Here is a 57671-nt window from a genome sequence, read left to right as displayed (position 1 = left end):
CTTGAAACAGCCAGATGAAAAACCTTGTATAAAATCTCCCAATTTCTCAATTTGGGATTGAGTAATATAAATCTTACCAGATGACCTCTTAAAAGTCCTAAAGCATTCTTTTCGTTAAATCTACGCAAATCAAATTGCAGCTGAAATGTTTTGTATGGATGCTTTAATCTATATATTATGTATTCTATATTGCTATCAATATTGCCTTTATACTTTCTAAAAACAGACTGATAAAAGCTTGTTTGGGTTTCAGATTCTAGGTTGTTTATTTCATCTTGTAAATTCATCTCATATTTAATATTTGATGACTTAGTGTTTAAGTCTATTCTAACATTATAAATCCAATTTAAACCTTTATATGTTTCTTCATCTATTATCCCCTCAAATTCATAATTACTAGAGTATTGATTTGATTTGTTGACTTCTTGCAAAAACTCTTCTCTAATTTCTTCATTGTGTACCATATATTTTAGTTTTTAATCAAAGGGAGGTAAAATACACTCCCTAAATCTTTAGAATTCAAAATAATGAACTCTAGTGTACTCAGAAACTTGAATATTATTGAAACTTTTAGAATGGTGCTTTGAAGTGCTTTTAAAGAAGCCGATATAGCAGAAAATCTATAGTCTCTTGATGATATCCAAGTTATACTATCCTGACTTTCTTTTTGCTTTGCTGTAATCTCTTTATTCTCTCTTAATTCTTCTTTATTTATTTTACTTTGGAAGGATAGTTGAACTACACTGTTATGGCAATATACGACATAAAAGGAGGTTTGTCAAGTGTTTTTTTGAATTATTTTTCAAAACAGACTGTATTTTTATGTAAAACATACTCAAGATTAAACCAATTAACTTCTTTATATCGGCTTTTCTGAATTAAAATATAAGCAAGCTAATTGCATTAAAATATTTTACAATCTATTAATTTCATGATTTCAAAGAACTGTTTTTAAAGGTCTTTCATGCTGTTTTAAAACGTGTTTATTTGGTGTAAAAAAGAGCCTCTAGGGTGCTTAAAAAGCCTGCTATGGGCTATATAAGTTTCTTCATGTTTGCTTCCATTTGTTTATCTGTAAAGTTGCCTAAATAGTGTTGCGTAGTTGCTATGTTCGCATGGCCAAGACTAGAACTAATGAAAGCAATGCTAATGCCTTTATTCATTAATGTTGTTGCATAGGTATGTCGTGCATGGTATGTCATTACTCTTTGTATTCCAATGTCATTACAAGCTTTTTTAAGCCTTCTATTTACATTTAATACAGTATTGTTTACAGTTTTAAATAAATAATCAGAATCTTCATTGGAGAGTACAGGAAATAGATAAGCTGAACTTTCTGAATTATACTTCCTTATGATATTTCGAGCTTCGTCTAAGATAAAAACTCTAATAAGTTTTGGCGATTTGTGTTTAGTCTTTTCTCTAATAAATTCAATATAATCACCATTGATATTAGATTCTTTTAGTAACAGAATATCTTTAATATTAATACCTGCACAGTAAAAACTAAACCTGAATAAGTCAATATATAATTGATGCTTTTGATTCTGAAAATTATACTCAAGGAGTTTTTTTAAGTCTTGCATGGGTATTGCTCGCTTATTATCCCTTGATTTGGGTAATTGGAATCCAATAAATGGGTTTGTGTCTATTAATTCATTATTTGCATTGATAACAGCTTTGAAAGTAATTAGATAAATTCTTGCAGTCGTAGAACTTAGTCCAGTACCTAATAGATAGTTTTTAAAACCTCCAAGGAGTTTTTTATCAATTTTATTTATTTCAATATCAACAATAAAATCTTTAATGTGCTTTAGTGTAGATTTGTAATTATTAGCACTAACTTTTCTATGTTCTGCTTCTAATCTAGCAATATAACTATTGAATAGATGTACTAAGCTCTTATTGACCTTCTGGATTGGTATGCCTTGAAAAAGGCTTTTAAACTCTTTAAAGGAATACTCTGGTAATTCTTCAATTATCTTCTGAGCTTTGTTTTCAGCATTAATAACTTTTGCTCTTAGTTTCTTTATGTCCTCTGGTAACTTTTTGCCCTTGATTAACTTATTAAAATCCTTATCGCTTAAATGAATACCTAAAGCAATATAATTTGATTTTCTAAGGTTTGTAACTCTTAGCTTTACAGGATGGGTTTGGTCTTTCGTATTCTTTTTTCTAAGTACAATTTTTAAACTTACACTCATAATTAGGTATTATAAGCGGATAGCTTTCGATTGAAAAATAAATGCACAAAAAAAGAGCAAACATTTTCGCAAACATTCACTCTCTGATTAATCTTTTTATATCGGCTATCTATATATGAATCACTTCACCATAAGCATCCGCAACCGCTTCCATAATAGCTTCTGACATAGTAGGATGGGGGTGAACTGCTTCAATGATTTCACGTCCTGTAGTTTCTAGTTTACGAGCTACTACAGCTTCCGCAATCATCTCAGTAACGTGATCACCAATCATGTGGCAACCTAACCACTCACCATATTTGGCATCGAAGATTACTTTTACAAAACCGTCTTTATGTCCAGCAGCACTGGCTTTTCCACTAGCAGAGAATGGGAATTTACCCACTTTGATTTCGTGTCCGGCTTCTTTGGCTTGTGCTTCTGTTAAACCAACACTGGCGATTTCTGGCTGAGTATAGGTACAACCTGGATTATTTCCATAATCTAATGGTGTGGGATGATGACCTGCGATTTTTTCAACGCAGATGATTCCTTCGTGACTTGCAGTATGAGCCAAAGCAGGACCAGGAACGATATCGCCAATGGCATAATATCCTTCTACATTGGTCTTGTAAAACTCGTCAACCAATACTTTACCGCGATCTACATCAATTCCAACCTCCTCTAATCCGATTCCTTCAATATTGGTTTGAATTCCAACAGCAGAAAGAACGATATCAGCTTCAACAGTTTCTTCACCTTTTTTGGTCTTAATTAAAACCTGGCATTTGTCACCAGTAGTATCTACGCTTAAAACTTCACTTTTCACCATCACTTTAATACCGGCTTTTTTGAAGCTTCTGCCCAATTGCTTACTCACGTCTATATCTTCCACTGGAACGATATTGTCCATAAACTCAACTAAAGTAACCTTGGTACCTATGCTATTATAAAAATGAGCAAATTCAGAACCAATGGCTCCAGAACCCACAACAACCATAGATTCTGGTTTTTTGTCTAAAGTCATGGCTTTTCTATAACCGATAATCTTATTTCCATCTTGAGGAAGGTTTGGTAATTCGCGTGAACGAGCACCAGTGGCAATGATGATGTTTTCGGCACTGTATTCAGTGACTTTTCCATCCGCATCGGTTACTTCTATTTTTTTACCTGGTTTTAGTTTTCCAAAACCAGAAATTAAATCTACTTTATTCTTTTTGAAAAGAAATTGAATTCCCTTACTCATGCCTTCAGCAACGCCACGGCTTCTTTTTACTATGGCATCAAAATCAGCTTCAATCTCACCTGAAACCTTTACGCCATAATCACCAGCATGCTTGGCATAATTATAAACCTCAGCACTTTTTAATAAGGCTTTAGTTGGAATACATCCCCAGTTGAGGCATATTCCACCTAATTCGGCTTTTTCAATAACAGCTACTTTTTTTCCTAATTGAGTAGCTCTGATGGCAGCAACGTATCCGCCAGGACCACTACCTAAAACTATAATATCGTAATTCATAATAATTCTAAATTAGCATTTTTGCAAAAGTACCAATTTTTATTGGAAGGCTTTATTTTTTAAGGAATATTTGGAGTTTTTTAAACAATTGGATGGTGAGTTGATTTAATTCCTGATTTTTAGAGGTAAATAATAAAGCCCTATGGATTATCCCAAGCTAAGTTTGCAAAATATTATATTTACGAAAAACAAAGGATGGACGAATTGAGGATTAGTCTTCTCTAAGAAAATAAGCAGAGCAAGCCCATCAGATAAACCAAGGTTGCATATATAGAAAAACAACAAAATTTGATCTTAAAACTCAAGCATAAAGGTAAATACGGGTAGCTAAAAGTTAATAAAAGTAAGAGCTTGATTTCGTGTTCTTTGAGTTGACTTTTAAGCCCTTAGTGGTAAAACTAGGGCATGTTTGCTTAGAAAAGTTTGAAAATTCCATGAAATTCATTTTTAGGTTCACGTAAGAGGAATAGATACTAATTGCTAAATACAAATTTTTAAAGATCAGTATTTCAGTTGGTTGGAATTAAAAAAAAGCTTGAATGTGTGTGCCCAAAGAAGTTAAGGGTTTCAATGCTCGAAAGCTAATTCTTTATTTATCTTTGAATATGGAAAAGAAAATAACCATTGGAACGGTATGTTTCCTAATTGATCAAGTAAAAGATAGCATATTGCTTTTGGAGCGTTCTAGAGAGCCCATGAAATCTATGTATACTGGAGTTGGTGGGAAGACTCATTTTGAGGAGGATATCAAAGAATCATGCATCAGAGAAATTAAAGAAGAAACAGGATATCGAGCAAATAACTTGCAGCTCAAAGGAGTAGTTAAAACCTTACTTCAAGGCAAAAATTCCTCTTGGATTTTATTCGTTTATACTTGTAGTGATTTTAATGGACAGGAGATTTCTTGTGACGAAGGTGAATTGCATTGGGTAAAGACTTCTGATGTTTATAAAATCAATCTTATAGGCTTTATTAGAGAAATATTGCCAGAGGTGCTATCGGAGGATGGTTTTATTGAAACCACATTAATTCATAATGAAAATGGTGAGATATTAGATAATAATTAATTTTGTCAGTTTTAAGATACTCAATTATTATATTAAAAACCTTTGAATGAAAAGTATATTAATCTCACTATTATTTACATTGTCTATTGCATCACTGTATAGTCAATCAGCTAACCTCACCATTATAGTAAACGGCATTCAAAATGCAAAAGGAACCATGAACTTTGCTGTTTATGATAACGCAGAGAATTATGATAAGAGTAAAGATTATTTTATTGGAGAAAGTATACCTGTGGAATCTATGAAGTTTGAGTTTGTTTTCTACGATCTGCCTTATGGTAAATATGCCATATCATTATTTCATGACGAAGATGAAGACGGAGATTTGGACACCAATTGGATTGGAATGCCCAAAGAATTATTTGGATTTTCTAATAATGCCAAAGCTAAAATGGGTCCTCCAGATTTTGAAGATGCTTGTTTTGAAATTAATGGAGACATGGAGTTAGTAATTAATCTTGTGGACTTGTTTTAATTTGATTTTTTTTAAATAAAAATGGGATGAAAAGAAGCTGAAATATTTGTAATTTAATTTACCTTAGTGGCATTAATTTTTATCCTTAAATCAACATGAAGAGCAAAAAACTATCCACGGTATACGACGCCCAGAAATTTAAAGAATTTGGTCACGAATTAGTAGATCTCTTAAGTGAACATTTAGAGGAGGCTAATAAAGAAGAAACACTAGTACAGCATTGGAAATCTCCAGCCGAAAGATTAGAGTTTTGGCAGCAATATGAGATGGACAAGAATTCACCAAAGGCATTCTTTCAGGATATTTTAGAGGGTTCGGTAAATATTCACCATGCCAATTATATGGGGCATCAGGTATCGCCACCTGCACCTTTAGGAGCCTTGGCTAGTTTTACGAGTTCCTTGCTCAATAATGGAATGGCCATTTATGAAATGGGAGCCGCTGGTACCGCCATAGAAAAAGTAGTGATAGATGATTTAAATCAAAGAATAGGCTATGATGACAATTCCGATGGATATATTACTCATGGCGGAACATTAGCTAATCTTACTGCTTTACTTTCAGCTAGAAAAGCCATGGTTGAAAAAGATGTTTGGGAAGAAGGAAGCTCAGAAAAATTAGGAATTATGGTTTCTTCTGAAGCCCATTATTGTGTGGATAGAGCTGTGAGAATCATGGGTATGGGTGCTGCTGGAATGATAAAGATTCCTGTGGATAAGAATTATGCCATGAAAACAGAATTGTTGGAGGAGCATTACCAGAAAGCCAAGTCAGATGGCATAAGGGTGATGGCAGTAGTGGGAAGCGCTCCTTCTACTTCCACAGGTATGTATGACGATTTGGAAGCTATCGCCGACTTTTGTGAAGCCAAGAAGCTTTGGTTTCATGTGGATGGAGCCCATGGAGGAGCAGCTATATTCTCAAAAAAATATAAGCATTATCTAAAAGGAATCCACCGTGCTGATTCGGTGGTGATAGATGGGCATAAAATGCTGATGACGCCTACTATTATGACTTTTCTTTTATTTAAAAATAAAAACCATTCCTATGCTACTTTTAGTCAGAAGGCAGTGTATTTATTAAGTAAGAAAGAAGAAGAACAATGGTATAATATAGCCATTAAATCCTTTGAATGCACCAAAAGGATGATGAGCATTCAGTTTTATATTTTGTTCAAATTCTATGGTGAAGAAATATTCGATGAATATGTGACCACCTTATACGATTTGGGTAAAGAATTAGCTGGTATAATATCAACACGATTAAATTTTGAATTGGCAATCGAACCAGATACCAATATCGTTTGTTTCCGCTATCATCCTCAAGGGAAATCTAAAGAGGAGCTTAATAGTATAAACGCACAACTTCGTCAGCAATTATTGGAGCAGGGGAAGTTTTATATTGTACAGACTAGTTTGAAAGGTGAGGTTTTTATGAGAACTACCATCATGAATCCTAAAACGACTACGAAGAATTTTGAATTATTATTGGATGAAATTGAAGCCTTGGCCGGTTGAGAAATATTAGCTTTTATTTCAATGAGAACCCGTTTTTTAGATTAAAATTTAACTATATCTTTGAATGATTAATAAAAAGATGCATTTATTTCATGATTAAAGTCAATCATCTAGAGCTCAGTTTTGCTGAGAAACTAATATTTAAGGATTTATCCTTTTCCATTGAACCAGGAGAAAAAGTTTGTATTAGTGGAGCTTCAGGAAAAGGAAAATCCACCATTTTGAAGATGCTGATGGCTTATGTGATTCCCAATCTAGGAACAATAGAAATCAATAAGCTTCAAATAAATCCAGAAAATATTAAGGTTATTCGTAATCAGATGATATGGATTCCTCAAAACATTAATTTGCCGGTAAATAATGGCTTAGAACTAATGGATTTGATGGAATGGTCAGGACAAAAAAATAAGGTAGAGGAATTACTATTAGAATTAGGCCTAGCAGTATCAATACTGAGCTCAGACTTTTCTAAAATCAGTGGTGGACAAAAGCAAAGAATCATCATAGCCATATGTTTAAGTATGGATAAAGACATCATTTTAATGGATGAACCCACAGCATCTCTTGATGAGGATTCTATAGACCAACTCATATCTTGTTTATCCAAATTTGAGAATAAAACTATGGTGTCTGCTTCTCACCACTCAAAGTGGATAAATAGTTGGGATAAAAATATAGCCTTATGAATTCAGCCACAGATATTAGTATTTGGGAATTAGCCAGCGGTTTATTACTATTTATCATCCCCATCACTTTATTCTATATCTATAAAATTTGGATTATCAAAGATGTCCTTATTGGTCTTATTCGAATGCTTATTCAACTTTCTTTGGTGGCTTTATACCTAGAATGGATATTCGAACTCAATAATGCATGGTTAAATAGCCTTTGGGTGATGGTCATGATTATGGTCGGAATCTTCACCACCATCAGGAGAGTCGCCTTAAATTGGAGGATGTTTTTATTACCACTTCTGCTGGCCAGTTTAACCTCAGTATTCATTGTTGACTTATTCTTTTTAGGTTGGGTATTAAAACTCGATTATTTTTTCGAAGCCAGATATTTTATTCCTATTACAGGTATGGTCTTAGGTAATGCATTGAATCATAATATAGTGGGATTAACTACTTATTTTAAAGGTTTAACTGATAAATCTGACTTGTATATGTTTTTACTATCCAATACAGGGAGTAAGAAATTGGCATTAAGACCATTTATAAATGATGCTATTAAACAAGGATTGAATCCAATGATAGCGACCATGTCTGTTATTGGACTCATATCTTTACCAGGTATGATGACTGGGCAGATTCTTGGAGGAAGTTCACCAGTGACAGCTATTAAATACCAGATCATGATTATGATCGCTATTTTTGTGGGTTGTACCATCAATTTGTTTTTGAGCATCCTTTTCTCTAATCGGTTTATTTTTGATGCTTATTCTAATTTGAAAGCCAATATCTTAAAGAAAATGTAAATTATTACTTGTTATAATTTCTCAAATAGTAGTAATTCCTAATGATTTTAATTATATTTGATAAAGAGCTATTCTGTTTTTAATGAAATGATTTATAGTCTCGTTTCTTCTTATTAATGCCCTTTTAGCGCTCTCATTAAAACAATAATATGGATATCGTCAATATATATCAGGTGGCTGTTTTAGCTGTACAAGGGCTATTGGTCTCAACATTGATTCTTTTTTTATTTAGGATGCGTTCCGTTTTAGGTATCGGTTTTCTATATGCTGCTATTGGAATGTTTCAATTTTTGCAGGTATATTTAGCTAGTACAGTACAAATTAATATTACTGATAGTATCATTGTTTCTCCGGGCTCCACTGTATTATTTATGGTGAGCCTTTTTGCCATTCTCTTGATTTATATTAAAGAAGACGCTGCAGAAACCCGTAAAATTATTTATGCGCTTTTGGCTACGAATATTGCTATGGTTATTCTGTTGCAGTCTTTTAAGTGGAGTGTAGATAGTGAAAGTGGTGAACAATTATTCAAAGTGAGTACACAGCTATTCGATACCAATATTTTAGTTTTATTAGTTGGAACCGTGACCCTATTTGTGGATTCTATTTTATTAATCATTTTATATGAATTCATATCTAAAAGAGTAAAATGGATTTTTTTTAAAGTTCTTCTCACGACTTTAATAGTTGCATCTTTTGATACTATTTGTTTTTCTTTATTAGCATTTGGGAGTTCGGAATATTTAAGCAGCATCATTTATTCAAACTTGATATCCAAGAGTGTGGCAACTTTATTCTATAGCATTATATTTTCTGTGTATTTATTCTATATAGAAAGAGGAGTTGATGATAATCCTGATTATAAATTTAATGATATCTTTCATACATTAAGCTATAGGCAGAAGTTTGAAATTGAAAAAACACAAAAAGATAATATCAAAAAGAATGCAGAACAAGCTATAAGGATGAGTAAGGTGAGATATGAGACTTTAGCTAGAATTTCGCCTGTTGGAATATTCTTAAGTGATATCGAAGGTAAAACGGTATACGTTAATCCCAAATGGTGTTCAATATCTGGTATACTTGAAGAAGATGCATTGGGGGATGGTTGGTTGAAAACAGTACATCCTGCAGATATTGGAATGATTAATGACAATTGGAACGCTGCTCAGGATTTAAATGTGAATTCACATATTGAATACCGATTTATTCATGAGGATGGTTCTGTAGTTTGGGTATTAGGACAGGCGGTACCTGAGTTAGATGCAGATAATAATAAGATTGGTTATATAGGAACCATAACGAATATCACAAAACTTAAACAATATGAAAAGGAGCAAATTCTACTCAAAGAAAAAGCCCAAGAAAGTGATCGTTTGAAGTCCGCATTCTTAGCCAATATGAGTCATGAAATAAGAACTCCCATGAATGGAATTTTAGGCTTTTCCGAATTGTTGAAAGAACCAGATCTAGAAGAGCTTGAGCGTAAAGAGTATATCAGTGTTATTGAAAGAAGTGGTATGAGAATGCTCAATATTATTAATTATATTGTGGACATCTCGAAAATAGAATCTGGCCTGATGAAGGTATATCTAGAAGAGGTAAATATTAACGAAATTGTTCAATTTATTTATGATTTCTTCAAACCAGAAACGGAACGAAAGAATGTTGCTTTAGAACTTTATAAACCTTTACATGACAGTGAGGTCATAATTCCTACGGATAAAGAGAAAGTAATCGGTATTCTAACAAACTTAGTTAAAAATGCTATTAAACATACTCAAGAAGGAAGTATAGAATTTGGCTATGTCAGGAAAGAAATAGGGGAGTCGAGCTTTATGGAGTTTTTTGTAAAAGATACCGGTAGTGGAGTTCCAGATGATAAGCGTGAAGCTATTTTCGATCGTTTTATTCAGGCCGAAATGGAGAATAATAGAACTATAGAAGGCACAGGATTAGGCTTACCCATTTCTAAAGCTTATGTTGAAATGTTAGGAGGAAAAATATGGCTCGATGATATACAAACAGATAAAACAGTATTCTATTTCACCTTGCCTTTTCAAATCTAATATTCTTAACTTATTCGGGAGGAAGCATAGCGCGCACTGTTTCTTTTAATTCACGGTAATTGGTTTTTCCACTTCCTAGCATAGGAATTTCTTCCACCTTTTCTATATTTCTAATGCGAGCTATAGAAGCAACACCACGACTTCTCAAATACTTGTTTACCTCAGTTAACTTTAGATCTTTCACTGAAAATAAAGTGACCACAGGGTCTTTTGCTCTGTCGCATCCTTCTACAGCAATAACATGAGCGCCTTCTTCTCCATATTCCTCCTCTAAAATTTTCTCAATAAATGGCATGCTGATCATCTCACCACCAATTTTGATAAATCGTTTCAATCGTCCGGTAATAAATACAAATCCATCCTCATCAATATGTCCTAAATCACCAGTTTTATAGTATTTCTTACCCTCAATTTCCACAAATGGACTTTCAATTTTACTATCCATATATCCGCCAAAAATACTTGGGCCATTGACTACTATCATTCCTTCTTTTCCAACTTCTATTGGTTGTTCTGTCTCTAAATCCATAATATGGGCATCTAACCCCACAATGAATTTCCCAACGCTATTGAGCTTCTGTGCGTCTTTAGGGTTTAAACATACTATAGGGCCACATTCCGTAACTCCATAACCTTCTATAATCAATGATTTACCTTCGGTGAGTCTTTCGAAATTGGCTTTTACATCTTTATGTAAACTTTCGGCACCAGAAATGACCAGTTCTACAGATGCTAAGTCTTCTTTTGAAGAACGTGACATGATCATCTTTAACAGCGTAGGAGTCACCATAATATTATTGGCATGAGTATGTTTTAAAACCTCAATTACTTCTTTAATATTGGTCGGGTTTGGGGTATAGGCTGCTTTTACTCCTGTTATCAATGGAAGTACTGATAATACCGTAAATCCAAAGCTATGAAAAGGAGGGAGGAAGCTCAAGAAAATACCATTTACTCTAATATCGAATAATTGTAGGGCTCCCCATAAATCAGTTATCACATTCTCATGGGAAAGTTGAACTGCTTTAGGCAAAGTCTCACTACCAGAAGTAAATAATACAACCGCAATTTTATCAATTTTCGTATTGATCATCAGCTTTGGAAGTTTGGCCATTAAAGCCCCTTTTAATTTCATTCCCAAACTGATATTACTTACTTCTTTATCCAACAACATTAATTTACTGGTGATGTCTGCTGGAAGTTGATCTTTAATTTTATCATTAAAGGCAGTTGCTGTAACAATAACTTCTAATTCCGTAAGCTGAGCACAATAACTTAATACTTTGTGTCCAACGGTCCAATTCAACATTACTGGGACTTTTCCTGCCATATATGAGGCTATGGTAAGTAATGTAGTAGACTGAAGAGCAGGTAAAAGAATCCCCACGTACTTTCCTTTAATCCTCGCTTTGAGTAATTGGGATACCACAGCAGCTTTTAAAAAGAATTCTTTTCTAGTACTAGTTCCTGAATTAGCATCCCAAGCGAAATATTCATTTGGGTTTTTACTGAATTCAGTAATAAAGTTCTCGAGAATGTTTTTGGAAGTATCAGGCATGACATTATAATCAGCCGTATTAGCAATGTGGAGTAATGATTCCTTCATGTAATTAGTTTTGTGAAGCGCCAAAAGTAGGGAAAAAATTGGAATTAGGGCTTTCTCTGTTTAGAAATTGATAATGACATATTCGAAAATCCAATATTCTGACTAAGAAAATGTTACTTATACTATAATAATCTCTTATTTGCCTTCAATATAATCTATTAACTCAGCTTTTACTTGTCCAACCTTTATTGGGGCTTCAACCTTAACGGGAATATTCCTACCATCATCGCTTACCCAAATTTTAATGGTTTGATTGCTTTTGAAGATGGTTCCCTCAATCACTTTTGTACTGATTCTATAACAATTAAAACTCAATTGCTCATTCAACTCAATAAACTCTTTGCCTTCATATCTAATGGGGATGGTATACAGTTGGCCATCAATAATTATTTTAAACTCATAGCCTTCACCCATCATGGCATTTTCGAAATTGAGTAGACGAGCATAATAGCAAGCCGTTTGCAAATCGAAGACATCCGCTTGCCAGTCCATTGTTTTTTCTCTAGACTCTTGCTCGGTATTACTCAATTCCATTATGATTTTACCCTCCTCAGCTTGGAAATAGGTTTCATTAAATACAGAATAAGAACCTTCACTGGTATTTCTTTTATAATAGATAGGCTGAAAGTTTTCTTTCAGAACGTTACTTTGGAAAGTATCTCTAATTTTATAAATCCAATCGTATTTGGGGAGACTATTACCATAGCTTTTAAAATGGAAAATATCTTCTTTATTATTTTTTGAAGCTAATACTTCAAATTTTACTTCTCCACCTTGTATCTCTAGAAAGCCTAACTCATAAATAGCTATATAAGTTCCTATTTCACCCTCAGCATAAGGATATTCTTCTAACAAAGTTATCTGTGAGAAAATAGGATTTAAAAGAAGACAGAAAATAAAAATCAGGATTTGCTTCATTATAGAATTATTGCGGCAAATATATGTAAAATGGTGATGGTTATTTCGTGTTATGCCTTGCGAATTAGCTAAAATGTTAAACAAAAAATAATGATTGCATAATTCACTAAAACGATTTAGTTTTGTCAAGGTGAAAAAGAAAAAAATAACATTATCTGTGATTGCTGAGGAACTAAAGGTTTCTAAAACTCTGGTATCCTTGGTTTTGAATGGTAAAGGAGATGCCTCTGCTATCAATAAAGCCACCCAAGAGAAGGTAATTAGCAAAGCACGAGAATTGAATTATAAACCCAATCAAGTGGCTCGTGGGCTTCGGATGGGAACAACAAAAACCATAGGACTTCTTGTTGCGGACATTTCAAATCCATTTTATGCACGAATTACTCGCACCATTGAGCATTATGCCGAAGAGGAAGGTTATAGTCTAATTGTTTGTAGTTCCGATGAAGAACAAGAACGCGAGAAGAGGTTAGTAAGGATGTTGTTAGACAGACAGGTCGATGGTATCATCATGACCACTACATTAAGTCAAGAAGATGAATTAGATTCTCTTTTTCCGAATCAATATCCTTTAGTTTTATTGGATAGATATTTAGATGATTCCAATAAGAATTTTGTAGGTGTTGATAATATATCTGCTAGCAAAGAGGCCATCAATCATTTTATTAATAATGGCCATCAAAACATTGGATTCCTCACTCTTACACCTAGTTATATTAGTACGCTTCGCGATAGAAGAGCTGGTTATATTGAGGCATTAAAAGAAAATCATATTGGAATTAATGAAGATTATATCATTGAAATAGATTATAATTTAATCAAAGCCAAAGAATATGCTCAGATTAAAGACTTCGTTAACAGGAATAGAGAAATTACGGCTATTTTTACTACCAATAACCATTTAGCCGTTGCTTGTCTAGAGGCCATTAAAGAATTGGATTTGAAAATTCCAGAGGATATTTCGATAATAACTTTTGATGATGTTGAATTGTTTCAATATACTTCACCAGCTTTATCGACCATAGCACAACCATTGGCTGATATTGGTCATCAAGCTGTTTCCATATTGATGAATGAAATTAAAGACTCCTCTGTAAGCCAAAGGACAGAAATATTACAAACCAAATTAATCATACGAGAATCTTAATAATATGATGTTTAAAAGAGTATTCATTATCACCCTATTTCTTTGGAGCTTTCTGGCAAATGCTCAAGTAGAAGTATCTGGTATCGTCATTTCTGATGAGGATCAAAAACCAGTACCATTTGTGAATATTATTGGTCTGCAATCTCGATTAGGAGGCAGTTCTGATATGGATGGTCAATTCTCTATAAGCGTAAGTGATTCAGAAACCCATCTTATATTTTCTGCCATAGGTTTTCAGCAAGATACCATAATCCTTACTGCTAGTCCAATGAATATTAGTCTTCATTCCATGTCCTTGAATTTAGATGAAGTGGTAGTTACAGCACTAGGTATTAAAAGAGAAAAGAAATCCTTGGGCTATGCCATGACAGAAGTAAAAGGAGAAGATTTGGTAAAATCCAATGATGTGAGTGTGATTAATAAGTTAAGTGGAAAAGTAGCTGGGCTTAAAATTACATCAACAAATGGTGGAGCAGGAACTTCAAGTCGTATTATACTTCGTGGAAATAATTCTATTACTGGTGATAATCAAGCATTAATTGTAGTGGACGGTGTACCTATTAATAATAGTACCAATAGTAATTCAGGAGCAGAATGGGGAGGTCGAGATTATGGAAACGGAGTTTCAGATATTAATGCCGATGATATTGAAAGCATTTCTGTATTAAAAGGAGCTAGTGCTTCAGCACTCTATGGTTCACAAGCCATGGATGGTGTGATTTTGATTACCACTAAAAAAGGAAAAGCAGGCAAAAAAATAGGAGTGAGCTTTAGTAGTAACACTTCAATAGACCAAGCTTATATTCTTTACGATTTGCAAAACACTTACGGTGCTGGTAGAAATGGGAAATTCGAAGGTGCTTGGGATATTAATGCCAATGGTACTCCTGTATTTAATCCAAGCTACGATTTTAGCAAAGGTAGCTGGGGACCCAAAATGGAAGGTCAAACCATTGTAGATTGGGATGGTAATGAAAAATCTTTCTCGCCCCAAGAGGATAATTACAAAAATTATTTTGAACCCGGTGTGACTACTAATAATTCAATTGGGATTGATGGTGGATTTAAAAATATGACTTATCGTTTTTCTGTAGCAAATATCGCCACAAAAGATATTATTCCTGGTTTAACTTATAATAGAACCAATGTGGGACTGAATATTTCAGCTAGCATCCTCAAGAAAATCAAATTGAATAGTTATTTCAATTATGTAAACAGTAAAGTGAATGATAGGCCAGGTTTATCAGATGCCCACGACAATCCAAATAGGAACTATATTCATATGCCTCGACATATTAGTTCTTCATCTTTGAGTGATCATTATATTAATCCGGATGGTACTGAAAATACTTGGTATCAAAATTGGTCTTGGATGACCAACCCATATTGGAATAAGCAATATCAGAAAAATGAAGATGTTAGAAATCGTTATTTTGGTCATATTTCATTGCAATATGATTTTAATGAAAACTTAAAACTGATGGTCCGTGCAGCACCTGATGTTTCCAAAACGAAATATTCTTCTATTGATGCACAAAAAGGTTTAATATATGGTTTGGGAAGATATAGTGAATCTAATAATGACCAATATTTAATCAATAGCGACTTCTTAGCCACTTATTCCAACGATTGGAAAGAAACCATTATGTATTCAGTGAATATTGGTGGTAACGCTATGTATTATAAAGCTGAAAATGAATCAGCAAATACCGAAGGTGGTTTGGTCGAAGCTTATGTTTATACTTTAGAAAATAGTTTGAACCCTATTTATTATAGAAATTACCTCACCGAGGCAGCAAAAAACTCCCTTTATGCTTTTGCTCAAATAAACTATAAACACTTTTTGTATTTAGATATTACAGCTCGTAATGATTGGTCTTCTACCTTACCAAAGAACGACAATTCATTCTTTTACCCATCTATAAGTCTTGGTTTTGTATTCTCTGAATTATTGAATGAAGACAAAATCAATAAGGATATTTTTAGCTTCGGTAAGCTAAGAGCAAGTTATGCTGGTGTAGGAAATGATGCAGATCCTTATCAATTGGAAACTACCTATGAAATTATTGACAATGAAGGATATGACGATATGGCTTTTATTGACCGTACTGTTCCTAATCTTGGTCTTTTGCCTGAGCTTGTAAACTCTTTAGAAGCAGGTTTAGAACTGAAATTCTTCATGAACAGATTGGGTTTAGATGCTACTTACTATAATACTCGTTCCCACAACCAAATCACTAACATGCCAGTATCGGCTGCTTCTGGTTACTATACTGCAATTGTAAATTCAGGAATTATTGAAAACAAAGGCTGGGAAGTTCAATTAAATGCCTCCCCAGTTAAAAATAATAAGTTTCAGTGGGATTTGAATTTTGCTTACTCAAAAAATAATTCACAAATCATTGAATTAGCTCCAAATGTGGAAAGAGCTACCTTATATGAGCATTGGAGATTAACAGTTGAAGCCAGGCCCGATAACCCTTATGGAGATATTGTTGGCTATGGTTACAAAAGAGATGAAAGCGGTATTGTTTTAATAGATAAGAATGGTATGGTAGTTAGAGATGAAACACCTAAGGTATTGGGGAATTTTACTCCTGACTTTGGGCTTTCTTTAAGCAGTACTTTTCGTTTTCAAAATTGGAGTTTATCTTTCTTAATTGATAGCCAGATTGGTGGTGATATGTTCTCAGGTACCAACATGTATGGATATGGTTACTCAGGAAACTTTGAGGAGACTTTAGAGGGGAGAGAGGCTTGGTATCAATCGGAGGCTGCTAGAGAAGAAGCTGGAGTTTCTTCTGAAGATTGGACAGCAACAGGAGGATATTTAGTAGAAGGAGTTTACGAGCCAGGAACCATTATCAATGGAGAAGATATGAGTGGTAAAACTAATTCTACCTATATCGATCCCTATCAATATTATCAAAAAGTAAGCATGTGGCAAGAGGAAATCCATGAGTCATTTATTTATGATGCCAGCTTTGTGAAACTTAGAGAGCTGAGCATTAGCTATTCTATTCCAAAGGATAAACTAGAGAAAGTTTGGATAAAGGGATTAACCGCTGGCGTTTTTGCTAATAATGTTTGGTTGATTTATAGCGAAGTGCCAAATGTGGATCCAGAATCCATGTTAACCAATGGAAATGGACAAGGATATGAATTATACTCTTATCCAAATAAAAGAAGTATTGGTGTATCCATCTCAGTAAATTTTTAAGAAATGAACAGAAAGAATATTTATATATACTTGATATTAAGTTTGGTTTTTCTGCAAACATCTTGCATTAAAGATTTGACAGAGCTTAATAAAGACCCTAATAATTCAACAGAAGTCGATACTGAATTATTATTTAAATATGCGGTAAAAAGAGGCAATGGTGATTATTTAACCTCCTCTCATTTAGAATATAATGGATTGCAGCAATGGGTGATGTATATGGCCACCAGAGGAGGAGTAGAATCCGGAAATGAATATCCTTCCCCAGCTGGAGGAGACGGATTCTGGAACAGTTCTTATATTGATGCCATGAATAATGCCCAAGTAGTTATTCGATTAACCGACGGAGATTCTGAATTGTCGAATTTAAATGCGGCCGCTCTTATATGGAAGGTTTTTATCATGCATAGAATTACTGACCTTTGGGGTGATACTCCTTATTCTGAAGCTTTGCAAGGGAATCCAGATATTGAGTTTACTCCAACTTATGATACCCAAGAAGCTATATATAGTCAAATGTTAAGTCAATTGGAGACTGCCGTAAATAGTATTGATGCTTCTAAACCATTTGTTTCAGAAAGTGCTGATTTAATTTATGGTGGAGAAATAGAAAACTGGAAAAGATTTGCTAATGCCTTAAGATTTAGGCTTGCTATGCGGATTTCTTCTATCAATGCTTCTTTGTCTGAATCTACTATTCGTGAACTTCAGTCGGAAATATTAATAGAAAACGAAAGTCAAACGGCCAGCTTCCTCTATAATAGCGTTTATAATAAACCGCTTTATGAAGCTACAGTCATTCGTTATCAAGAAGGTGCTCAGTATATTAACCCCAGTAAATTTCTAGTAGATTTATTGGTAAATACAAATGATCCTAGAATAAAAAACATCCTCAAGAAAACCACATTGTCTGATACTTATCCATTTATTGATGAGTATAGGGGAGTCCCCAATCTTCTTCCATATAATAGTGAAGAATGGGAAAACTATAATTTAGATGCTGCTTTGGGTGATCCTTTAGGAGAGTGGGGAGATGTTTCTAGAGTAGGTCAATGGTTTTTAAATAATGACAGGCCCGTTCAGCTTCTAGGCTATAGTGAAATGTGTTTCTTAAAAGCAGAAGCTGCCCTAAAGGGATGGTGGACAGCGGATGCTGGTGATTTATTTAAAGAAGGTATTGCTTCTCATATTGCTTATATGAACGAGTATTCAACAGAAGTAAATATTACAGATATTGAAATATTAAATTATAGTAATCAATTTCAAGATATTGATTTAGCAGATGTGATTACTCAAAAATATATTTTATTTACCTATGAAAATGTTTTTGAAGCTTATGCCGATTATCGAAGAACAGGATATCCTGTTTTATTAGATTATTTTGAGGAGGGTATCAATTTAGATATTTTTCCGAGAAGATTAAGGTATCCTTATTCAGAATATACTTTGAATAGAGATAACTATTTGCAAGCTGTGGAAAATCAAGGAAGTGATACGCAGTTGACGAGAGTTTGGTGGGATATAGAAAGATAAATAATTAAAAATTATAGATATGACTAGAAAATTATTAGCATTGGCCATATTCGTGTTTTTGGGTGGATTCATTCAAGCCCAATCTCTCGATAATAGATGCTGGTCCATTGATTATGAAACTTGGAATACCACTGGGACTCCAAGTTTATATATCGATTGTGGTAACGATGAGGCCTTTAATGGTGGGGAAGAGCTCACCTTGGAAGTTTGGGCAAGGGCATACACTTTTGCTGAAAACAGAAAAATAATGGGGAAAATAGAATATAATGAACCCATAGATAATGGATATGTTTTGGGATTTGAAAACCTACATGTTTATGCTGAGTATTTTAATCCATCTATACAAGTGGTGCCTCGCCCTGGTGATGGCCCAATGGCTCCCGATTCTGCTTTTACGCATTTGGTAACTACTTACTCAGTGAGTTCTGGTAAGATCCAGAGTTATGTCAATGGAATACTTTCAGGAGAAACAACCATGTTTCCTTCAACAGCACTTGTAGATAATGATCGTCCCTTTATCATTGGAAATGCACCTTGGGATTTATTATCATATCAATTTTATGGTGATTTAGATGAAGTGAGAGTATGGAATAAAGCCTTAAGCCAAGAGGAGATTCAAAGCCGTATGCATACTCAATTAATGGGTGACGAGACAGAATTAGTGGCTTATTATAATTTTAATGCTGCTGCGGATTCTACCGTTCCAGATTCAGGACCAAATGGTTTCGATGGTAATTTGAGTCATTCAACTCATGAGAGTACCCAATGGATGGTATCTTCAGCTCCAGTAGGAGATTTGACCATGTCTAATATGCAAGATATTGCAGCTGCTTGGTATAGAAGTGCTGAAAACTACCATAAAATAGTTACTGATAACGGATTAATCATCACCACATTAATCAACCCTTTAGAATTCAGAAAGTATGTGGTAGCTGGAATGAATAGTGAGGATGGTATAGCAACAGATTTAGCTCCAGAAAACCCACCAGCAGATTATAAAAGAAGCAATAGACAATGGTATTTCAATTGTGCCAGTGATGTAAGTGGAAGTATGACTTTTAACCTAGAGGATGCTATGGTTGGGGATGACTTTCCTATGGATGATGACGATAATCAATATGCATTGCTATATCGCGCAGATGAGAGCAAGGACTTCAGAGCTATTGCTCGTCCAACTAAATTGCTATCTGGCATATTCATTATTAATGACTATGAATTTAAAGATGGTTTTTATGCTATCGGGCACTCCTCAGAGGAATTTCCAATTCAAGGATTTGATGCGATTTCAGATATAAAATTCTCAAATTTGATTTTAGCTCCAAATCCAGTAAATAACCAACTATTTATCGATGGTGCACCTTTAAACACAAACCTTTCCATTTATCAAATCAGTGGTTCCTTAGTAAAACAAGTAAAAGCAATTCAAAATCAAGAAATCATTGATCTATCAGATTTAAATTCAGGAATTTATTTCCTAGAGTTTGAAATTGATGGAATTAAAACAACAAGAAAATTAATTAAAAACTAAAATTTAATATCATGAAAAAAGTCTTTACATTTTTATTGGTCATGTGTCTTTCCTTTTCAGGAACGATGATAATGGCACAAAATCATGCCTTAGATTTTGATGGCAGTAGTAATAAGGTAGGTATTCTTGATAGTCCAGAACTAAATCCAACTGCAGCTATGACTTTAGAAGCTTGGATTAATGCAGAAGCATGGCAAAGTAGTATTTGGGCAGGTGTAATCATTAGTAAACAAGGTTCGGGGCCTGATAAAGGTTGGTGTCTTTCAGCTGGAGAAAACGGTAGGTTAGAATTTACTGTTTCCGTAGATGAAGGATGGAAATCGGTTGCTACTCCCCAGCTATTAGGAACCAATGCCTGGTATCATGTGGCTGGTGTTTATACTGGAACCCAAGTAAAAGTATATATTAATGGTGTTTTGATAGGTGCCGAAGATGCAATAGGTAGTTTAACTCCTGGTGAGGGTGTTGTTGTAAATATTGGAGAAAATCCAACATGGACCGGTCGTTATTTCAATGGAATGATTGATGAGGTTAGAATTTGGGAAGTCGCTAGAACTGATGCAGAAATACAAGCCAGTATGAGCACTGAATTAACAGGAAGCGAAGCGGGTTTAGTAGCTTATTATCCTATGAATGAAGGAACAGGTATGACTATTGCTGATGCGACTAGTAATGGTAATGATGGTCAGCTTATTAATATGTCAGAAGACAATTGGGTAGATGGTTTTGTTCCTGTAACTGCTGATATTGGAGTAATGGGTATTGCTTCTCCATCTTATATCGGTAGTGGTTTTGCTGCTGATGAGAAAATTAGATTAGAGGTTAAAAATTATGCTACTGAGCCTATTACTGAATTTGAAATTACTTATCAAATTACAGGTAGTGATGCTATAACAGAAACAGTAGTAGTGACCATTCCTCCTTTTGAAACTTATATTTATACTTTTGAAGATTTAGTAGATCTTTCTGGTGAAACAGAAATTGAAATTACTGGAAGTGTAAGTTTAGATGGAGATGATAATGCAGCAAATGATGTATTAACAGAAATGATTGAACCCACTCTTAATTTTATGATTTTTGATGAAGAACGTCATAATTATGGTGGATATGGACAAACTCATACCAAGACCTTATACATGCCAGAAAGCTTAGAGGACTTTAGTGAAATATATATTCATATTGACCTAGAATGCCCAACAGGTGGTTGTGATCCTTGGGATCAACCTGCCAAACTTATGATCAATAAAGATGGTGAAAACTATGAAATAGCTCGTTATATCACACCTTATGGTGTGGCTTGTGGTGGTTGGACTTGGGATATTACCGATTTCCGTTCCTTGTTAGTTGATGAAGTAGATTGGGTAAGTTATGTACAAGTTTGGGGAGCCTCAGGATGGTTAGTTGATGTGGAACTAGAGTTAATTGAAGGAAGTCCAGAATATCCATTTGTGAAAATTGAGAAACTTTGGTCGGAAGACAATTGGGTCTATGGTGACCCAGATGTCAATGATGATTTCCCAGAAATGGATGTGATGATTCATCCAGAAACAGAGGCCGCTAAAATTAGAATGACTATGACAGGCCACGGACAGGCAAATACTAGTAATGCTGCAGAGTTTTCTGATTTCACTCATCATATTTGGGTAGATGGAGAAGAGACTTTTGAGCAACATCTGTGGAAGGATGATTGTGATGTGAATTCATGTGCTCCTCAAAGTGGAACCTATTTGTATTCTCGTGCTGGCTGGTGTCCTGGACAAGATGTACAGCCATGGGAATGGGATATGGATGGTCATTTTACTCCTGGTGAAATGGTAAATTTAGATTATGTTTTATATGATTACACTAATCTTTTAAATACGGGTTATAATGGCGGTTCTCACACTGAGCCTCATTATCGCTGTCATACTTATTTTGTGCAGTATTCAACTGAGGATATCGTTGGAATTAGTGATCAATCAGTAGTTATGGATCATATTCAAGCTTATCCTAACCCTACAACTGGTTTATATAACATTAAAATGGTAAATGATAATATCAAGACAATCGATGTTTATCAATTAAACAGCCAGTTGGTGGCTAGTTATCAGTTAAATGGAGACCAAGAGTTTCAATTGGATTTAAGTGATATGCCAAATGGAATCTATATGATTAAAGTACAATCTGAAAATCATACTACTGTTCTTAAAACTGTGAAGTCTAACTAAGAAAAGAATTTAGATATATACAAAACCCGAAGTCAGAACATGGCTTCGGGTTTTTTATTAGTAGACATGCTTAATGATTAGGCCTTTAAATTATAATGTGTAATCAGTGGGATAGGGCTTGAACTGTAAATGTGAACAGGAAAATACTAGGCAATAAAAAATGCCCTCCCCAGGAAGAGAAGGACATTTAATTGAGTTAATTGAGTCTAAGCTAACATTAATTCGCTTCTCACGAAGCCCTTTAAAATTAGGTCTTTTGTAATTTCTTTTCTAGTGATTTTTGATATTTCTGAGAAACAGATGTCTGTATTGCTCATAAATAATTTTACGTCGAACTTTATAATTTCATCTTTGTCTTTATATACATTTACAATATTTCCTGCAAAGGCATAGTTTTGAAACTTGAACTCCATATTGCTGGTAATTTGATGAAATAAAACTTCCTTGCCAAATAGGCTACTATTAAATAGAGTTCTTTTGTTTTCTATTTTTGCCTGATTAAAATCTATTGTTTTCAATGAACTAGTAAAATTATTCTCTGTGACCTTATCACTGTTCTTATCGTTTTCTTGGTTAAACATCCTCCATTTTTTTAGAAGAGGAACATGGATCAATACTCCAGCAACCAATACTCCTGTAATGTAATTTCTTATTGTTAGCATATCAACTCATTTTATAAACTCGGTATCTTTAACGTGTTAATGTAGATATGGTTTCGATTTTGATTAAAAAAATGCAAAAAATAAATCTAATTGTGGTTGATAAAAGTTTTAAATAAAAAATGAATAGCATTATTGCTATAGCTTTAGTATTTTTACTCTCTAATTATTTTTATTATGGATTCTACAGATTTAAAGGTGCTGACTCAGAAAGTGATTTTGGCTAGTAAGGAAGCTGGATCTTTTTTAAAACAAGAAATAAGCAAGCTTAAGTCAAAAGATGTTGAAGAGAAAGGCCTTCATGATTTGGTGACCTATGTAGATAAAACTGCCGAGCGAATGCTGGTTTATTCATTGAATGATATATTACCTGAGGCCGGTTTTATCGCAGAAGAGGGTACAAATAATAAAGTTGGAGAGGATTATAATTGGATTATAGATCCTTTAGATGGAACTACAAACTATATCCATGGGGTTCCACTATATTCAGTAAGCTTAGCGCTCAAATTTCGAAATGAAATTATCTTAGGTGTTATTTACGAGCCCAATCTAAATGAATGTTTTTATAGTTGGAAAGGGGGAGGCTCTTATTTAAATGGTAAAATTATTAAGGTTTCTGAAACCCTCACTATTGATAAAGCTTTATTTGCCACAGGTTTTCCTTATTATGATTATAGTCTGATGAAAGAATACATGAGTTTTTTTGAGTATTTAATGCGTAATAGTAGAGGAATCAGAAGGCTGGGAACTGCTGCTATGGATTTGGCTTATGTGGCATGTGGCAGATACGATGGCTTTTATGAATATGGTTTAAAGCCTTGGGATGTGGCTGCAGGAAGCATAATAGTTCGGAATGCTGGTGGTGTTAATATGGACTTTTCAGGCGGAAAGGATTTCGTTTTTGGTAAGGAAATTCTAAGTGTCAATTCGAATATAGCAGACCCATTTTTAAAACAGATTAAGCATCATTTTAATAAATAAGGCCCATTTTAATACGGATATTATGAAAGCAATAAAACATATAAGTTCAGAAATGATGAAAATTCAAGAAATGATAAAGAGAAAAAGCACTCGAATGAATGATTCTTTTTTAAGATTTGCTTTATGTTTTGCCTTTTTTCTGGTCCTTACAATAAATAGTAATGCTGAGTCAGTTTCTTCTGATTCAACCCTGTTTAAAGTATATCAACTCGATATCATGGAAGAGATAGCTCCTCCTGTTTGGCATCTTACCCAGAAAGCATTTGAGGAGGCTCATGAAAAAGAATATGATTTGATGCTCATACATATGAATACTTATGGGGGGATGGTGGATGCAGCTGATTCCATTAGAACGGCGATTTTAAATTCTGATATTCCAGTTTATGTTTTGATAGATAATAATGCTGCAAGTGCTGGGGCTTTAATTTCCATAGCTTGTGATAGTATATATATGGTAGCAGGAGCAAATATTGGTGCAGCAACTGTGGTGAATCAAACTGGAGAAGCCATGCCTGATAAATATCAAAGCTATATGCGTTCTATGATGCGAAGTACTGCAGAAGCTACAGGTAGAGATCCTCAAATTGCTCAAGCTATGGTCGATCCCAGAATAAAAATAGAGGATGTTATTGACTCCAGTATGGTATTAACTTTTACAACTTCAGAGGCTATAGCAAATGGTTTTTGTGAAGCACAAGTGGAATCCCTTGCTGAACTTTTAACTAGAGCAGGAGTGGAGAATTACGAGATATACCATCAGGAACTCAAAGCAAGTGATAAAATTATCAGGTTGTTGGTGAATCCTATGGTTAGCGGTATTCTAATTATGCTAATAGTTGGAGGCTTATACTTTGAATTGCAATCTCCTGGTATTGGTTTTCCTTTAGCGGCTTCTATTTTTGCAGCTGTGCTTTATTTTGCTCCACTGTATTTGGAAGGATTGGTAGAAAATTGGGAGGTTATTATATTTTTTGTTGGTGTTATTCTTCTGGCCATTGAGCTGTTTGTGGTGCCTGGTTTTGGATTCTTTGGCATTTCAGGAATCGTACTTATTGTGACATCCTTGGCATTGGCCATGGTTGATAATGATGGATTTAAATTTACACTTCCAAATGTTACGGCAATAATTAATGCGCTAATCGTTGTTTCTTTTTCCTCTCTTTTAGGCCTTATTGGTTCTTATTACTTGAGTAAGAAATTATTTTCAACCCAATCCATGTTTAATCTGGCTTTGGCTACCACCCAAGAAAGAGAGGAAGGCTTTGGTATTGATTTAGAATCTTATAAGAATTCCATAGGTGAAATAGGGCAAGCCTTCACTGTATTACGTCCTTCTGGCAAAGTAATGGTGGATGGGCAAATGTATGATGCTGTTTCATTAAGTAATTTTATAGAAAAAGGGGACGAAGTTGAAGTGGTAGGTTATGAAAATGCACAATTAATGGTGCGTAAATCAAGAAAATAAAATCATATTCATTTCCATTTGAATAATAATCACAATTAATGTAATTTAGTCAGCTCAAACAAAATATCATACTATGAAAAATATTTATCTACTTTCCACAAAACTTATTCTTATTGTTATTATTGTATTTTCAGGTTTATCTTCTATGGCTCAGACTGAAATGAGTAGAGAAGAAATTGCACTACAGAAAGCAGAAGACAAAGTAGAAGCAAACAGAGTAAAATTAGTGACTGTTAAGAGGCAAATAGAATCAGCTGATAGTTTGTTTGTTGCAGGTGAACAATTAGATGATGCAGGTAAACTTCGTAAAATGGCAGCGCGCGATCAGGTTAAAGCCATTGAAAAACAATATAAAACAGATAGTAAACCATTAAACAAGGCCGCTAAAAGTAAAGATAGAGCAGAAGTAGCAGCTGCAAAAGTTGAACTTCGTGAATTGACTACGAAGTATAAAGCCGATTTAAAGCTAGCTCAAAACGAGATAAAGGCTGGTGATAAAGATATGTCAACAGCGGTCAGAATGATGGATAAAGCCGATAAAAAATTAGATTTACTCTCCAAGAAATTGAAGACTTATGAGGATGCATATGAAGATGCTGAAAAAGCTTTGAATGCAAAGAAAGAAGGAAAGTAAGCCAACCTACGCCTATCTTTTGGTCTTCCTGCAATTCTCCAGCCTTTTTATAGTTATGTTTACTGCTCCAGTATTGGCGAATCATTTGGTTTTGTTAATGGTACAGGTTTTAGGAGTTTTTGTAGGTCTTTGGGCTATCTGGGTGATGCGAATTGGTAATTTTAATATCACCCCAACTCCTGTAATAAATGGTGAGTTGAGAAAGTCTGGTCCTTATGCCATGATACGCCATCCCATGTATACTTCTATTTTTTTATTTACTCTACCAGAGCTTGTTAACTCATATAACTTATGGCGACTTTCCGTCGTCTTGATTTTATACCTTACACTCATTTTTAAGATTAATTTTGAAGAGAAAAACCTCCTCCATCAGTTTCCAGAATATAAAATATACCAAAAAAAAACTAAAAAGATTATACCTTTTGTCTACTAACTATTTGTTGTATTTTTCACTAAACTAGCCTTTTGCAATTTTTTTTGATACTAATAGTTATTCAGGTCTTTATAGTGAATAAGTATTTGAAAATCATTTTTTCTTAGCTCATATTTCTTATAATTTTATCTTCATAATCAAGCTATGTATCATGGCCAAGCGAAGACGATTTAAGCAGATGAGTTTTAAACTGAGTAATAGACAATACTCTAGTTTGCAAAATTATTGTGGAATAGAGAAAATCACACCAAATAAACTCATTAAAGGTCTTTTAAAATCCTATACAGATGAGTTTACAGATGAGAAAATAGGAAAAAGGGAGATTGATGAGATGCAACTCAGTCTTTTTAGAGAGCCAAAACCAGAAGATTATAAACAGCTTACCATTTTTGGTTCAGACTAATTCACTGTTCATTGAAAATAGGGTGTCGATAGTTAATGTGTAGTTATATTCCAAACAGAAAATGATTCATCCTAAATAATAGGTATTCTTTATCGAATGGTTTCGACATATATTCATCAATATTTTTCGACTCAATATAGGTTTTGTCTTCAATTAGCGCCAAAGCTGTTAGTACAATGATAGGGGCTTTTTTTAATTTTTTTTTGCTTATTCTTACCACTTCTTCTGCTTTAATATCTGGTAATAACCAATCTAATAAAACGATATCAATTTTCTTGTTATTCTTAATGGTTTCAATGGCTTCATTTCCTGTTTTACAAGTGATGACGTGAGCATGAGTATTTAAAAGAATCGTATTAAGGTATTTGCAATTTTCCATATTGTCTTCCACAATAAGAATGGTTTTATTCATCCAATTATAATCAATTTTTTTTGAGGAGCTAAATCCTGAGAGTTTGGAATCTGTTTTTTCGCCAAAGCTTTCGTAGAAAGGGAGGTCGAAATAAAATTTAGAACCTTTTCCAGATTCACTTTCAAATTTTAGTTCAGAGCCAAATAGTTTTAAAATTTGATATGAAATAGCCAAACCTAATCCTGTGCCACCTCTTGATTGCATGGCTTCACTTTCTACCCTTGAAAAACGATTGAAAATTAAAGTATGATCTTCTTTCTTTATGCCAATGCCAGTATCTTCAATATAAATTCTCAGATGTCTATTGTTAATTTCCTTAAAGCCAATCTCAATACTTCCTTTATCAGTATATTTAAAGGCATTAGTCAGTATATTCGATAGTACTTGTGCTAATCTGTTAGGATCAACTCTAACATAGTATTGTGTATGTTCTGAATCCTCAGGCATGGACAATTTAAATTGGATGGGCTTTGGAATCTTGACACTGAAATCCTCCTTTGTCACATTATATGCATCCGTAATGATCTGATTGAGCTCTACTAATTGGGGATATATATTTAGTTTTCCAGCTTCTATTTTACTGAAATCAATAATATCTTGGATCAATAGCATTAACACATTACCATTTTTCTTAATTAATGAACTATATACTTGTTTATCTTCTTTATAGACTTCTTCTTGAGAGAGTAGTGAAGAGAAACCAATGATGGCGTTCATTGGTGTACGGATTTCATGGCTGATATTGGCTAAGAAAGAAGATTTTAATTGATCAGCCGACTCAGCTTTTAATTTAGCTTCCTCAAGTTTGTTTTGATGACCTAATTGTTCTGAAATATTCTCAAATAGCAGTAATGATTGGTTTTCTCCTAAATTAATCATTTGAATTTGAATACTTTTTTCTCTCTTATTTATATCTAATGTTTTAATTATTTGGAGGAATCTATTTTTATGGTTTTGGTTACCAATGTGCTTTAACTTGTTATACTCAAACTTAGATATAACTTCTGCTCTGTATTCTTTATTTGAAATGAGTGAAAAAAAGAGTTGCTTGATATTGCTTATTTCTTTTCTAGTATAACCAAATTCAATTTCAAACATTCTATTGACAAAAGTAAATTGCTCTTCCGCATTTAATATGGCAATAGCATAAGGTGTATTCTCGGTTATTTTTCTTAGAAGATTTTCTTTTTTATTTAAGCTAGTAATTATCTTTTGCCTTTCATACTCTTCTAAATGCAATTGATCTTCTCTTTTATTTAAAACTTTTTGCCACTGAATAAAGTGATAAAAATAGGTGATACAGATTAGAAAAAGCAGGGAGATAAGAATGATTTCCAAAAGGCTCAAGTTTATAAAGCTTTGTTTGTCAGCTTGGTAATCTCCAAACCATTTGCTGTAGATCTTCTGATAAGTACCATCATATTGGATTTTGGTGATGGCATCATTTACTTGATTTAGAAGAGCGGTATCTTTTAGATTCACAGCAACAGAATATTCACGAGGAAGAATAGGTAAGCCTACTGTGGTAATGTCTTTGAAACCATTTTTTTTGGCTATGTATTTGCCTTGAAGATCGGGGAGAAGCGCACAAGTGTTTGGAGTTTCTGATACTATCTTTAAAGCATCTAACTGATTTTCTACAGGCAGAATTCTGTCGGTTGAAATACCAGCTGTTGTAAGGTACTTATGAAGTATGCTACTATTCTCCACAACTACTTTTAAGTTATTCTGATCTCTTACATCTTTTAAACTTTGCCAATAATCACCATCCTTAACAAAAATGCTGTGGGTAATGATTATATACGGCATACTGAAATGAACTTTTTCAGCTCTATCAGGAAGGTAATACATTCCAGCTACCAAATCAATATTTCCAGCTTCGATGTCTTTTTTAATACTTAACCAATTTCCTGTTTGGAATTCTATGTCCACGTCAATTTCTTTGCATATCGCTTTTACAATATCAATATCGAAGCCATCGGCTTGGTTGAATTCATTGATAAATTCATAAGGGTAGTAGGCGTAATCGGCACCAACTTTAATAACTCGTTTATTTTCCTCTGCCTTTGATATCAAAGTGAAAGATAAAAAAATCAATAGCAGAATAGTGGTGAATTGAAGTTTTGAATGCGTATACATTTTCGTTTAATGAAGAAATTTTGATTTTACAAATATACATATTTGGTTATAAGCACCGTACATATTAAATAAAAAAAGCCGAAATGTAAAAATACACTTCGGCTACTTTTGTTTTTGATTAGAGATAAAATTGATACTCTATTTTACTTGATTTATTTACTCTTGTTTGGTTTGGTTGGTATTTGAGGTGTTTCAGGATAAGCTTTCATCTGCTCAAGAATAACTTCTATCGCCTTGTCTAATTGTTGGTCTATACCCTTGAATTCTTTAGCTGGATCGTTTCTAATTTCAATGTCAGGATCAACTCCATATCCTTCAATTACCCATTTTTCACCTTCTACATCAAAAGGTGCAAACTCAGGCTTTCTTAAGTCAGCACCATCAATAAATGGTAAGCTTCCTCTAATTCCAACAACACCACCCCAAGAACGAACACCAATGGTGGTTCCAATTCCTAATTTCTTGAATTGATATGGGAATAAATCTCCATCAGATGCGGAATAGTTGTCGAGAAGTAGAACTTTTGGACCATTTAGAATTTGAGCTGGTTTAGTTGTGATACCAGTATTTCGAGCCATTCCATACATGGTTAATTCTCTATTTAACCTTTCGATAATCATTGGAGAAACGTTTCCACCACCATTTCCTCTATCATCAATAATTAAAGCTTTCTTATTTAATTGTGGATAAAAATGCTTAACAAATTCATTTAAACCTTCTGGTCCCATATCTGGAATATGAATATATCCAACTTGGCCATTAGTAGCTTTATTTACCTTGTCAATATTAGATTGAACCCAATCGTAATAGTATAAACTGGCTTCATCTTTAATAGGGATAATGATTTCATCATGACCTCCCTCAGTGCTAGATTTGCTATTTACCGTTAAAATGACTTCGATATCTGCTTTATTCACTAATAATTCGAAGATATTCTTCACTTCTTTCACTGATTTTCCATCTACAGCAAGGATATAATCTCCTTCGCTAATATTTACTCCCACATCGCTTAATGGCGATCGAACCGATTTGTTCCAATTTTGTCCACGGAGGATTCTTTCAATTTTATAATAACCATTCTTATCTTGAGTAAGCTGAGCACCTAAAAGACCCATTTTTACTCTTTCAGGTTTAATCACATCACCACCATTGATATAGGCATGTCCGACACTGAGTTCACCAATCATTTCACCCATTATATAGGTGAGATCGTAGCGGTTGTTTACATAAGGAACTAGGCTTGAATATTTGCTTTGAATGTTTTTCCAATCTACACCATGCATTTTTTCATCATAAAAGAAATCTCTCATTTGTCTCCATGCATCATTGTAGATTTGATTCCATTCGTCTTTTGGTTCCACCATGACTTTCATGTTTTTGGTTGAGATCCAATCCTTAACATTTATTTTCGATTGTGGTAAAGGGATAACGGCGTATTTGCCTTGATCGGAAATAAACATTTTTTTATGGTCTGCTGTTATCACATAACTTCCAGAACTACCAATCACATCGTCGCTTTGGCTCTTCAAATTGTATTTATGAAGTTCGACACCTTTAGCACCACGACTCCATTTTGCAAAATATACATTGTCATCAATGGCCGAAACATTCCAATAATTAGCTACGTCCACAGGCATGGCGATCGTACGATCATAAATACCATCGAAGTCAATTCTTACACTTAATTCAGATTCTTCCTCTTTTTTGTCAGCTTCTTTTTTATCAGTCTCCTCAATTTTTACCTCATCATTTTCAGGTGCAAATGGGGAAGGAGTTGATTTTTCTAAACTAACAAAGTATATTTTATCCATTTCTTGGTAGGCATGGTTCCATTCTGTTCTGCTATAGATAGGATTAAAATCTCTTCCTGAAACAAAGAAGAGGTATTTCCCATCACTGCTAAAAGATGGAGAATTTGCATCATACCAATCGTTGGTAATTGCATTTGTTGATTTATCATCAATATTATAGACCATTACTTTACTAACTGTTCCACTCTGTGGAAGGGTATAGGTGATCCATTTGCTATCAGGTGACCAAGCATAATCTCTCATTTCCCATGATTCCGCTTGCGCTACAATAGATACCGTTTTAGTTTCTACATTTATCATTTGCAAACGAAGTTTCTTATCACCCCATAAAAGATATTTTCCATCAGGAGACCAAATAGGATTGAATTTATAAGTGTCAGAGTCTTTTGTTAGTTGGATGGCTTCTTCTTGTCCGTTTTGATTAACAATATAGATTTCATCCTCACCAGAAACATCAGAGATATAGCTAATGTATTTCCCTTTTGGTGACCATTCTACATTTCTTTCATGAACACCAGATGTTTCAGTTAAGTTACGTGTGATTCCACTTTTAGCAGGAAGGGTGAAAACATCACCTCTTGCGCCAAAAACCACTCTATTCCCATCAGGAGATACTGCCCACGAACTGATGCTTTTAGAAGCATCTTTTAATTGTGCTCTAGTTTCTGGAAAATCGTTTAGAATAGTAACTTCAACTTTCTCAGTAGTCGAGCTTGCAAAATCATAATAATGCAATTCTCCACCATTTTCAAAGATGATCCCGTTATCACCTAAACTTGGAAATTTAATATCATATCGATCAAATTTAGTGACTTTCTTAGTTTGTTTGGTATTTATATCATACTCAAACAAGTTCATGACTCTATCTCTATCGGAAATATAGTATACTTTATCTTCATGCCACATAGGGAAGATATCTTGATGTACATTATCTGTGATATTGATCGTTTCTTCAGAAGTAAAATCATAGATCCAGACATCATCAGCCATACCCCCTTGGTAGTATTTCCAAGTTCTAAATTCACGAAAAACTCTATTATAAGCTATTTTTTTTGTGTCAGGTGAATACGAACAGAATCCTCCATAGGAGAAAGGAAGTTGTTCGTCGAGTTCTCCATCGATATTGACCATAAAAAGACTTCCTTTAAAAGAATTGAAAGTCTGTTTTCTACTTCTGAAAACAATGTTTTCATTGTCTTTCCAAGTCATTACTATATTATTAGGACCCATGCGATCACTCACATCATCACGACCTAGAGTGGCTGTATAAGTGAGTCTTTCTGGTTGGCCACCTTGAGCAGCCATTGTGTAAACTTCTGTATTTCCATCCATTTGTCCAGTGAAAGCGATGCTTTTTCCATCAGGAGAAAATTTGGCGAACATTTCGAAGCCTTCATCATTGGTCATTTTACGAGCAATTCCGCCTGTTTTGGCTACCGTGTATAAATCACCAGCATAGGTGAATACTACTTGATTTCCATGCATAGTAGGAAATCTCATCATTTTACTTTCCTGAGCAAAGCTGCTTACAAACAGAATACTTAGGAAAAATGCTAAGAATTTTTTCATTGATTTTATTTTTTTTGAAAATAACGATGGTTACAAATTAGTTTAAAAATTACAGGCCTTTAATCACTAAAGGCCTGTAAGCATTCTAATATGAGATAATTTTTGTAAAACCAATTATCTCTTTTCATAAAGTGTGCCACTATTTATAAATTACAAGCAATCAAATATATAGAAAAAACAGAATAAAAACACGAAATAATATCTGTTCGCTGTAGTGCAGAACTGTACAATATCGGACACAAAAAAATGACTATTTTTCTATTTTTGGGTAATCTATGATATGTCTGATGTGATTATATAATGGTTTTAGTCTACGATATAGTTTTCGATATACCTTTTTATATAATCTACGGTAGATTTCTACATTTGCAGGATTGGGCTCAAATGTTTTTTCTATATGGCACATTTGTTCAATAGCTGATTCAAAGGTGGGATATAATCCCAAACCAACTGCACAATTGATAGCAGCGCCTAAAGCTGAGGTTTCAAAAGTATGTGGCTTTTCCACTGTGAGACCAAAAATATCTGCTGTCATTTGCATAGCGATTTCACTTTGAGAACCTCCTCCCGATACTCTAAGTTTCTTAATCTTTACTCCTGTTTTTTTCTCGGTTCTTCTTGCTCCTTGTTTGAGGCTGTAAGTGAGTCCTTCAAGTATGGCCTTATAAATATGCGCACGGGTATGCACATCTCCAAAACCAATAATGGCTCCTTTAGCTTCTACGCCTGGGATTCTTATGCCTGGTGACCAATAAGGTTGTAAGGTTAATCCCATGGAACCAGGTGGTATGTCTTTTATCATTTCGTCGAATTGCCTTTCAGCTGGTATTCCTGTTTCTTTTGATTTCTCAATCTCTCTATATCCAAATTCATTCTTAAACCAGTTAATCATCCAATAACCTCTGTAAATCATAAATTCAGTATTGAAATGGTTAGGGATGGCAGAAGGATAGGAGGGGAAAAAGCGAATGACTTCTCTATACTTAGGGTGGACAGTTTCGACTGTTGCTGTAGTGCCAAAACTTAAACAGGCAATATCAGGGGTCATGCATCCACTGCCTAAAACTTCGCAGGCTTTATCCGCGGCGGCTGCAATGACAGGAAGACCTTCTGGAAGGCCTGTCTCCTTCATAGCTTGTTTACTAATATGGCCTAGCAACTCCGAAGGTTTAACTAATTCAGCAAGTTTAGACGAAGAAATGGGAAACATTTTGGAATTAAACTCTCCAGGCTTACACCATTGTTGTTTTTTATAATTAAATGGCATATAACCTACTGTACTCCCTATAGAGTCAATATATTTGCCAGTTAATTTATAATTAAAATAGCCTGATAAGAAAAGATATTTATATGTTTTATTCCATATCTCTGGCTGATTTTGTTTGAGCCAATTCGATTCCCCATCTTTAATAGCATGCGTAATAGAACCATATAGATTAATCATCAATAATCCTTTTTTTATCATTCCTGTTGGGAATCTATCAAGTTTGGCCTTTCTTTGATCTAGCCAGATAATTGCAGGACGTAATGGTTTCCCATCCCTATCCAAATTTACTACGCTACCTCTTTGTGTAGTAATGGAGATTCCTTTAATATTTTTTATAGGAATTGAAATATTTTTCATTAAACCTTGTGTGGTTTCACAAAGTTTATTCCATAAATAGTCAGCATCTTGTTCGGCAAATCCCGGTTCAGAAGAGGTATATGGTTCAATTTCTGTTTTTTCAATTTTACAAACCTCACCCTTTAAATTTATTAGTGCTGCACGAATAGATTGTGTACCAGCATCAATGGCTATTACAAATGTTTCTTTTTTATAATTATTATTCATGATTAGATGTTCCGAATTAGTCTTTCCCCCCCTGTGAAAAATGATAAAATTGAAAAATATGGTTATCAAATTTATGCAATCAAATTAAAGGAATTTATTTCAATAATTAAAAAGAAATTGTTTATAATGAGAATATGTTCATTATATTTGCAAAATAAAATTGAATTATGATAATTGCAATAGTGATTGAGAATCAATTAAAGATGACTGTAGGAGATTGTTTATCAGATGCATCGGTGTTTCTTATCTATGACTCAGATAAGAAAATAAAACAAATAATACCTCTTCCTATATGTGAGCCTCAACTAATGAAAGCAATATGCTTCTCTAAATATTTAAAAGACCATCTTGTTGAGATTGTATTTGCAAGGGATTTAGGGCCAAAAGCCAAGTCATATCTCAATGATTTGCTCATCAGATATTCGAGTAGTATTGATTATGATTCAGCTGAAAATGTGATATCAAATATTAATAAAAATAAAATACGATGAATAAAAAAGTTGCGATTCCAGTGGAAAATGGAAATATGAGCACTCATTTTGGTCATGCAAAAATATTTGCATTGATAGAAGTAGAAGATGGAAAAATAATTGCCGAACAAAAGTTAACGCCTCCAGCACATGAACCAGGCGTATTGCCACGATGGTTAAAAGAAGTTGGAGCAACAGATGTAATCACAGGAGGAATGGGACAGCAAGCCATTCAAATATTTCTACAACACAATATTAATGTATTTGTTGGTGTATCTCCAAAGGCACCAGCTGAATTGGTCAATGATTTGATTAATAATACTTTAAGTTCTGGTGGGAATCATTGTTCTCATTAATAAAAGACATAAATTAAAAAGTAAAAATCTGATGATTCGAAATTTAGCTTTCATATTTATCATCTATTTAGATTGAATCCATTGGAAATCAAGATATTTGTTTCATTTTAATTTTTACTTTTGCAACCATAAAAAAATAGAAAATAATGGATACTAAAAATGCAGGTTTCAATTCAAAATTGATCCATAGTGGTGCTATTCATGATGAAAAGATGAGTGCCGTAAGCCCAATTTATCAAACTTCCACATTTGCTTTTAAAGATGCAAATCATGGAGCTGCTTGTTTTTCTGGAGAAGATCCAGGTTATATATATACTCGTATTGCTAACCCTAATACTAGAGAGTTAGAAAAGGCTGTTGCAGACTTAGAAAATGGTTTCGATGGTATTGCTACTTCATCAGGGATGGCTGCCGTTAATGTGGTTTATTTAGGCCTTTTAGGATCTGGTGATCATATAGTTAGTCATAATGCTGTTTATGGACCTTCCAGAGGAATCATGGAAACTCTTTATCCTAAATTCAAGGTTGAATCAACTTATGTAGATGCAACAAATGTACAAAGCGTTAGAGATGCCATCCAAGAAAATACTAAGGTTTTATATGTTGAAACGCCAGCTAATCCAACTATTGGCATTACTGATTTGAAAGCAATGGCAGAAATTGCAAAGGAGTTTAACATCAAATTGGTTGTTGATAATACTTTTTGTTCTCCTTATTTACAAAAACCTTTAGATTTAGGTGCTGATATCGTACTTCATTCCATGACAAAGTTTATCAATGGGCACGCTGATATCGTTGCTGGTATGGTTATTACAAAAACTGAGGAGGATTATAAAAACCTTAGAGGTGTAATGGTGAATATTGGTTGTAATATGGATCCACATCAAGCTTGGTTAACTCGTCGTGGTTTAAAGACTTTAGGAATTAGAATAGATCGTGCTCAAGAAAGTGCACAAAAAGTTGCAGAATATTTAGAAGCCCATCCTAAAGTAGAATGGGTAAAATATCCTGGGCTTAAGTCTCACCCGCAATACCATTTAGGAAAAAGCCAAATGAGCGGTCCTGGCTCTATGATTTCCTTCGAAGTTAAAGGTGGTGTAAAAGCAGGTAAAGTAGTTATGGATAGTGTGAAATTAGCTCTTTTAGCTGTTTCTTTAGGCGGAGTAGAAACTCTTATTCAACATCCTGCAAGCATGACACATAGTAAACTAAGTGACGAAAAACAATTGGCTGGAGGAATTACTAAAGGATTAATTCGTTTAGCTATTGGTATTGAAGATGTAGAAGATATTATTAAAGATTTAGATCAAGCTTTAGCTGCTATTTAAATATCTTTTAAAAAATATTTGAAAGGACTGTCTAATAAACTAAATGCATATTTAGCTTTTTTAGACAGTTTTTTTATGCCTAGTTTAACCATGATTTTTATTTTTATGGAAAATAATTCCAAATATTGGAAATAAGGCTTTGATTTTCCCAAAATGATTGTTATATTTGTTTATAACCAAAAGTCAGACCATTGAAAATATTTGTAGTAGAAGATGATTTAGTATTTGCCAAAAGTATCAAATACTACCTTGGGCTAAATCCAGATAATGAAGTAGAGCACTATACCAATGGTAAAGAAGCTTTAGCTAATAAATATAAGAATCCAGAGCTTATTATTTTAGATTATCACTTGCCTGGAATGAATGGAAATGAAATTATGAAAGCCTTTCATAAGTTCAATCCCAAAACATTTATCATTATCATGTCGTCTCAGAGCGATATAAAGGTTGCTGTTAACTTAATGCGCGATGGTGCATTTGATTACTACGTAAAAGACACGGATTTAAAAGATCGACTTTGGATGTCGATGGAGAAGATAAGTAGGTTAAGTGGCTACGAGAAAAAGATTGAATTACTAGAAGCAGAAGTTGAGAATAAATACGCCTATAATAAACTAATTAGAGGAAATAGCAAACCCATCAAAAGCATTTATAACCTTATTGAAAAAGCAACCAAAACCAATATTAATGTGAGTATTTCTGGAGAAACTGGAACTGGAAAAGAATTGGTTGCCAAAGCTATTCATTATAATTCTTCAAGAAGCAAAGAAGGTTTTATTGCCGTGAATGTGTCTGCTATTCCAAACGAACTAATTGAAAGTGAGTTATTCGGTTACGAGAAAGGGGCTTTTACGGGTGCCAATAGTCGTAAATATGGTAAATTTGAGGAGGCCAATAATGGAACTCTATTTTTAGATGAAATAGGTGACATGGATTGGGGAATGCAGAGTAAGATTTTAAGGGTTTTACAAGAAAACGAGTTAACAAGAATAGGTGGGAATACTACTATTCGATTGAATGTTCGTCTTATAGTAGCTACCCATAAAAATTTATCCGATTTAGTTAGAAAAGGGGAGTTTAGAGAAGATTTATACTATAGGTTACTTGGATTACCCATTCAAATCCCACCATTGAGAGCTAGGGAAGGTGATGTACTTTTATTAGCCAAACATTTTATTGGCGAATTTTGCGCTAATAATGGCATGACGGATAAAAAATTAGGGCTCTCTGCTCAAGAAAAACTAAAAAGTTATCACTTCCCTGGCAATGTAAGAGAATTGAAATCGATAAGTGAATTAGCTGTTGTGATGTCCAATGAAGATATGATAGAAGCATCAGATATTAATTTCAGTTCTTTAGGTTCTGTGGAAGACATATTCTCCGAAGAATTATCTATGAAAGAATACCATCAAAAAATCATTAAGTATTTCCTCAAGAAATATGATAATAAGGTTAGACTGGTCGCCAAAAAATTGGATATTGGTAAATCAAGTATCTACAATATGATAAAAGAAGAAGAAGAACAATATTCTTAATACATTATTTCCTCGCTTGTTTTTCCAATTCTGTATTTTCATTTCAATAGAATAAAATACTATCTTTGTTAGGTTCATATTCTTTAGAATACCCTTAAAATCAAATGCATTGTCAAAATGAGCTATTCTTTCCTTATCGAAAAAGCCCAAATTGCACGGATAATATTGAGGAATCTCTCTTTGTTTTTCTTGTTGTTGTTTGTTTCTTTTGCCTTCTCTCAGAATAATTATTCCATTTCCAAACAAATTACTTCTATCAATGGTTTACCTTCAGATTATGTATATGATATAGAGTTTGACCAAGCAGGCTATGCTTGGATTGCTAGTTCAGAAGGATTAATAAAGTATAATGGAAAAACTTTTAAAACCTATTTCCCTAATGATACCATAGAAGATGCTAGCGTTCAGAAATTGATAGTTGATAGTCAAAAAATTTGGTTTACAGGCTCTAAGGGACAACTGTATTGCTTTAACATGGAAAGTGGTGATTTTGAGTTGTTCGAATTAAATCCTCAATTTATAAATTCTCAAAGACGAGTAGCATATACATTCATTTATTTGGATTCTAAAAAAAGGCTGTGGTTGGGTCAGAAAAATATAGGAGTTTTAATTTTTGATACCAAAACTGGAGAACAAAAGATTTTTAATAAAGCTAATTGCTCTTGGCTTCCTTCTAATTGTGTATTTGATATTTGCGAGGATGATTCAGAGCTGTTTTGGCTAGCCACCCGAGCTGGCCTTATCTCAACTTCTTCTCTTTGGAATTATGCTTTTGAAGAAAACCAAACACCTAAATTAGTTTCTGATAAACTTTCCTATTGTACCAAAAGTGTAATTATTGATTTAGCTGGTTATGTTTGGTTTGGTACCAGAGAACATGGTTTGTTTCGCTATAATGTTATTTCTGATGAGGTGATATCTCATTCTGTTGGATCTGATAATTTGCCAGCGAATGTGGATAATCTTTATTTAGATGAGAAAAATCATTTATGGTTTTCGAGCCTAAATGATGTCTATAAAATAGATATAAGTAATGAATTAGTAAATGATTTGAATAGTTACCCATTGGTAAGTACTTTCAGTAATTGGCACCAAATTAATGATTTTACACATTCCAAATCTGGGAATATTTGGATTGCCACTAAGGGAGGTGGAATAAGTATACTCATTAATAGAGAGGAGAGATTTAATAATTCAGATTTTCAACCTGATAAAAAAGATTTGTTCGAGTTCTCTATTAAAGATTTAATAATTACAAAAGAAAATAGATTATGGACTATAACTGCCGAACAAGGTGTAATGGTTTTTAAATCCAATGGAAAATATCTATCAAAACTTAGTTCAACCATTAATAATAAGTTTAATAAATGGGAAAAGAGAGCATTGTTTCTGTCTTCTAACGAGAACATAATACTCATTGGGGATCAAAAAAAAATATTACAAATAAACACTGAGAAAGATAATGAAATTTCAAGATTGACCCTCCCTAAGAAAATAAGATCTCAAATTAAAGACATCAGAGGTGTATATTATAATCAGGATAATAGTTTTTGGATTTATGATGATAATGGCGCATTTCTAATTGATAAAGGGGGTTTGATTGATACTATTAATTCCAATAGTCCCATATCAGTTGTTCTAGAGGATTATAGGAAAAATATTTGGTTTGGTACTGAAAATAATGGGTTGATTCTTTATTCTACATCTTTAAAAAAGAAGCAAAGAATGGAGTATTTCCCAAATTCCAAACATCAATTAGTAGGAAACAAAATCAGTTGTTTGTTGGAAGATAATACCGGTGTAATGTGGGTAGGAACATTAGATGGTGGTCTCTGCTATTTTGATAGAAATTCAAAACAATTTAGAAAGCTTAAGACAAATAAACAAGAAAGCTTAACATCTGTTTACTCAATGATCGAATACAACAGTGAAAGTTTATGGATAACTTCCACTAAAGGAATATCTGAATTGAACATTGATGCAAAGAAAATGAAACTTTATACTCATGAGCAAGGTTTACCTTTGGTTATGTTTAATTCAAATTCAGTTGTGAAAAATACTTCTGAAGCACTATTCTTTGGTACGCAAAATGGAATCATCAGTTTTTATCCCCAAAAAATAAATTTAAGCAAAAATTTCCCTAAAATAGATTTCACTGACATTAATGTATTTAACCATTCCATCTATAATAATGATAGTATATATTCTTTTTTAATTTCCAATGATACAATGTTGGTATTAGAAGCTCATCAGAATTTTATAGGCTTTGGATTTGTGGCTCTTGATTTAGATTTTCCCGAACAAATCATATACAAATATAAGCTATCTGGGGTTGATGAGGATTGGATTGTCAATAGGAATGTGAATTATGTAAGTTATTCTAATTTATCTCCAGGTGATTATTTATTCGAAGTTACTTCTACAAACAAGGATGGGATCTGGAACCCAAACCCTATTCATTTCCATATTAGTATTATCACAGAGTTTTACAAAAGAGTTTGGTTTTGGGTCATTTTAGGAATTCTTTTTTCTTTTGTCATCATTATTCTTGTCTATTTTAGATTGTATTTGGTGAATCAAAACACCAAAATTTTAGCCCAAAAAGTAGAGATTAAAACTCAACAATTAAAAGAATCTAATTTGAGACTCCAAAAAGAAGTGGATGAAAGAAAAAATGCAGAGGAGCACGCTGATAAAGCTAACCATACCAAAAGTGAGTTCCTTGCTAATATGAGTCACGAAATCCGAACTCCAATGAATTCCATTATAGGATTTACTGATTTACTTTCTTCTCTTGTTAAAGAGGAAAAGCAAAAGTATTATTTAGATAGCATCAGAAGCAGTGGTAGAAGTCTTTTGGTTTTGATAAATGACATATTAGATTTATCAAAAATTGAAGCTGGAAAATTTGATATTGAATATAGGACTGTAAATATCCAGAATCTTATAGCAGATATTAAACAGGTATTTACTCTTAAGTGTGATGAAAAGGATCTTTTATTTGAAACTTATATAGATCCTAAAATTCCAAGGGCTTTAGAGTTAAGTGATACCAGATTGCGACAGATATTTGTGAATATTGTGGGTAATGCAATTAAGTTTACTGATAAAGGAAGAATTAGTATTTCTGTCTATCAGATTGCCGCACCTGTATCTACCAATAATATAAATTTAAAAATTGAAATACAAGATACTGGTGTAGGGATTCCTAAGGAACAACAAAACAAAATATTTAGTGCATTTCAACAACAAGAGGGTCAGGAGTTTAATAAATATGGTGGAACGGGTTTGGGCCTTACCATTAGTAAGAGGTTAATGGAATTAATGGGAGGGAAAATAGCCCTAAATAGTGAAGTCGGAGTGGGTTCTACCTTTACACTATACCTGAACGATGTACCTCTATCTACCGAAAACCCAGAGGTTTTTGAGACAGAAGAAAACTTCGTTTTGAATGAATTGGACCTAAATGGAATTTCCATTTTGGTAGTGGATGATAGTTGGGCCAACAGAGATCTTATAAAAGAATACTTAATTGAAACCAATGCTACTATTTTTGAGGCAGGAAATGGACAAGAAGCTTTCGAAAGTGCAAAAGAGAATCTTCCTGATATCATTTTCTTAGATATCCGTATGCCTGTGATGACCGGGCCAGAAACAGCTAAAGCTCTAAGAGATTATTTCCCAACTGCTGAAATACCTTTGGTAGCTTTTACGGCAAGTGTTTCTTTTGCAAGTGCTAGTAACTTTAAGGCGGCAGGTTTCGATGATGTGCTTTTAAAGCCTGTACAAATGAATGAGATGGCAGATGTGATATCTAAATATGTTTCTGTTAGTGCTGATACAAAAGTGTCTGTGATACCAAGTGTAGAAGAAGAGTCTTATGCCAGTTACGAAAATATTAGAATAATCGATTTAAAAGCTGCCTTGGAAGAGTTGCAGCTGCTAAAGGGTAAATGGGAATTTACAAAATCAAATAGATTTATAAACACAGTATTAGATTTTAGTAAAGAAGTTGAAGAAATAGGGGTATCATATGGTATTAATTCCATCACTCTGTATGGTAAAAAACTAAGTTTGCATGCGGAGAGTTTCGATACAGAAAAAATGGAAAAAACTTTGAATGAGTTTGTCGATATGGTTGGAGAATTGAATAGTTATTTAAACGATTAATTATGGAAACTGGTCAGTACAAAGTACTTATAGTAGATGATGTTCCAAAAAATATTATGGTTTTGGGTAATAATTTACTGAGCGAAAATTATCAAATTGCCTATGCTCGTAGCGGACAAGAAGCAATTGACTTAACTCTTGAAAATGATTTCGATTTAATCTTATTAGATATAATGATGCCCGGAATGGATGGTTACGAAACCTGTAAACACATTTTAAATAATCCCCAAACAGCCCAAATTCCGATCATCTTTATAACTGCAAAAAACGATTTCGACAGTATTGTTAAAGGGTTTGATGCCGGAGCTAAAGACTATGTAACTAAGCCATTTAATGCAAAAGAACTCTTAGCTAGAGTGAGAACTCATTTGGAGCTAAAAAGAAATCGAGAAACATTGGAAGGACTAAACTCCAAGCTAGAGCAAAAGGTAAGGGATCGCACATTAGAACTCAAAAAAGCCAATGATAAAATAAAACAGCTCGATTCTGCTAAAAGCAGTTTCTTAGGTATTATAAGTCATGAAATTAGAACTCCATTAAATGGGATATTCGGAAGCGTAGAAATCCTCAGGGATATGTTGAAAGATGATGATAGTGAAGATATTATAGAAATGATATCAGAATCGGCTGAAAGACTTTTGACTTTTTCTGAACTTTCAACTTTGATAACAGAATTAAATATAGATACTTATCAGCTGAGTAAGTATATTATTGATCTTTCAGATGTATTACAAGAAGTAAAAGAAGAGCGGATACTAAAATTAAGCAATGAAAGTAAAGTCAATATTCATTATGAGGACAATGAGAAGGGCTTTTTTATTGATGCAGATGAAAAACTCATTAGAAAAGTAATTAATGATATCATCCACAATAGCATTAAGTTTAATCAAGAATCCGTAGAAATTCATATAGACATTAATAAATCAGATCAAGATATTCAGATTCAAATTTCCGATGATGGTGTTGGTTTTCCATCGCATATTTTAGAAAATATCTTCGAAGTATTCCATGCCGACTCAGAAGAATATGTAGAAGGAAAAGGTTTGAATTTAGCTGCCGCTCGCTTAATATTACAGGCCCATGGTGGAAATATAAAAGCGGAGAATAGTAAAGACGGAGGAGCTTATGTTTCCATCAGTATCCCAAAGAGTGAAATTGGCTAAAAGTATTTTGTAATAGTATTAATTATCTATGACTGAAACTATAAAATCACAAGTGTTAAAAGCTCTGAAGAACGATTTACAGAAAAAGGTTGATTCATCTTCTCTAGAAATAGCTTCCATACGAGAATCAAGAAATAGCGATACCAAAAGCAGTGCTGGGGATAAATTTGAAACAGGCAGGGCCATGGCTCAAATGGAGTTGGAAAAGATGGAAAGAGCTTTGAGTAGGAGTGCCAAGCTGCTACAAGACCTAGAGCTTATCAATTTGGAAAAGCATTATAAGCAAGTAGAGTTTGGGAGCCTAATAATCACCAATAAAGAAAATTATTTCGCTTCGTTTGGATTAGGGAAAGTAACCGTTGATAGCAAGGATTATTATGCTATTTCTTTAGCATCCCCAATTGGACAAGTCATAAGACAGAAAAGGGTAGGAGATAAACTGGTTTTTCAAGGTCGCGAAATATGTATTGAAAATATTCTATAGACTTTAATTTAGGCATTTAATAATTTCCTTTACTTTTATACTTTGTCATATCCTAAAAAATATCGGTCATGAAACTAATCTGTTATTCTTTTTTAGTCATTTTTTTGTTGGGTTCCTTAAACTCTAGTTATTCTGCATCTGGAGGTCCCTTAAAACCAGAGCAGGCAGCCTACGATGTAAACTATTACTTTTTGGATATTAGCATTATTCCAGAAACTCAAAGTATTGATGCTTCTCTGTTGTGTCGCGTAAATATATTAGAATCCATAGATAGTTTATTATTAGATTTAGATGATGTATTTACGGTTTCAGCCATTTATTTTAGTTTAAATGATGGGGAATTTACTGAGGTAGGTTTCAATCATTTCAATGAGTTATTAAATATTGATATTCCAGAGGATGTGATGGAAGATGATATGGTTTCAGTAGAAATATACTATAGTGGAGCTCCTCGAATAGCAGATAATCCTCCATGGGGAGTTGGTTTTGTTTGGGAAACTACACCCGATGGCGCCCCCTGGTTAGCTGTTGCCTGTGAAGATGAAGGAGGAGATATTTGGTGGCCGTGCAAAGATCACCCGTCAGACGAACCTGATTCTATGAATATCAATTTCACTGTGCCAAATCCATTGATGTGTGTTTCAAATGGGCAGTATATGGGAGTAGATGACAATGGAGACAATACATCAACCTATAAGTGGTTTATATCCACACCTATTAATAATTATAATGTGACATTCTATGCTGCAGAGTTCATGTTGATAGAAGATGAATATGAAAGCACCATTGGAAATACCATTCCGTTTAGATTTTGGGTATTGCCAGAAAGTTACGAACAAGCGCTGGACTATATGGATGTCTTTCTTCAGGAATTTAATTTCTTGGAGGAAATATGTGGCCCTTTTCCTTTTGGTACTGATAAACATGGTTGGGCTCATGCGCCTTATTGGGGAATGGAACACCAAAGCATCATCGCCTATGGGCATAATTTCACAACGAATAACTGGGGCTACGATTATATCCATTATCATGAATTAGCCCATGAATGGTGGGGGAATTTAATTACCGCTAAAGATTGGTCTGATATCTGGATACATGAAGGAATAGCCACCTATACTGAAGCTTTATATGTTGAACATATGTCAGGATTAGATGATTATTTGCAATTTATGAGGCAGAATCGTCCTGGTGATAATCATTCATATCCTTTAGCACCACTCGAAAGTATGACAGCTGGTCAAGCCTTTGGATATTTAAATTCATATGGTCGTGGTGCTGCCGTCATGCATACTTTAAGGTATCATTTGGGAGATGATTTATTCTTTGAATTAATGAAAAGGTGGGCTTATCCGGACCCTAATGACTTTGACAATACCAATGGAAGACTATGCCGAATTTTAAGTACAGAGGATATGAAAAATCAAGCTGAGGAGGTCACAGGAATAGATTTATATCCTTTCTTTAGTGTTTTTATGCGTGAAGCAAGTTATCCCGACTTAATAGTTGAACGAGAATATAATCAAACAGTATTTCAGTGGCAGACAGAGAATAATATTCCTCTAGATATAAACATCCCCATTCTCATCAATGGTGAAGAATATACCGTTGAAATGACAAATGGACAAGGAAGCATAGAAATGCTGATAGAGGATGATTTAGAGATAGACCCAGATAAATGGATACTCATGGCGAATCCTACTATTTCAGTTTCTCTCAATGAGCTGGACAAGTCTGGAGCAGTGGTGAAATTAGAGCAAAATTACCCAAATCCATTTTCTGATTTTACTCAAATTGAATACAGTATACTAAATACAAATTATGTTTCATTGAAGGTTTATAACCTTGTTGGTAAAGAGGTGTTAAGCCTTGTGGATGAGGATGAAAACACAGGGGTTTATCAAGTAAATATAGATGGTAAAAATCTAGAGTCAGGAATTTATTTCTATACCTTAAAGATAGGCAATGCTGAAAAAACTAAGAAGATGCTTGTCTTGGATTAGGAGGTATAACCATAAACAATAAAGGCTGCTTGAATTTTATATTCACGCAGCCTTTATTTTGTAACCAAGATTTTATTTACATTTTTATCAATTTTTGAGAAGAAATAACCTCATTATTCTCAAATATAATAAAGTAAAGCCCATTTGGTAAAGAGGAAATGTCTATTTGAATTTTACCTTGCTGGTCATTATTACTGCCTTGTAATAGCGTTTTTCCTGAGATGTCTTTAATAGAATAATTTTCAACATCACTTGCACCATTAACCTGAACATGGTTCTGACTTGGGTTCGGATAAATTGAAATTTGCTCAAAATCTATATTTTCAAGACCAATAAGGTAGTCAATATAGATTTCCAAAGTTTCTGAATATTCGCTTTCGCCATATTCATTAATGGCTTTTACTGAAAGATAACAGTAACCAGAAAACTCAGTATTCCACTCTATATCCACGTCGTTGGCATCGCTAGTTAAGGTCCCGGCTGTTTCTGGTGACAAACTCCATTCATAATTTAAAGCTCCAGGAATGTAAGCTGCGGTATAAGGAGTGTTTGTGGTATTGGCCAATTCTATGGTATCAGAACCAATAGGTTGATTAGGAAGGCTGGTGCAGCAAATACAGTAACCGTGACTTCTGATTGTGCGCTTGTCTCACCATCGGTAACTTCTACAGTGTAAATAGTGGTATAATTGGGGCTAGTGATAAAACTTGGTAAATTAGATTGGAAGCCAACAGGGTAGGTAGTCCAATTATATTCATATGTTCCCGTTCCTCCAGTAACAGTAGCTAATAATTCAGTGTCTTCCCAATCTTCAATCTCATCTGGACTAGCAGTAGCTACCACAACTAGTTCACCATTTTCAACGAAAATAACTACATCGTCTGTATCGGAGCAACCGTAGGTATTATCTGTTACGGTTAAATCAAAAGTGCTTGTTGAATTGAGTTCCGTAGTGATTGGGTTACTTATGCTCGGATTATCTAATAGGTCTGTAGGTTCCCAAGACCAAGAATAATCTCCGCTGCCTTCTGTGGCACTACCTTCTAATTGAGTTGATGTTCCATTAATAATAGTTTGGTCCTCACCAGCAAAAGCAGAAATAGAATGAATACTCAGTTCCAAAGATGCTGAGGCTCCTTGTCCACAATCATTGATTCCTGTTACGGTGATTAAACCATTTTCAGCATTATTCCCCACTGAAACAGTGATGGTATTTGTGTTTTCTCCACTTGTGATAACGAAGCCATTTGGTAGCGTCCATTGGTGAGAATCTGCATGTTCAATAACGGGGACTGTAAACTCAATGTCACTTGTGCCTAAACAAATATCTTGCGGACCTATGATAACTCCAGCATCAGCAACTAATTGTATTACTGTAATAGTAATTGAGGAAGTCACAGAAGTAAGTCCATCGTTTACTTCAACAATATATTCTTTTGTTTCATTGGGTGAAATAGTAGGAGTGGCTTCGCTTGAAGTATAACCTACGGGATTACTAGTCCAGCTATAATAATACTCTCCAGAACCACCTGTTACAGTGTTTTCTATGATTAAGCTTTCACCAAAACAAATGGTGGTTGGGTTCACAGTGATTTCAACTTCAAGAGCATCTCCAACTACTATATTTACTATATCAGAGCTCGTACAACCCGTTGTATTATCTGTTACTTCCAATGTGAATTCTGTATCCTCAGTTAAAATGACGGTGACTGGATTTTGAACATTAGCATCCTCCAATAAGCTTGCTGGTTGCCATTGCCAGCTATAATCTCCACTTCCTTGGCTTACGCTTCCATTTAGAGTTGTAGAAGAAGTATGAGAAATATTTTGGTATTCACCAGCTGAGATTTCTAATAGGTTTACACTAATTCCTAAACTAGATGAAATACCATCTCCACAATCATTTACACCCACAACGCTAATATTTCCACTAGCTGCTGTTTCACTGGCTTCAACGGTGATGGAATTTGTATTTTCACCACTAAGCATATTGAAACCTTCAGGTAGTGACCAAGAATAGGAGGTGGCATTTTCAATAGTTTCAATAGAGTAGGAGAATTCGCTTTCTCCTTGGCAAACTTCAGTTAAGCCTGTAATTTCTACAGCATCAGCAGGGAAAGGGTTTACAGTGATGGTTACTGATTCTTGCAATGTTGATGTTCCATCAGAAACTTCTACATGATAAGTAGTTGTTATAAGTGGCGATACACTGGGGTTAGAAATATCAGAAGTAAATCCTTCTGGTGTGCTGGTCCAAGAGTAGGTGTAATTTTCAGAACCACCAGTTGCTGTTGTTGTTAATTGTGAGTTTTCACTGGCGCATATTTCTGTAGGTTGAGCTGAAATAGAGATTTCAAGCGGAACTCCCTGATGCTCAATGGCTCCCATATCGATGATTCCATTATGGATTCTAGTATTTCCTAGTAAATCTAATTCTGGATAATCACCACTTGGGTTTCCTGCATCAATACATGGGGAATTATTTTGTAATGACCAATCAGCTGAAGTGCCATCGTATTCATTCCCTGCTCCAGATGATGGATTAGTAAATAATGGGTTTTCATCAATATTGTTTTCGTATTCTCCTAGAAAAAATGAACCTGGTGCAATACCGATATCATTTTGTCCGCCTTCAATGTCACAATAAGTAAAATTAGGAGAAAGCGCATCGGTATCTAAGTAAATTTGATTTCCGTCTTCGGTTGCAACGTTTCCCCATATTATATTATTTTGAATAGTATAACTTTCATCCATCTCAGCGAAATAAATCGCCCCTCCATAATTAGATTTATTATTTGAAATTGTATTGTTATGAATATTTGGTGTTCCTAATACTGTATAAATCCCACCACCATTATGATCATTTTCACCGTCAGCAATTGTAGAGTTATTTGTAATTATATTATTATAAATTGAGGCTTGAGAATTTGTAATGTAAAATCCTCCCCCAAATCGACAATAGTTATTTGATATGATATTGTTTTTTACAATTGGATTTCCATGGTTAATAGATATTCCTCCAGCTTCAACGTCGGCATTATTTTCAGTTATAATATTACCAGAAATAATAGCGTCGGAATATGCTATATTGATTCCACCGCCTACACCAGAGTAATTATTACAAATTAAATTGTTTTTTATAATAATATCTCCGTATAAAACCAAAATAGGAGATTGTGATATGTGATTTGAAATAAAACAATTGCTGATATTAATTTTTGAGTAATGTGAGATTTCAAATGCAGATGCTGTTTGATCATCATATTGTTTAGTGTATTGTAATTTACAATAAATAAACTTCGAGGAATCATTTGTTAATGGAGTATCATTAAAATCAATTCCTAACCATCCTTGAGATTCGTCAGTTGCTGTAAAACTAATGCTATCATTAATATTACCAATTGCAGTTAATTGCCCTAAAACAAGTAATCTAGCTGTATAATTAAATTTGACTTCAACCCCAGGTTCAATTGTTAATGTGGTTCCATCAGTAATTAGAATTGAGTTTTGGACCAAATATGGAGAACCAGAGGCAGTTCATACACCTTCAACATTTCCACCAGAAATAGTAGTTTGAGAAAATAACAAAGAATGAGAGATAAATAATAGGCTTAAAAATAGAAATACTTTTTTCATAAGAAATAGATTTTTAAATGCAGAAATAAATATATATACGTTAACGGAACCAAAAATAGTCTTTTTTCTTATACAACAAAACCCCAAATTGGAATATTCCAATTTGGGGTTTGTAATATTGATAATTCTTGCTTCACAATTATTGCAAGAAGAATTGATATTCCAAAGCTTTGTTAATAAATCTTCGAGAACAAGGCTTGTGAATCTTAATTAACAGGGGTCCAGACAGTAAACGTCGGGATGACTGACTATTAAGTTGAGCATAACGATGTTATCGGAGTTTTAACTTCGTTGAGCTCGTGAAAACTCGGTTCTTGCAAAGATTTATTGATACTATTTATCTTCTGGTAGCAATACCACTTCAATTCTAGTATCTTCTTTTAGATATTTCTTTGCAATCTTCTTTAATTCTTTGGCATTTAGGTTTTCTATCATCTCTTGTTTCTTAGTGATGTCTTCCATATTGCCATTATTGAAATAGGCTGCTTCCATTGATTTTAACCAGAAACGGTTTTTCTCTAGATTTTCTTTGAAATCTAAACGTTGTGTCTCTTTTACTTTATCAATGTCTTCTTGTGTAGGACCATCTTTCTTTAGGTTCTCTACTTCAGAAATAGCAGCTGCTATTAACTCGTCAACATTCTCAGGACCACAAGGGAAACCGATAGAGAAACGATATTTTCCAGAAGGGAACTGACTCATGCTTCCTCTGGCACCAACACCATAAACACCTGATTTCTCTTCTCTTAAGTTTTCGATCAATTTAATAGAAAGAACATCCCCTAAAGCAGTTAATAAATACTTTTCTTTAGCATCGTATTTACAAGCAGCAGTGAAATAGATAGTTACCATAGATTTTTCGTCTTGTCCTTTTTTAACTTCCACTTCAATGGGTCCTTTAGGTGCATTTACTTTATGGTCTACAAAGCTTTCTTTGGTGCCTTCACCTTTTAGGCTTCCTAAATATTTTTGAATCAATTCTATGTCGGTATCTTTATTGATGTTTCCAACAAAGAAGAAAACAAAATCACCAGCATTAGCAAAACGCTCTTGGTATGCTTTTTTAGCGATTTCAAAGTCATAAGATTTTAACTCTTCAACAGAAGGAATATAGTTTCCTCTAATATGATTATCAGCTACCACATGGCTCACTTGGTCGCGATAATAGGTGGTTGGATCTTGGAGGAGGTTGGGAAGATACATGGCCGACTTCGAAATAATTGAAGCAAAGGCTTCTTCATCAAAATTAGGTGCAGTAAAATAAAGGTTGATGAGTTGTAACATGGTTTCAAAATCCTTTGGTGTGGCATTACCACTAAATCCCTCTTTTAGAGAAGAGATATAAGGATTGATTCTGATGTTTTTTCCAGCTAATAATTTCTCCAACTCAATGTTTGAGAATCCATTAACACCGCTTTCACTAACCAATTGGCTTCCCATTTCAGCAGACTTAAATTCTTCATCATTATATAAAGAAGAACCACCTAGGCTGTAAGCTGAAACTAGAATCTCATCGTTTTTAAATTCTGTTGGCTTTAAAACTACTTTCAAACCATTAGCAAATTCTAATATTTCAATACCATCTTCGGCAATAGTTTCTGTTTTTGTAATGGCTGCAGCTTCAGGAATAACTTCCATCAATGGGCGATCAGATACGGCATCCACATAAGCTTCTACTTTGTTTTTATCCGCATCGCTTAACCAAGTACTTACTTCGTTTTCAGTTGGTAGAACGAGTCCTTCTTGCTCAGGAGCCATAATTACTACTACGCGATTATAATCTTTAATCCATTCAGCAGCTAAAGCATTTACTTCTTCTAATTTAATAGTAGGTAGTAATTTTTGTGTCATTCCATATTCTGCTTCAATACCTGGAGAAGGAACTTCTTCTAGGAAATGGTTTACATATTCGTTTACATATCTTGCAGATTCTGTTTTATCCGCTTCTTTAAATGCTTTTTCTAAACGAGTGATGTACTCTGTTTTATATCTGTCCAATTCACTTTGAGTGAAACCATGTAATTTTACTCTTTGGTTTTCTTCTAAAAGTGTTTTTAAACCATGCTCAATACCATCAGGGCCAACAACAGCAAAAAAAGAATAGCTATTCTTACTTCTTACCATTCCGCCATAGCTAGTACTTGCAAACATAAATGGAGGAGTAGCAGATTGAGTTAATTCTCCCAAACGTGCGCCCAACATTCCATTATACATACTTTGAGTTAAATCACGACGATAATCGTTCCATAATTTTGTTTCTTGAGTATCATCTTTATACATCAATTGAATCATGGTATAGGGAGCTTCTTTATCGCTAACAACAGAAATATAAGTTTCTTTATGGTCAGGAACTTCAAATTCTTTTCTTTCACGATATTCTTTAGGCATTTCGATAGAACCAAACTTATCTTCTATCTTTCTCAACATTTCTTGTGGTTCTAAATCACCAATGGCAATAACAGCCATTAAATCTGGACGATACCATTCTCTGTAAAAACGACGGATAGTTTCATACTCAAAGGTTTCTAAAATGTCTTTTAGACCAATTGGTAATCTTTCGGCATACATAGAATTTTTAAACATAATTGGGAAATACTCATCGCGCATACGTTGTTGAGCACCTTGTCCAATTCTGAGTTCTTCTAAAATAACTCCTCTTTCTTTGTCAATTTCTTCATCGGTAAAAGAAACACCATTAGCCCAATCAGCTAAAACCAAAAGACCTTTGTCAACAGTTTCAGGATCTTCTGTTGGTACTGGAAGCATATACACGGTTTCGTCGAAACTGGTATAAGCATTCAGATCCCCACCAAACTCAATACCTAAGCTTTGTAAATAACTCACCAACTCATTCTTCTCAAAATGCTCAGTTCCATTGAAACACATATGCTCACAAAAGTGTGCTAAACCTTGCTGATCATCATCCTCTAAAATACTACCAGCATTAACTACTAAACGTAATTCTACTTTGTTTTCTGGTTTTGCATTCGGGCGAATGTAATAGGTAATTCCATTGCCAAGTTTACCTGTCAATACTTGAGAATCGAATGGAATCTCTTCAGTTAATTGAGCGGATAAGTCTTGTGCCACTGTGCTTTGAGTGAAGCCCAGAAAAAGAAGAGCCACCCAAAAAGTGAAAATAAATTTCTTCATGTTTTTAATATTTTGATAAATAGGTATCAAAAGTACATAAAAGAGACTAATCAACAATGTGACTGTACGAAATCGATCGTTTTTCATTGTTCAAACGGTGAAATACCTAAGGGAATAGACTTATAAGGGGGCTTGGGGGCTTGGGGGCTTGGGGACTTGGGAGAAAGGGGGAAAGGGGGAAAGGGGGAAAGGGGGAATTTGGAGAATTAAAGATAAGAACAGAATTGTAAATGAAATAAAAAAGCTTTGCGTTTTATGTGGGTAAAAAACACCTTATATATTAAAATATATATGATTATGCGTGATTAGCTAAAGTATTGAATTAAGAATTTTAAGTCAATCCAAGCTCGATCAACTTAGATTCTTCATCAGAATAATCCCCATTATTTAAAGATTCCAATAGCTTTTTCTCAGAGGAGCTTCCTTTTTCAATTTGGTATAAAGCTTCTAATTGTAGGAGCCATTCTTTGGGATACTTTCGGAGGATTTCGTCGATGAGTATATCAGATGGACGAGAAGAGGAAGTGCTAAAGCTATTAATTTGATCATAAAGCTGAAATAGGTACTTCTCTTTCTCAGAATAATTGATTTTATGAGTGACTTCGCTAGGGGTTTCTAATTTTAATTGATAACCAGCAGCATCTGCTACACCTGCAAAAACTGATGGAATTTGTTCCCCAATGCCCATATCGTAAATGCCCCAATCTGGTTGGAATAGCACTTGTTCTTTATACTCCACAGTGCAATCCTCAAAACTCATTATTAGGAGTTTGTTATTTTTTCTTGTGGTACTCATCAAACGACCATTAACCTTTAATCCACTATCAAATTCTAATCTGCAGTCCTTTCCTATAATGATATCCATATTTCGCAAGTCGGACTCCTCTAATAATCTCATGGGTTTTAATGCACCTTTGAGTTTTCCAACGGCAGTTCCATATCCATGTTCATGGTATTCTTTTCCATGGCCTTCGAGTACTTTATATTGATAGCTCAACATGCTAGGTCCATTGGTTTGAATATAAACAATATGAGCACCTTCCGCAATGAGATTGGTAAAAACACCGCTTACTTGCAATCCGCTTCTTAAAACAGCAGTTGCTAAATCCTTTGATTCTATTGCTTTATTTATGCCTTGAATACCTCCAATTTTTAATGACATGGTTGCAGTAAATTCATCTAAGACAGTATTCAAATGGTTAAAATCAGGTGTCACAAATAACTGAGGTTGAGGTTTCGTGATATCAAAAGAATAGTCCATAGCTTCTAAACTATATGGAATTTTCTCAACCTTTTCACTCATAGCCCAAACACTTTCACCAATGGAGGATAATAATCCAGCCCCATATATTTTAGGGTCTTGTACACTCCCAATTAAACCATATTCTACAGTCCACCAATGCAAATTACGAATGAAGGCCATTTCGGATGGAGGACTCGGATTAGCTTCTAATTCAATGATGGCATCCTCTGCTGTTTTAATATCTTTAGCTTTAGTATTGGGATCTGCTTTTAAAATAGAAAGATGACGAATGGCTTCATAGAGTTCATAATCATAAGTGCTACTAAAGGCTTTTGAACCAATATCTCCGAATTTTCTTAAATATTCTGCATATTCCTTATCAGCAATAATAGGCGCGTGACCCGCAGCTTCATGAACAATGTCGGGAGCAGGAGTATATTCCAGTTGATCAATAGAACGAATATCAGCAGCAATAACTAGAACATTATGTTTTTGGAATTCCATAAAGGCAGCTGGAGGAATAAAACCATCCACACAAACAGCTCCCCAGCCAATTTGGGATAAAATATCATTCATATCTTCCAAAGAAGGAATCCTATCAATACTTATTCCTGTTTTCTTTAATCCATCTAGATAACTATGATGCGCCACATCAGCAAGATAATCTAAATTTCTTCGCATCACATATCTCCAAACAGCCTGGCTTCTTCCAGTATATTGTTGATAGTTTTGGTCAATAATGAAATCTTTTAAATGTTCAGGTAAGCTTTCTATAATGGGATTGGTCTTCATATATTATATTGGAAATATGGGTGAATGGTAAAATTAGTAAATTTTAATATGTTTTAGACATTGAGATGAGTAAGCTTGTTTTTTTTGCAAAAGATTAACAGCTAGCGAAGTCAAGTACAAAAAGGGAATTCAATTAGATCATGTTAACACCCGTTAAAATGCTCATTCATTTCTATTTAAATATTATCTTTGAGTTTTAATGTAACAATAGAAGCAGTTCATCGTCAAAAAATCGTTCTTAAAATCAGATAAAATGAGAAGAATTTATGTATTATTAACTTTGGCTATAGTAATGGGAGGATTGAATTCCTGTGACTGTGATCAGGCCAAAGACAAAAAAGCCGAAATAGTGAAAGCCAAACAAATTCCTTTAGAAAACTTCTTTAAAAACCCGGAGAAATCTAGTTATCAAATCTCTCCTGATGGAAGTTATTATTCTTATATGGCTCCTTATGAAAGTAGAATGAATATTTTCATTCAAAAGAGGGGCGAAGCTGAATCAATTCAGTTAACAAAAGAAGTAGATAGAGATATCGCAGGATATTTCTGGCCAAATGATGAACAAATTGTGTTCTTAAAAGATACTGGTGGAGATGAAAATTATCGTCTTTACGGTGTGAATATAGATGGAACTAATCTTATAAGCTTTACTGAATTTGAAGGTGTTAGATCGCAAATTATTGATGATCTTCCAGAGCAAAAAGATTTCATGATTATTGGCTTAAACAAGAGGAATCCTCAAGTTTTTGATCCCTATCGTTTGAACTTGAAAACTGGTGAAATGGAAATGATTGCTGAGAATCCTGGAAACATTCAGGGTTGGATGCTAGACCATAACGGCAAATTAAGAATTGCATTGGCTCTTGATGGCACCAGTCAAAGTGTATTATATAGAAGCACTGAGCAAGACGAATGGAAAACTATATTAACGACTAATTTTAAAGAAGGTTTTAGCCCTCAATTTTTTACTTTCGATAATAAAAATATCATAGGAAGTTCTAATATTGGAAGAGATAAGTCAGCCATTGTAGAGTTTAACCCTGCAACAGGTGAGGAAGTTAAGGTTTTATATAAGAATGACGATTATGATGTTGAAAGCGTGAGCTATTCTAGGAAAAGAAAAGTAATTACTGCTGCATCATATACAGGTTGGAAACGAGAACGTCATTTTTTCGATACCAAATCGGAGGAAATGTACAAGAAATTAGAGAAGCATCTTTATGGATATGAGATTGCAATATCAGCAAGCAACGATGATGAAAACACATATATCATCAGAACTTATAGCGACAAGTCATTGGGTTCGTATTATATTTATAATACTGATAATGATGAGATTGAGAAGATAGTAGAAGTGAGTCCTTGGATAGATGAAAACGAAATGTCGAATCAGCTCCCCATCAGTTATACTTCGCGCGATGATTTAAAAATTCATGGATATTTAACTTTGCCAAAAGGCTATACCATGGAAAACGCTAAGAACCTTCCTGTGGTGATTAACCCTCATGGTGGTCCTTGGGCTAGAGATAGTTGGGGATTCAATCCAGAAGTTCAGTTCTTAGCCAATAGGGGATATGCAGTATTGCAAATGAACTTCCGTGGTTCAACAGGTTATGGTCGTCAGTTTTGGGAAGCTTCTTTCAAAAAATGGGGACGCGAAATGCAAGATGACATCACTGATGGAACCAATTGGTTAATTGATAATGGAATTGCAGATCCTGAAAGAATTGCTATTTATGGTGGTTCTTATGGTGGATATGCTACTTTAATGGGATTAGTTAAAGAGCCAGAATTATATGCTGCAGGTGTTGATTATGTGGGTGTTTCTAATATGTTCACTTTTATGAAAACTATTCCTCCTTATTGGAAACCAATGTTGGATATGATGTTTGAAATGGTTGGTGATTTAGAGGCCGATAGTTTGATGCTTCGTGAAGTATCTCCAGTATTCCATGTAGACAAAATAGAAGCTCCATTATTCATTGCTCAAGGTGCAAACGACCCTAGAGTGAATGTGGATGAGTCTGATCAAATGGTTGCTGCCATGAAAGAAAAAGGAGTCGTTGTTGAGTATTTAGTGAAAGATAATGAAGGTCATGGTTTTAGAAATGAAGAAAATCGTTTTGATTTTTATAGAGCTATGGAAGCTTTCTTAAATAAGCAATTATTAGAAAAATAAGACAATTATCGTTTTATAATACATTGAGCCACGAATTCTGAGAATTACTCATAGAATTCGTGGCTTTATTGATCTTGATGATCAATATTTAATAAAGCTTTTTAGCTTCTGCTAAAATTTCAAGAATGAGTTCTTTAGGGATATCTAATCTAGGATCGATAGGTAAAACTTTCATCTTTTTTCTATTCCCTTTTTCAAGCATTTCATTTTCCATAAGATTTCCTTTTGCAAATCCAATATAGGGTAGATTTCCTTTCTTTTGCTTGTATAAATAACAGAACATGTTGTCTTTATAGTAAAAGTGGATAGGCTGACTCATGTTGTGCCACCTATACCGATGTAACTGTGCCACTCAA

General features: G+C 34.1%; 39 protein-coding genes (1 of these 39 running past the window's edge). 25 read left to right on the top strand and 14 right to left on the bottom strand.

Going from position 1 to position 57671, the window contains the following annotated elements; genetic code table 11:
* The 3 genes from HNS38_RS07305 to lpdA form a co-directional block, all read right to left on the bottom strand.
* On the bottom strand, positions 1–464 hold the beginning of the coding sequence (locus tag HNS38_RS07305) for a hypothetical protein (protein ID WP_172346208.1). 574 nt of this gene lie to the left of the window's left edge; the window shows 464 of its 1038 coding nt (coding positions 1–464); its start codon is at positions 462–464; the stop codon falls past the left edge of the window.
* 570 nt (positions 465–1034) lie between these two features.
* On the bottom strand, positions 1035–2204 hold the full coding sequence (locus HNS38_RS07300) for a site-specific integrase (RefSeq protein ID WP_172346207.1): 1170 nt from the start codon (positions 2202–2204) through the stop codon (positions 1035–1037).
* A gap of 109 nt (positions 2205–2313) precedes the next feature.
* The gene (lpdA, locus tag HNS38_RS07295) at positions 2314–3705 is read right to left on the bottom strand and encodes a dihydrolipoyl dehydrogenase (protein WP_172278566.1); all 1392 of its coding nucleotides are present in this window, start codon (positions 3703–3705) and stop codon (positions 2314–2316) included.
* Positions 3706–4310: 605 nt separating this feature from the next.
* Between lpdA and HNS38_RS07290 the strand changes: the two genes are divergently transcribed.
* The 6 genes from HNS38_RS07290 (at position 4311) to HNS38_RS07265 (ending at position 10310) form a co-directional block, all read left to right on the top strand.
* Positions 4311–4772 (top strand): NUDIX domain-containing protein, encoded by a 462-nt coding sequence (locus tag HNS38_RS07290; protein WP_172278568.1) that lies wholly within the window; start codon positions 4311–4313, stop codon positions 4770–4772.
* Between the two features lie 46 nt (positions 4773–4818).
* Positions 4819–5247 carry a DUF2141 domain-containing protein gene (locus HNS38_RS07285; protein ID WP_172278570.1) on the top strand — a complete coding sequence of 143 codons (429 nt, stop codon included), beginning with the start codon at positions 4819–4821 and terminating at the stop codon, positions 5245–5247.
* Between the two features lie 95 nt (positions 5248–5342).
* Positions 5343–6764 (top strand): pyridoxal-dependent decarboxylase, encoded by a 1422-nt coding sequence (locus tag HNS38_RS07280; protein WP_172278572.1) that lies wholly within the window; start codon positions 5343–5345, stop codon positions 6762–6764.
* Between the two features lie 92 nt (positions 6765–6856).
* On the top strand, positions 6857–7450 hold the full coding sequence (locus HNS38_RS07275; protein ID WP_216663658.1) for an ATP-binding cassette domain-containing protein: 594 nt from the start codon (positions 6857–6859) through the stop codon (positions 7448–7450).
* Complete coding sequence (locus tag HNS38_RS07270) at positions 7447–8241, top strand: ABC transporter permease (RefSeq protein WP_172278574.1); 795 nt, start codon at positions 7447–7449, stop codon at positions 8239–8241. Before HNS38_RS07275 ends, HNS38_RS07270 begins: the two co-directional genes overlap by 4 nt.
* Before the next feature lie 149 nt (positions 8242–8390).
* On the top strand, positions 8391–10310 hold the full coding sequence (locus HNS38_RS07265) for an ATP-binding protein (RefSeq protein ID WP_172346206.1): 1920 nt from the start codon (positions 8391–8393) through the stop codon (positions 10308–10310).
* Between the two features lie 10 nt (positions 10311–10320).
* Here HNS38_RS07265 and HNS38_RS07260 read toward each other — a convergent pair whose 3' ends face one another.
* Both HNS38_RS07260 and HNS38_RS07255 read right to left on the bottom strand, forming a co-directional pair.
* A complete protein-coding gene (locus tag HNS38_RS07260; protein ID WP_172278578.1) occupies positions 10321–11916 on the bottom strand; it encodes an AMP-binding protein in 1596 nt (531 codons plus the stop codon).
* A 135-nt stretch (positions 11917–12051) separates the two neighbouring features.
* Entirely contained in the window at positions 12052–12834 is a 783-nt protein-coding gene (locus tag HNS38_RS07255) for a DUF3108 domain-containing protein (RefSeq protein ID WP_172278580.1), read from the bottom strand.
* A 94-nt stretch (positions 12835–12928) separates the two neighbouring features.
* Between HNS38_RS07255 and HNS38_RS07250 the strand changes: the two genes are divergently transcribed.
* The 5 genes from HNS38_RS07250 to HNS38_RS07230 are packed head-to-tail and all read left to right on the top strand — an operon-like array spanning position 12929 to position 22469.
* The gene (locus HNS38_RS07250) at positions 12929–13981 is read left to right on the top strand and encodes a LacI family DNA-binding transcriptional regulator (protein ID WP_172278582.1); all 1053 of its coding nucleotides are present in this window, start codon (positions 12929–12931) and stop codon (positions 13979–13981) included.
* 4 nt (positions 13982–13985) lie between these two features.
* Complete coding sequence (locus HNS38_RS07245) at positions 13986–17201, top strand: SusC/RagA family TonB-linked outer membrane protein (protein ID WP_172346205.1); 3216 nt, start codon at positions 13986–13988, stop codon at positions 17199–17201.
* A 3-nt stretch (positions 17202–17204) separates the two neighbouring features.
* Positions 17205–18734, top strand: a complete 1530-nt coding sequence (locus tag HNS38_RS07240) for a SusD/RagB family nutrient-binding outer membrane lipoprotein (RefSeq protein WP_172278586.1) — start codon at positions 17205–17207, stop codon at positions 18732–18734.
* 19 nt (positions 18735–18753) lie between these two features.
* Positions 18754–20262, top strand: a complete 1509-nt coding sequence (locus tag HNS38_RS07235; protein WP_172346204.1) for a LamG-like jellyroll fold domain-containing protein — start codon at positions 18754–18756, stop codon at positions 20260–20262.
* Between the two features lie 11 nt (positions 20263–20273).
* A complete protein-coding gene (locus HNS38_RS07230; protein ID WP_172346203.1) occupies positions 20274–22469 on the top strand; it encodes a LamG-like jellyroll fold domain-containing protein in 2196 nt (731 codons plus the stop codon).
* A gap of 206 nt (positions 22470–22675) precedes the next feature.
* On the opposite strand, the gene HNS38_RS07225 is transcribed toward HNS38_RS07230, so the two are convergent.
* On the bottom strand, positions 22676–23131 hold the full coding sequence (locus HNS38_RS07225; protein ID WP_172278592.1) for a hypothetical protein: 456 nt from the start codon (positions 23129–23131) through the stop codon (positions 22676–22678).
* 174 nt (positions 23132–23305) lie between these two features.
* Here HNS38_RS07225 and HNS38_RS07220 point away from each other — a divergent pair, with 174 nt between their 5' ends.
* From HNS38_RS07220 to HNS38_RS07200, 5 genes are all read left to right on the top strand, one after another.
* Entirely contained in the window at positions 23306–24109 is an 804-nt protein-coding gene (locus tag HNS38_RS07220) for an inositol monophosphatase family protein (RefSeq protein ID WP_172278594.1), read from the top strand.
* Positions 24110–24131: 22 nt separating this feature from the next.
* On the top strand, positions 24132–25574 hold the full coding sequence (locus HNS38_RS07215; RefSeq protein WP_253916255.1) for a nodulation protein NfeD: 1443 nt from the start codon (positions 24132–24134) through the stop codon (positions 25572–25574).
* A 73-nt stretch (positions 25575–25647) separates the two neighbouring features.
* Positions 25648–26208, top strand: a complete 561-nt coding sequence (locus tag HNS38_RS07210; protein WP_172278596.1) for a hypothetical protein — start codon at positions 25648–25650, stop codon at positions 26206–26208.
* Complete coding sequence (locus tag HNS38_RS07205) at positions 26186–26641, top strand: isoprenylcysteine carboxylmethyltransferase family protein (RefSeq protein WP_172278598.1); 456 nt, start codon at positions 26186–26188, stop codon at positions 26639–26641. The genes HNS38_RS07210 and HNS38_RS07205 overlap by 23 nt, the downstream gene beginning before the upstream one ends.
* A 151-nt stretch (positions 26642–26792) precedes the next feature.
* The gene (locus HNS38_RS07200) at positions 26793–27044 is read left to right on the top strand and encodes a hypothetical protein (protein WP_172278600.1); all 252 of its coding nucleotides are present in this window, start codon (positions 26793–26795) and stop codon (positions 27042–27044) included.
* A 43-nt stretch (positions 27045–27087) separates the two neighbouring features.
* Here the strand turns inward: HNS38_RS07200 and HNS38_RS07195 are convergent, their stop codons facing one another.
* The 3 genes from HNS38_RS07195 to HNS38_RS07185 form a co-directional block, all read right to left on the bottom strand.
* Positions 27088–29595 (bottom strand): transporter substrate-binding domain-containing protein, encoded by a 2508-nt coding sequence (locus HNS38_RS07195; RefSeq protein WP_216663657.1) that lies wholly within the window; start codon positions 29593–29595, stop codon positions 27088–27090.
* Positions 29596–29747: 152 nt separating this feature from the next.
* Complete coding sequence (locus HNS38_RS07190; protein WP_172346201.1) at positions 29748–32975, bottom strand: S41 family peptidase; 3228 nt, start codon at positions 32973–32975, stop codon at positions 29748–29750.
* Positions 32976–33225: 250 nt separating this feature from the next.
* Complete coding sequence (locus HNS38_RS07185; RefSeq protein WP_172278606.1) at positions 33226–34806, bottom strand: FGGY-family carbohydrate kinase; 1581 nt, start codon at positions 34804–34806, stop codon at positions 33226–33228.
* Between the two features lie 167 nt (positions 34807–34973).
* On the opposite strand from HNS38_RS07185, the gene HNS38_RS07180 reads away from it, so the two are divergent.
* From HNS38_RS07180 to HNS38_RS07145, 8 genes are all read left to right on the top strand, one after another.
* On the top strand, positions 34974–35297 hold the full coding sequence (locus HNS38_RS07180; RefSeq protein WP_172278608.1) for a hypothetical protein: 324 nt from the start codon (positions 34974–34976) through the stop codon (positions 35295–35297).
* Entirely contained in the window at positions 35294–35632 is a 339-nt protein-coding gene (locus HNS38_RS07175; RefSeq protein ID WP_172278610.1) for a NifB/NifX family molybdenum-iron cluster-binding protein, read from the top strand. Before HNS38_RS07180 ends, HNS38_RS07175 begins: the two co-directional genes overlap by 4 nt.
* Before the next feature lie 146 nt (positions 35633–35778).
* The gene (locus HNS38_RS07170; protein ID WP_172278612.1) at positions 35779–36960 is read left to right on the top strand and encodes a PLP-dependent aspartate aminotransferase family protein; all 1182 of its coding nucleotides are present in this window, start codon (positions 35779–35781) and stop codon (positions 36958–36960) included.
* 191 nt (positions 36961–37151) lie between these two features.
* A complete protein-coding gene (locus HNS38_RS07165; protein ID WP_172278614.1) occupies positions 37152–38495 on the top strand; it encodes a sigma-54 dependent transcriptional regulator in 1344 nt (447 codons plus the stop codon).
* Positions 38496–38612: 117 nt separating this feature from the next.
* On the top strand, positions 38613–42665 hold the full coding sequence (locus tag HNS38_RS07160) for a hybrid sensor histidine kinase/response regulator (RefSeq protein ID WP_172278616.1): 4053 nt from the start codon (positions 38613–38615) through the stop codon (positions 42663–42665).
* Positions 42666–42667: 2 nt separating this feature from the next.
* Positions 42668–43828, top strand: coding sequence for a response regulator (locus HNS38_RS07155; RefSeq protein ID WP_172278618.1), 1161 nt, complete (start codon positions 42668–42670; stop codon positions 43826–43828).
* Between the two features lie 28 nt (positions 43829–43856).
* Complete coding sequence (locus HNS38_RS07150) at positions 43857–44312, top strand: 3-oxoacyl-ACP synthase (RefSeq protein ID WP_172278620.1); 456 nt, start codon at positions 43857–43859, stop codon at positions 44310–44312.
* Positions 44313–44380: 68 nt separating this feature from the next.
* Entirely contained in the window at positions 44381–46312 is a 1932-nt protein-coding gene (locus tag HNS38_RS07145) for a M1 family aminopeptidase (RefSeq protein WP_172346200.1), read from the top strand.
* Between the two features lie 76 nt (positions 46313–46388).
* Here the strand turns inward: HNS38_RS07145 and HNS38_RS07140 are convergent, their stop codons facing one another.
* The 4 genes from HNS38_RS07140 to HNS38_RS07125 all read right to left on the bottom strand — a co-directional run bounded on the left by HNS38_RS07140 (position 46389) and on the right by HNS38_RS07125 (position 55136).
* Positions 46389–46877 carry a T9SS type A sorting domain-containing protein gene (locus HNS38_RS07140; RefSeq protein WP_172346199.1) on the bottom strand — a complete coding sequence of 163 codons (489 nt, stop codon included), beginning with the start codon at positions 46875–46877 and terminating at the stop codon, positions 46389–46391.
* Positions 46878–46879: 2 nt separating this feature from the next.
* The gene (locus tag HNS38_RS07135) at positions 46880–49828 is read right to left on the bottom strand and encodes a right-handed parallel beta-helix repeat-containing protein (RefSeq protein ID WP_172346198.1); all 2949 of its coding nucleotides are present in this window, start codon (positions 49826–49828) and stop codon (positions 46880–46882) included.
* A gap of 453 nt (positions 49829–50281) precedes the next feature.
* Entirely contained in the window at positions 50282–53101 is a 2820-nt protein-coding gene (locus HNS38_RS07130) for a pitrilysin family protein (protein WP_172346197.1), read from the bottom strand.
* 331 nt (positions 53102–53432) lie between these two features.
* A complete protein-coding gene (locus HNS38_RS07125; protein WP_172346196.1) occupies positions 53433–55136 on the bottom strand; it encodes an aromatic amino acid hydroxylase in 1704 nt (567 codons plus the stop codon).
* Between the two features lie 253 nt (positions 55137–55389).
* Here HNS38_RS07125 and HNS38_RS07120 point away from each other — a divergent pair, with 253 nt between their 5' ends.
* Positions 55390–57315: a S9 family peptidase gene (locus HNS38_RS07120; RefSeq protein WP_172284416.1), complete on the top strand. Its 1926-nt coding sequence runs from the start codon at positions 55390–55392 to the stop codon at positions 57313–57315.
* Positions 57316–57403: 88 nt separating this feature from the next.
* Here the strand turns inward: HNS38_RS07120 and HNS38_RS07115 are convergent, their stop codons facing one another.
* On the bottom strand, positions 57404–57634 hold the full coding sequence (locus HNS38_RS07115; RefSeq protein WP_216663656.1) for a DUF1801 domain-containing protein: 231 nt from the start codon (positions 57632–57634) through the stop codon (positions 57404–57406).
* Positions 57635–57671 lie beyond the last annotated feature (37 nt).

The sequence above is a fragment of the Lentimicrobium sp. L6 genome, assembly GCF_013166655.1.
Taxonomy (GTDB): Bacteria; Bacteroidota; Bacteroidia; order Bacteroidales; family UBA12170; genus UBA12170.
Note: the sequence above shows the minus strand (reverse complement) of the source record. Positions and strands in the feature narration are given on the sequence as shown.

Coding starts and splice junctions, on each gene's coding strand:
- HNS38_RS07215 (WP_253916255.1), top strand. CDS start 24,132: ATGAAAGCAATAAAACATATAAGTTCAGAAATGATGAAAATTCAAGAA.
- HNS38_RS07180 (WP_172278608.1), top strand. CDS start 34,974: ATGATAATTGCAATAGTGATTGAGAATCAATTAAAGATGACTGTAGGA.
- HNS38_RS07195 (WP_216663657.1), bottom strand. CDS start 29,595: ATGTATACGCATTCAAAACTTCAATTCACCACTATTCTGCTATTGATT.
- HNS38_RS07150 (WP_172278620.1), top strand. CDS start 43,857: ATGACTGAAACTATAAAATCACAAGTGTTAAAAGCTCTGAAGAACGAT.
- HNS38_RS07185 (WP_172278606.1), bottom strand. CDS start 34,806: ATGAATAATAATTATAAAAAAGAAACATTTGTAATAGCCATTGATGCT.
- lpdA (WP_172278566.1), bottom strand. CDS start 3,705: ATGAATTACGATATTATAGTTTTAGGTAGTGGTCCTGGCGGATACGTT.
- HNS38_RS07255 (WP_172278580.1), bottom strand. CDS start 12,834: ATGAAGCAAATCCTGATTTTTATTTTCTGTCTTCTTTTAAATCCTATT.
- HNS38_RS07210 (WP_172278596.1), top strand. CDS start 25,648: ATGAAAAATATTTATCTACTTTCCACAAAACTTATTCTTATTGTTATT.
- HNS38_RS07145 (WP_172346200.1), top strand. CDS start 44,381: ATGAAACTAATCTGTTATTCTTTTTTAGTCATTTTTTTGTTGGGTTCC.
- HNS38_RS07235 (WP_172346204.1), top strand. CDS start 18,754: ATGACTAGAAAATTATTAGCATTGGCCATATTCGTGTTTTTGGGTGGA.
- HNS38_RS07175 (WP_172278610.1), top strand. CDS start 35,294: ATGAATAAAAAAGTTGCGATTCCAGTGGAAAATGGAAATATGAGCACT.
- HNS38_RS07290 (WP_172278568.1), top strand. CDS start 4,311: ATGGAAAAGAAAATAACCATTGGAACGGTATGTTTCCTAATTGATCAA.
- HNS38_RS07240 (WP_172278586.1), top strand. CDS start 17,205: ATGAACAGAAAGAATATTTATATATACTTGATATTAAGTTTGGTTTTT.
- HNS38_RS07155 (WP_172278618.1), top strand. CDS start 42,668: ATGGAAACTGGTCAGTACAAAGTACTTATAGTAGATGATGTTCCAAAA.
- HNS38_RS07125 (WP_172346196.1), bottom strand. CDS start 55,136: ATGAAGACCAATCCCATTATAGAAAGCTTACCTGAACATTTAAAAGAT.
- HNS38_RS07160 (WP_172278616.1), top strand. CDS start 38,613: ATGAGCTATTCTTTCCTTATCGAAAAAGCCCAAATTGCACGGATAATA.
- HNS38_RS07260 (WP_172278578.1), bottom strand. CDS start 11,916: ATGAAGGAATCATTACTCCACATTGCTAATACGGCTGATTATAATGTC.
- HNS38_RS07200 (WP_172278600.1), top strand. CDS start 26,793: ATGGCCAAGCGAAGACGATTTAAGCAGATGAGTTTTAAACTGAGTAAT.
- HNS38_RS07300 (WP_172346207.1), bottom strand. CDS start 2,204: ATGAGTGTAAGTTTAAAAATTGTACTTAGAAAAAAGAATACGAAAGAC.
- HNS38_RS07120 (WP_172284416.1), top strand. CDS start 55,390: ATGAGAAGAATTTATGTATTATTAACTTTGGCTATAGTAATGGGAGGA.
- HNS38_RS07170 (WP_172278612.1), top strand. CDS start 35,779: ATGGATACTAAAAATGCAGGTTTCAATTCAAAATTGATCCATAGTGGT.
- HNS38_RS07230 (WP_172346203.1), top strand. CDS start 20,274: ATGAAAAAAGTCTTTACATTTTTATTGGTCATGTGTCTTTCCTTTTCA.
- HNS38_RS07285 (WP_172278570.1), top strand. CDS start 4,819: ATGAAAAGTATATTAATCTCACTATTATTTACATTGTCTATTGCATCA.
- HNS38_RS07280 (WP_172278572.1), top strand. CDS start 5,343: ATGAAGAGCAAAAAACTATCCACGGTATACGACGCCCAGAAATTTAAA.
- HNS38_RS07265 (WP_172346206.1), top strand. CDS start 8,391: ATGGATATCGTCAATATATATCAGGTGGCTGTTTTAGCTGTACAAGGG.
- HNS38_RS07115 (WP_216663656.1), bottom strand. CDS start 57,634: ATGAGTCAGCCTATCCACTTTTACTATAAAGACAACATGTTCTGTTAT.
- HNS38_RS07130 (WP_172346197.1), bottom strand. CDS start 53,101: ATGAAGAAATTTATTTTCACTTTTTGGGTGGCTCTTCTTTTTCTGGGC.
- HNS38_RS07270 (WP_172278574.1), top strand. CDS start 7,447: ATGAATTCAGCCACAGATATTAGTATTTGGGAATTAGCCAGCGGTTTA.
- HNS38_RS07190 (WP_172346201.1), bottom strand. CDS start 32,975: ATGAAAAAATTCTTAGCATTTTTCCTAAGTATTCTGTTTGTAAGCAGC.
- HNS38_RS07225 (WP_172278592.1), bottom strand. CDS start 23,131: ATGCTAACAATAAGAAATTACATTACAGGAGTATTGGTTGCTGGAGTA.
- HNS38_RS07275 (WP_216663658.1), top strand. CDS start 6,857: ATGATTAAAGTCAATCATCTAGAGCTCAGTTTTGCTGAGAAACTAATA.
- HNS38_RS07220 (WP_172278594.1), top strand. CDS start 23,306: ATGGATTCTACAGATTTAAAGGTGCTGACTCAGAAAGTGATTTTGGCT.
- HNS38_RS07245 (WP_172346205.1), top strand. CDS start 13,986: ATGATGTTTAAAAGAGTATTCATTATCACCCTATTTCTTTGGAGCTTT.
- HNS38_RS07205 (WP_172278598.1), top strand. CDS start 26,186: ATGCAAAGAAAGAAGGAAAGTAAGCCAACCTACGCCTATCTTTTGGTC.